We start from the raw sequence: 57,671 nt of genomic DNA on the forward strand, positions 1-57,671 counted from the left end.
CCCCGATAGTTGCATAAGAAATTATGAATACATAATTACTCTTTAGTTTCCAAAAGCTCTACTTTGAATTTTTTTTAACAGCAACACATAATAAAATTAATTTAAGGAGATGGAACACAAATGTCTTCACACAACAGTATTCAAAGTATTTTAGGGGTCAATGTTCGTGCTCGTAAGTCAACTGAAGCTAAGATTTATGACCCTTTTAAAAACCCTATTATCCATAAACGAATAGATGGTCTAGAAATAGTAGTGATTGATACGGAAAGATTGTGGGGAAGATAAATTCCCCTTTTGACTTGAATAATTTTCTCTAAATCACAAATAATAACCTTATTACTTATGATTGGAGGAAAAAACTGTGTTTAAAAAAATTCTTTATTCATCTTTTGCCCTATTGTTATCTGCAATGCTGTATGGTACGTCAGTTGGTTATGCTAATAACCACATTACTGACAACAAAGTCATCCATGTTGCTCAAAATGATGATAACACTGATACTAATGACGATGACGGCATGGATTGGGGTTGGATTGGTTTAATTGGTTTAGCTGGTTTACTTGGTTTAAGAAAAAACGATAGAAAATAAGACAATAACCCTTGAACTAATCAATAATATTTTTGATAAAAATAATCTAATACTTAGTAATACAAGACAGGGCAAGTTATATTCTATACAACAATGATTACTTGCCCTGACTTTACAATAACTTCGTGTGTACCTGATTTCTAAAAATCTATAAGGTAAATAAAAAAGTCGAATTCTTTGCTTACAAAACTTCGACTTTTTTACGGTTATATCCCCCCGAAATGTTAACATTCCATTGTAATTTTTTCAAATACATTACTCAACTAAACTCCCTCAATATTTGAAACGAAATCTCTCGATTTCTCCTGTTTTCTTAGAATTTCATAGTCATTTGATATCATTAGCTATCTCTTTTATAGCTAAAACTATCTCATAAGGGGAATTTTGGATATTTTTTAAAAAAAGACTCATAGCCCACTAGCCAACCTTATACAAAAATTGGATAATAATTATATTATGATCGCACTTAATGGATGTCCACATGTCTCATGGAGGTCAACCCTCCCATGTCTCACAGAGTCTTCGCTCTCAAATTCCTTCGTCCAACTTTCCATGAGGTGGATGTCAGTTATGCTGCCCCACAGGGTCCATGCCCGAAGTTTAGTTGCTTGACTGACTAATACGTGCTTCAGTTGTCCAATAACCATTGATACATTTCGACTCTTCAATCCTATCCAAGCAAGAGTTAAGCGACTGCTTTTACCTTCTGATAACCTTCCATATGAGGAATATCTTTTAACATTCTATCTTCTTGAAATTCAAACTGTTTTTTGCCGATGGCAAATAAGATACGAATAAGTTTATTACACAAAGCAATAATAGACTGCATCTTTTTCAAAGGATTATTAGACCGTTGTGTATAATAGGCATGAAGGGTTTTGAACGCTGAATTCTTCGCTACGAGTATCATACAAACCCTAAACAATAATGCACGTAGTTTCTTTCTTCCTCGCTTTGTAATTCTTGTTTGTCCCTTGTGCTTACCAGACGTATTTTCTTTGAGACTTAACCCAGCTAACTTTATGATTTGCCGAGGGTGAGCGTACGCATTTAGATCTCCAACTTCGGCAAAAAAGCCTGCGACAGTATCTCTTCCGATACCTTTGATGGCAAGCATTTGTTGAACGCCAGGTATTTGGTCAATTAATTGATCTATTTTAGTATCTAATTCTTCGAATTTAGACTTAATTAATTCATATTTATCAATCAATGTTTGTAATTCTAATTTCGCCATATCAGCACCTTGTCGAATACCAATAGACATACTGGCTGCCTGTTTTATCGCCTGAATCTTTTTAAGACCGACACTACATGTAACTGCCTTTCTTAGATGCGTTAATAGTTCTTGATCAGAGAACTCTACGAGTTCATGTGGCAGTACATTTAGTTTTAATAATTGTAGAGCTGCCTTACCTTCCCAGTTTTTAAAAACCGTAAGGAACTCAGGAAAATAACGATCGATCCAGTTATGCATTTGACCTTGCACAATTTGTTGATCAACAGTTAAGAGATCACGCACTTTTTTAGCCACTCGGAGTTCCGCATAGACCCCTTGTGGAATAACAGGTTCGGCGAACCTCCCATCCTTGACCAATTGTGCAATGACTTTCGCATCTTTCACATCATTTTTAGTCGGTGAGTTATCGTCTAACTCCTTACATTTCTTTACGTGTAATGGATTAACTGCCACAAACTTAATCTCATATTCTTTCAAAATATGAGCTAAATTAAGCCAATAATGACCTGTTGACTCCATACCAACAATCACATGATTCATCTCTTGAATTCGCATAAGCTTGGTGATCCAATCAATAAAATGTTGTAATCCCTCTTTCGTATTTTCAAAGTAACAAGGCGAACCAAACTCTAAACCTCTAAAGTCTTGAGCTCTAGCTACATGTTTGAATTTTGCGATATCAATACCTACAATCAATGTGTCAGAAGTGATTTGAGCGATTTTCTTATTTTGGTTATAATTCATGATAGGCCTCCTGGTCTTGATGTAATTGTCCTTTTCGCTGGCGAGCTCTAGGACACCTTCATCATACCAAGGGGGTTTTTTTGTGTTCAAATCTCATTTTCATTCATTACAGGAATGCTGCCCCGTTTGTTCAATAAAAAGAAGGCTGCCTTTTATCGGCACCCTACTTTGCTTTAGAAATATTTTTTATATAATTCTCTACGTAACGTACCACTTAAATAGGCATAAATTTTAGTCGTTTCACTTTTTTCGTGTCCCATTAGATTTTGAATAACTTCTAACGGTGCTCCATTATTTAATAAAGTGGTTGCATAACTATGTCTTAATTGATGCGGATGAATACTTTTATTGATATCAGATCGTTTAGATAACTGTTTAATAATGTACCTCATTTGCGAAATACTCCTACGATGTGGAGACCTAGTTGTTACAAATAAGGCCTCGTGATTATCTTTTCTCTCAGTTAAATATCTCTTCAACCATATTTCACATCTCGTATTAAAGTATACTTCTCTTTCTTTATTTCCTTTTCCTAGAACAATAACAGATTGATTTGAAAAATTAATTGAGTACCGATTTAAATTAACTGCTTCTCCAATTCTACAACCAGTTGAATACATAAATTCAAATAGTGCCTTTTCAAGAGTTGTAAAACAAGCCTCTCTTAAATGTTCAATCTCCTCTTCGGATAAGAATTTCGGAATTCTAATATCCAATTTCGGTTCTTTAATCTTTGAAGCTGGATTCCCATTCAGAATATTTTCATCTTGCGCCCATCTAAATAAGGATTTTATAAAACGAATTCTATGTCCCAAACTAGATGGCTTCAATTCCACAGCAACTTCTCCAAGATATAGCTTTAAAGAATCTGTTGTTATATCTTTAAGTGAAATATCACCCATATACTTAATAAGTAAATTTAATTGAACCTTGTACGCTTTTAATGTCTGAGCCGAATAACCTTGAATCTGTTTGTCAGCCTTATATAACTTCCACGCCTCTGATACTATCATTCTATTATTCACCTCGCCTATTTTCTATAGTATAGACAAATAGAAGGGGAGTAATACTAGAATGATAATATGTTATTCAACATTTGCACCCGATCGTATTAGTGCAATAACAAAAAAGAAGCTGCTCACAGCTGCTATTATTCGAGTAATGCACCTAATAGTTGAAGAAGATTTAATCATTTATTGCTGGATTAACAGCAACTATTGTATTAGCTGGTTAGTTCAACAATTGGATCAACACTAATCTTAACTTAATCAATTTAGCGATAAAGGACTCGACAAATCTCCAAAATGTAGGGATAAAATGAATAAAAAATAGACGATCAAGCAAAGTATTGATACGCCTTAAATCTACATTGTTAAAAATCTGAGTCGTCGTGTAGTATTACTATTATTTCTTTAGTTATTGTAAATTCATTATTATGTATTAATATCTGTTTATTTAAGCTTTCTTTGGTAACAATAGATTTACATCTGTTTATCTAAATATTGAAGCATATTTTTGCCGAAAGTAAAATGAAGCATATCGTTGCCAAAACGGCAAAAATATGCTTCCAATCACAAAAAATAAAAAACCACCAAAATATGTATTTGGTGGAGACGGTGGGAGTCGAACCCACGTCCAGAAATATTGCCACTTAAGCTTCTACGAGTGTAGTCGATTTATTAGCAATTCGCAAATGTTTCAGCCAATCGACAGGCTTCCACATTGCTAGTCTGATTACTCTCTTCCTTTTCCCTCAGACGGCGAGATCCGGCGTAGCCCACTTAAAGTGAGTCCCTTACCCTACCACATGGGCGATGGAGGGAGGAACCGCTATAGACTGTTATTAAGCAGCTAAAGCGAAGTTGTTTTGTTGTTTGCCAGTTATAGGCTTTGACGTTTTAACGAGGCCGATCCCCTCGACTCGCAACTTAAGCTCAAACTACCCCTGTCGAATCCGTAACGTCCCCATGATATAAGGAACGAACGAAAATGAATAGTAAGCTCATTTGCTTTCTTATTCAGTTATCATTCTGTATAAGAATTATAACATATAGTGACCGAAATGCAATTGTCAGTTACTGCATACTGTGCTAATTGCTAACAATATTACTTACATTTCAGAGCATCCCCTTTGTACTAACTACATTTTTTGACGATCACGGAAAGCACGTTCAATATCACGTTTTGCTTCTTTTCGTTTTAAATCTTCACGTTTATCGTATTGCTTCTTCCCTTTTCCTAGTCCAATTAAAACTTTGGCAAAGCCATTTTTCAAATAAACTTTTAAAGGAATTAACGCATATCCTTGTTCCTTTGTTTCACCGATTAATTTGTTAATTTCACGACGATGAAGCAACAGTTTACGTGTACGTAATGGGTCATGATTATATCTATTACCTTGCTCATATGGGCTGATGTGCAGGTTGTATAAATACATTTCTCCATTTTGAATACGAGCATAAGAATCCTTTAAATTCAATCGAGCTGCTCGTATGGATTTGATTTCTGTACCTTGTAAGACAATACCGGCTTCATATGTTTCTTCTATAAAATAATCATGATAGGCTTTTTTGTTTTGTGCAACTTGTTTTCCCATACCTTTAGCCATGCAATACTCCTCCTGACTCCTTTAAACGAAAATACATCTGTTCTTCTATAATAGCGGAAAGAGAGCCTGTTTAAAAGGCTCTCACACGCACTTTATTCCATTCTACAGGTAATAAGCGGTACTTCAATTGATACAGCTACTCATTACTAAATGATACCCACAATCAGTCAAAGTCTTTCTTTATCTTCTTTTCGATTTCTTCTTACGCTTATTTTTTGGTACATTTTCAAAGAACTTTTTCTCTTTTTTCCCTTTTCGTCCAGCAGAAGATCCCGATTTTGAACTTGGCTTCACACGTTCATCTTTTCTTTTTCTTCTACGAGAATGTCCTTCTCCGTTTGATGATGAACCCTTACCTCGTTTTCGATCTCGACCACCAGCATTAAAAACTCGTTTCTCATGATTCTCACGTCTGCGGTTATTTTTCATGCCTGCTACTTCGAAATCAATAGCACGTTCATCCTTATTTACATTTGTAACTTTTATCGTAATTTCATCACCAATGCGGAATACCTTAGCAGTTCGTTCACCAATCATAGCTAAATGTCGCTCATCAAAACGATAATAATCATCATTCATGGCACTAACATGTACCAGACCTTCAATCGTATTTTCTAACTCAACGAACATTCCAAAATTCGTAACGGAACTGATAATACCATCATATTCCTCGCCAACTTTATCCAACATAAATTCTGTCTTTTTCATATCATCTGTTTCACGCTCTGCATCAACAGCTCGACGTTCACGTTTTGACGTATGATCCGCTATTTCTGGAAGAAGATGTGCCCATTTATCTTTAGTCGCTCCATCTAATTTCCCTTCAATTAAATAAGTTCGAATTAATCGGTGGACAATTAAATCCGGATAACGACGAATTGGAGATGTAAAATGCGTATAAAACTCTGTAGATAACCCAAAATGTCCAAGGCTCTCAGGATCATATTTCGCTTGTTGCATAGAGCGTAACATAACCGTTGAAATAACCATTTCTTCTGGTTTCCCTTCCACCGCTTCAATAATTTCCTGAAGCGCACGTGGATGAATAGAATTAGCTTTCCCTTTTACTACGTATCCAAAATTCGTAATAAACTCAAAGAAGCGTTGTAACTTTTCCTCTTTTGGATCTTCATGAATACGATAAATGAATGGAACGTCCATCCAATGAAAATGCTCAGCTACCGTTTCGTTAGCAACTAGCATGAACTCTTCAATTAATTTTTCAGCAACAGAGCGCTCTCGAAGAACAACATCTGTCGGATGACCTTCTTCATCAACTAGAACTTTTGATTCTTTAAAGTCAAAATCAATCGCACCTCGACGCATACGTTTTTCACGAAGAATGCTTGCGAGCTTCTCCATTCTCTCAAACATTGGAACCAGTGCCTCATATTTTTTTCTAAGTGCTTCATCTTGATCAACTAAAATTTTATTCACATCGGAATAGGTCATTCTTTCAGTTGTTTTGATCACACTTTGAAAAATTTCATGTTTAACAACTGTACCTTGGTCATCAATTTCCATATTACATGATAGAGTTAAACGGTCTACTTTAGGATTTAATGAACAAATGCCATTAGATAACCGATGAGGAATCATTGGAATAACACGGTCTACTAAATATACACTTGTACCACGTTCATAGGCCTCCGTATCAATCGGGCTTCCTTCTGTAACATAGTGACTAACATCGGCAATATGTACTCCTAATTTATAGTTTCCATTTTCAAGTTTCGTTACCGTAACAGCATCATCTAAATCTTTCGCATCTGCACCGTCAATAGTTACGATAACTTCATCTCGTAGATCTCGTCGATTTTCTAAGTCACTCTCCGAAATTGTTTCAGGCGTTTCCTTCGCTTGTTTCAAAACATCCTCTGGGAATTCTAGTGGTAAACCATTGCTATGAATGATAGATAGAATATCAACACCTGGATCATTTTTATGACCAAGGATTTGAATAACTTCACCCTCAGCACTAGCTCTTCCTTCTGGATAAGCTGTTAATCGAACAACCACCTTATGACCATCCACAGCTCCCATTTTTGCTGTTTTAGGGATAAAAATATCATTTACAATCTTTTTATCATCTGGTACGACAAATCCAAAATATTTGCTCTCTGAATACGTACCAACTACTTGTGTTAATCCACGCTCAATGATTTTTTCGACGCTACCTTCTCTTCTTGAGCCTGAGCTCTGCGAAGAAACACGAACGAGTACGATATCACCATGCATCGCATTTTTCGTTTCATGTGGAGGAATAAAAATATCATCCATTCCAGGTTCTTCTGGTGTCACAAAAGCAAATCCTTTAGCATGAGCCGTTAATTTACCACGTACCAAGTTCATTTTTTCCGGCATACCATAGCGATTACTTCTTGTGCGAACAACAAGACCTTGTTCTTCCATTTTCACTAACGCTTTTACAAAACTCTTAAAATCCTCTGACTCTTTAATACCTAATACTTCTTCTAATTCTTGAACGGTCATTGGTTTATAAGACTCTTCTCTCATAAACTGAAGTAACCGATCAAAATAATATCGAATGTTTTCTTCCATTCTTATACAACCTCCCTTTTCTTAAGGGTAAAAAGCTATTCTTTCCAGTTTAATTGCTCTAAAAAGTCATATACATCTTGATGTAATTGGCTTTTTTCTTTATCGAGCGTAATAACATGTCCAGATTCCTCATACCATTTTATTTCTTTTTTTGTTGAACTAATTTCATTATATATAATATTTGCACTATCAGGGTTAATAACATTGTCTTTTCGTCCTTGAATTACAAATGTAGGAACTTCAATGTTATGAATAGAATCTCTCACACCTGCAATTAACTGTTGCAGGGATTCTAACGTTGTCATTGGAGCAATTTGTCCAACTTCTAATTCAATCTGTTCCTTTGATTTTCCTTCTCTTCGTTTATATTGTCTAGCATAATCCAAAACACCTTCGTACATTTGCTCCTGACTCTTAAAAGACATAGGTGCACACATTGGAATTATTCCCTTAATAGGTACATTGTAACCCAATTTCAAAGAAAATACGCCACCTAAAGACAATCCAGCTACAGCAATTTCTTCGTGCCCTTTCCTTTTTAAAAAGTCATAACCCATTAAAACATCCTTCCACCAATCTTTAGGACCGTATCTTACTAGTTCTTCAGGTGGTACTCCGTGACCTTTATAATGAGGAGCATGACAAGTATAACCTTGTTGTTCTAAAAAACGGCCTAACATTCTCACGTCAGAAGAATTTCCAGTAAAACCATGTAATAATAAAACCGCTCGTTTACCACCTTCAAAAGTAAACGGTTCTGGTGTCTTCAATTTCATATTTCAAAACCCCTTTATTAGAAAAGCGTCAGTGCCGTGGACAGCTCTGAAGAACATAAGTCGAACCAACTAATCTATGACATCAAGCTGCATATGTCATCCCTTAACAGTTATGACATGTACAGGCACTGAAACTAGACGAATGTCTATATGATGTTATTTTTAAGAAAAAACGGTATTAGTTTAAATTCCCTAAGAATATTGAAACACTAACTTCCTTTATTTAAACAAACTTCCAAGGATTTTGCTATGAAAAAACGTTCCGACACACCTCATTTTTTCGAGTTGTGTCGGAAACAGATTTTACACATTAAATTTATATCCCATTCCTCTGACTGTTAGGATAAATGAATGATTGCTATATTGATTGAGCTTAGAGCGTAAATGAGTAATGTGCACATCAATTGTCCGATCATTAATCACTTTTTCACCATGCTCATACAGAACATCCATTAACTGTTCTCTCGTTAATAGTTGATTCGGATTTTGCATTAAAAAGTGAAGTAATTTGTATTCAAAGAGCGTTAAATCAATAACTTTATCTTCATATCTTACTATTCCTTTAATAGGTTTAATCGTTAAGCCCAGATAGCTAATTTTACTGCATCGATTTGCTGTACGCCGCAAAACTGTTTCAACTCTTGTGACCAACTCCATTGGACTAAAGGGCTTCGACAAATAATCATCAGCTCCTTTTTCAAGTCCTTTAATACGATCCGCCTCATCACCTCTAGCACTAACTATAATAATAGGAGCATTACTTTTTAACTCGTTGCGAATCCAATTACACAAACTCATTCCATTTTCTTTGGGTAGCATAACATCTAATATAACAAAACAAGGATCATACTTTAGAAATTGAGAACGAGCACTCTCTCCATCTTCCGCTTCTAAGACTTCAAAACCATTTCTTTCCAAATACAATCTAATGATTTTACGAATATTATTTTCATCTTCCACAATCAGAATGTTTTTTCCTCGCAAAGCTTCCTTCACCTTTACTCACCCCATAATTTGGAAGTTTTTTATACTTCCATTATGACATATGTAAAAGAAAGACATTTATTGTTAATATGTCTAACTATTAACAATATGGAGCCTTTATTACATTCCGTATCACGAATTTTACTGTCCGTGTCTCCTTATTTACTGTCCACATCACAACTTTTTCTAACGAAACACTATCTCGTATGACCTCGAGGGACTAAAAAAGAGACTATTTCAAGGTAAAATAGTCTCTCTAGTTAAAGAATTTGCGAGCTTATCTTTGCTCAAGAGCAATATTATTTAAATGCAATCGCCATGTTGATTCTAACTGTTCGAGAGTTCCTTTGCTAAAGGTTACTTTTTGCTTAAACAAAGGTCCATCATATACAAATGTATGATATTCTCCTTTCTCTCCCATTGGACAGATAGGAAGTTTTATAATATCATTATAAAACTCTTGATCCACTTCTCGTCCTGCCCAATCTTGTGAAAAATGTTGTTGCATGATTCTAATAACTTTAGCCCGATAACCAGATTGTACGAATTGCTGTAAAGCAATTGGGGCCGTACTTTCTTTCATCCATAAAGGATATAAAGCTTGTAATTCGGCCTTTAATGCTACCTGCTCTCCCCATTCACGATGTTCCTCTAAATATAAATCCCCAAATGCTATTGCTTTTATATCATATTGCTCTTTTACCTTTTTAACCTTAGAAACAAAATCTTCGGTATAGGTTGAAAAAGTACAATCAATCCATTCAATAGGAATATCAAGCGCTTTGCCTTGGGCTTCAATTGCTTCCTTCTTTTCGCCATGTCCGAAAGTTACATTTAGCTCTTTTGGGATGGTTGTTAATAAACATACGACTTCAAATCCTTGCTCCTTTAGTTTATGTACAGAAAAACAGGCATCTTTACCACCACTCCATGACAATGCAACTCTCATTATTTAAGCTCCTCCCAAAAGTAAATTTTTTGACCGTTTATCAAAAAATCATTTGTAAGTCATAACGTTTTTGTAATTTATCACCATATTTTCCGTTGTTACTTTAGCCACTTACATAGCTTCTATCGTAACATATTTCTATTTTCTTTATCTTCTTACTAAGATTTTCACAAAAACGAGAGGATACACATCTATGTAAAAAAGACTTTAGACAAACAGAAGAGACTATCCAAATAAATAGTCCCTTTATATATTAATCATTTATTCATTTTCTTTTTTTGAGCCAATGTCTCATATGCTACGTCATCAGGTGCATCTCCATTTGGCCAATCATGGATTTTATCCGGAAAATCAGGGCGGTTTTGAGAATTAATATAAGCCGCAATATTAAGAGCCTCTTCATCCGTAAGTGAACCTTGCTCATATCCTCCCATAGTTGCTTTCGGCACATATGCTTTTATAAAACCACCCGCTGTTCTTAAACGTGTCATTCCAGCACCAATATTATAAGAATTATCTCCCCATAATGCTAAACCATTGTTAGCACCTTGACCGTTTTGACCATGGCAACTAGCACAAGCTGCTTGATAAATTTCTCTTCCATTGTCTACATTCGGTTTTTCCGGAAGCTCCCCTTCAATTTTTGCTAATTTAGCCCAAGGTCTTTCCTTTGTTCCATCAGGTACATTTTGTGATATATAATCAAAATAGGCCACCATTTCTTTCATTTCTGGACCATCCTTCGATAAAGGTTTGCCGTTCATACTTCTTCGAAAACAGCCATTAATACGATCTTCTACCGTAACCTCTTTTCCCGCTCTAGGATTATACATGGGATATGTCTTCGTAATCCCCACTAAATCTAATGATCCATCCATACCACCGTTAGCATGACAACTAGCGCAAGACAAAGTATTTCCAACATAACCATCTAAAGCCGTCGCTGTTTCCGTAGAATACTTATACCCTAGTTTAATAAGTTCTCCTTCTTCACCATCAGGAACATCTTCTATACTAGGTGGCTTATATTTACTGTATTTGTCTTCTCCTTTAGCTTCTAATGGGTCTGATTTAGATACGACTGCTTGCTGACTTGGTTGATTTACGAAAAGAAAAAAGATGGCAAAGCCAAGAAAAATAGTAGATGCAATAACAGTAATTGAAATATAAACATTCCTTTTCATCATCTCATCCCTCTTTCAATAACTTATATGCTAAGAGTAGTAAATGATTGTTAAGATTGTATTAATTTCACAAATAATAATTGCATTCATCCACCCTACTACAACAGTCAGGTGATTTTTTACTTATAGCCCCGAATCTCTTTGAAAATCACCTTAAGAGACAAAAATCACTTAAGCTACCTCGCAATATGGAAATGAGAGAAGGTTTGATAAACAAATAAAAAAACCAGCTTAGGCTGGTTTTCATGGATTATATCTTATAATCCGAAATACGCAAGTGCAATAGTAAGAACAAATAGTAAAACCGATAACACGATTGTAATTCTATGAAGAACTAAATCAATTCCACGTGCTTTTTGTTTTCCAAATAGTTGTTCTGCTCCTCCAGAAATAGCTCCTGAAAGTCCTGCGCTCTTTCCTGATTGAAGTAATACCATCACGATTAATGCAATACAAACAATAACTAGTAGAACTGTGAGAAATGTAGTCACGCAGTCCACCTCCTACATTCTTGACAACATTATCATTAATTTACCATATATTCAGCAAATAAACAATGTATTTTACAGTCAAGAAAACTTTGGACGTCAATAATACCAAAGTTTTCTTGACTGTAAGATTTCTCTTTAGTAAATAAGGGTATACTGTTATTAGGAGAGGACGTGAACTAAATGTTTATTAGTATTATTAGAAAAATAGATATGGTAAACGTTTTTTTTGCCATAATTGTAGCCATTGCTTTAATATGGAATGAACGTGAATACATACAAGCACTCATTTTACTCATTTCTGCTATATCCTTGCTCATTACCAAATATAAATATAGTAAAGCTTCCATCTTTATCTCATATACATGTAGCTTATTCTTTTTTGGAATTTTATTAACAAAGCTTACAGAAGTAGCATCTTTTCAATCCATTATGCTACCTACAAATGTATTTGTCATTCTTTTGATTTCTATTATTATTGCCTTCATTGCTTCCTATATTCAGTTTGGAAGTGGAACTCTAACTATTGTATGGTTCATCTTACATCTATTAATGATTGGCTCAACCATTCATTTAAGTGAATCCTCTTCATGGCTGGCTGTTTATTGGAGTAATGAAGCTCAAACTTATACCATTCACTCATTTTATCCATTTTTATTAGCTGGAATGCTAATCGGTATATATTTAGAAAAATATCAAATCGCCATTAAAAGAGAGAAAAACAATAATTAGAATATAAAAAAAGGGCCAATGCCCTTTTTTACTTACCTTATTATTTTTTATATTTCATTATAATAGCAACAACTACAGGGATGATGGTTATGACACCAATGACCATGAGAACAACGCCTAGTTTATTAGTTCCACAAGCTGTTTCATTATTCATGTAAATCGCTCCCTTTTCATTTATTAGTCATTTCAATACAGTGAAGCTTTGATTGCTGAAGATTTTCATTTGTTCCAAAGAATTATCTATTTCTTAATCTCCTGCTGAAAGGATAATATCTCTTCTTCATTTGGAAGGGGGAATTTTAGCTCCCACAGGAACAGAAAAATACGTCATATTTCCATTCTACTACTTACCTTTTCCAATGAAATAAATTTACTTATAATTCATATTTTTTTGATTTTATTTAAAATTTTTTCTATCTTTTTCTTTTAGCTTTCTTAATGTCGATTGTTTAAATGGATATACCGAAAAAAAGCACTTCTATTGTAGATAATAGAAGTGCTTTTTTTAATCTTTAGGAATTATCATCCTAGCTTTAAGGGTAGAAAGCCATTCGCTTACCGAAGGCTTAGTATTTGTATCCGATAGACGTTTTTGCTTTTCTAACTCTTTTTGACGCTCTATAGCCATTGCCGATTGAATAATATTATTACATAAACACATATACATACCCCTTTATGCATTTAGTTCAACACAATGTATACATTAAATGTACCATACATTCATTTTTTCCCAAATAGGATAAATTACAGAAAATCGTTTGAATAAATGACGTAGTCACGCGAAATAACGCTAGTAGTTCTTACGTGACATCTTCATGGCAAAAGAATACATATCAGATCTAAATAACCCTTTGTAATATTCCACTAAATTTCCATCGCCATCAAAAATCATACGTTCTGTAATTAATAAACAAGTTGAGTCTGATATTCCTAAATGTTGGGCTTCTTCTTCTGTCGGAATACTGCATGTAATAATTTGCTCTGCTTCAAAAAAGTTTATATGAAGATCATCTTCAAGTACATCATATAAAACCGTTGTACTTAAATCATATTTTGACAGTTGTTCTCCAAGCTCTAAAGGATAGTAATGTAATTCAATCGCTATTGGTACATTTTCCTTAATTCTTAATCTTTTAATATGATAGACTTCATCCTCAAATCCATTAACATCTGCAATATTCTCGGGCGTAGCTACACGACCGTGATCTAACAGTTGAATGCCCATATTTTTAGTAGTCTCAGTAAAGCTAATCATTTTAAGCCATTCTTGTACTGGCTTAAGCGATACAAAGGTCCCCTTACCATGTCTTTTTTCTAAAATGCCTTCACGCACTAAAATAGAGACAGCTTCTCTTACCGTACTCCTACTAACAGAATACATGTCAATAAGCTCTCTTTCACTTGGGATTTTTTCCTTATAAAAACCTTGTAGAATCTGATCCTCTAATATATTTTTCAATTGAACATGTAAAGGGATTGGATTAGTATTATCTAACTTCATAAAAGTTCCCCCAAAATATAAGACGTTAGGATGTTCGTATCAATCATCATATTATATCTTAATTGATTTAAATATTCAAATAAATCAGTTATCGAGTACTATCTTACAATCGTTCTTGCACTTCCAATCACACGATAAAATAAGTAAGTAGTGACAGTAATACAGACGTGATTGTCATAGCAATCAAAGGACGCATAGCTTTTGTACGAAGTGTTTGAAAGCTAACATTTAAACCTAGTCCAACCATAGCCATTGTTAGAATAAATGTACTCATATTAGAAATCGCTTCCATAACCCTTGGTGAAACAGGAATATACGTACCAAACATATAACTACCCACAAGGCTCATGATGATAAATCCAACAAGGAACCAAGGAAAATCGATTTTGGCTTCCACACCTGACTTACTTTTTGAGCGTCTTTTCATCCAATACATAAAAATCAAACATAAAGGAATTAGTAAAAAGACGCGTCCAAGCTTGGCTAATAAGGCTATCGCTAAGGCATCCTCACCTGCTGGAGCACCAGCCAATGCAACATGCGCTATTTCATGAAGACTAATACCAGACCAAATACCATATTCTTCTGCCGACAGAGGAATAAGAGGACGAATTAATGTATATATAATGGAAAACAGAGTACCCATTAAAGCAATGATTCCTACTCCTATCGCAGTATCTTCTTCTTTTGCTTTTACTATAGGAGAAATCGCTGCAATCGCCGCTGCACCACATACACCTGTTCCCACTCCAATAAGAATAGAAATAGATGTATCAGCTTTTAACCATTTTGCTAGTAACATCATCACTATAATTGCAAAAGCTACAGTCCCTATATCTCGAACTAATAACGGAAGTCCCTGATTAAGGATAATATCAATATTTAATTTCAAACCGTATAAAACAATAGCAAAACGAAGTAGTTTTTTGGCAGAAAACTCGATCCCTATACGAAATTTCTCTGGATAGCCAATCATTTGACGATATACGATTGCAATTAGAATTGAGCAAGCAAGTGACCCAATTCTATTAAATCCTGTAAGTTTAGATAAGCCTAATCCTAAAAGAGCAATGAAAAATGTAAAAGCAACACCTTTCAAAATTAAAAGAGCCTTTGATTGTTTCTTTTCAACTAATAGAGTTTGGTCCGTGCTTTCGACATCATCTAACTCTTCATTGATTTTATATTTTTTCAGCTCCATTTTAAAGCTCCCCCCTTTTTCTATTCATATTAGTGAATCTTAAAAAGCATTATTCAAATCTATATTTTGAAAGAAGTCTCTCTCTTCTTCAATCTTCGCTTGCAAGAAGTATTCGTAGTCCCCTAAAAAAGGCAAATTAGGTTTTATTTCATCCCACAATTCTTGGAATACTACTGTTTGAGAATGATGAGATTTTAATGCTTTTATTTTTTCTGGTAACGTTTCAGTAATATCAACCTCCATTATTCTTTTCAAGTCGTACTTATTTGTTATTTTTTTATGAATCGCATGCCATAAAACAAAATACAATTTTTGAAGTGGAATATTATACCTTGTTTTAGCTTTCTTAAAAGCCAATGTCGCCGCACGGCCAATCGCACAATGATCAGGATGGCCCCCATATTGTTCATCAAACGTAAGCATAACTTGAGGCTGTATTTCTTGAATCACATCCAAAATATAATCAACTATAAAATCAACCTCTTTAAACTCTACTGTTTTATCTCTTATATTCATAAAACGAAGATCCGATATGCCTAAGTCATCACAAGCATTTCTCAACTCTTGTTCTCTCAATTGCGGTAAGGATTCTCTCGTTGCCAATAGAGAGTTTCCTAAACGTCTGCCCATTTCACCCTTTGTTGCACAAAGGAGAGTAACATGCCCGCCTCTTTTAATGATTTTCGCAAGTGTTCCACCGCAAATAAAAGATTCATCATCTGGATGAGCAAGTACGACTAGTAATCTTTCTTGAGCTTTCATAAATCTCCCTCCACAGTTCTCACTACTTATACCGATCATGAATAAAAAATGGGCATGCTTGCTGAATGATTCAGGCATACATACCCATTCTCTATAATGACTATCATTACTATAGGGGTTCCATCATACTACCTTAATTAACATAACTCATTTAATACGCATTTGACGGTATCAATGACAAAGCGTAAATCTTGAGGTGTTGAAGTTAAAGGTGGAGCAATGATTAGTACATTTCCAAGTCCAGGTACTGTATCCCCATTCCGACCGATGATTAATCCTTTCTCTTTACACATACCTATGACTTTTCCCATAAATTCCTCTGATACTGGCTCTTTTGTATTTTGATCTTCCACTAGTTCAATTCCAAATAAGAATCCGACACCCCGTACTTCTCCTACTTTACTAAGGGAATCTAATTCATATAATTCACTTAAGCTAGATTTACTTAATTCAGACACTCGTTCAACAATCTTTTCATTTTCTAGTATTTCAATATTTTTCAATGCAACAGCACAGGATGCAGGATGACCGCCATAAGTGGATACATGTCTGAAATGAGTTAATTTACCATTTTCTTTGAATTTCTCATAGATTTCCGATTTCACAGCAGTTGCTCCTAATGGAAGATAACCACTAGTTAATCCTTTGGCCATTGTCACAATATCAGGCTGTACACCATCTGAGTGCATGAACCCGAACATTTTCCCTGTTCTACCAAAACCTGACACCACTTCATCAACAATTAATAGCACATCATGCTTTTTACAAATTTCTGCTACTCTAGTCAAATATTCTTTTGAAGGAATGAGTACACCACCACCTGAGATAAATGGCTCAAGAATAACACCGGCTACCGTTTCTGCTCCTTCAAAATTAATCACTTGGTCAATGTATTCTGCTGCTAGTAAATCTGTATTCTCCGTATTCTCTCCAAACATACTTCGATAACTATATGGTGGTGGAACATGAAGGAAGCCTGGAACTGCAGGATCATATTTCACCCTTCTATTTGCCTGTGCAGTTGCACTCAACGCAGCGAACGTATTCCCATGATACGCACGATATCTAGAAATGAATTTATATTTGGAAGGATTACCGTTTTGTGCATGATACTGACGAGCGATTTTAAATGCTGTTTCATTTGCTTCAGAGCCACTATTACTAAAGAACGTTTTATATGACCCTTTTAAATGTTCACTAATTTTAGCTGAGAGTTCAATAGCTGGCTCATGACTTAATGTAAGTGGGAAATAAGATAGATTCACCATTTGATCATATGCGGCTTGAGCAATTTCTTTACGACCATGACCTAGATTTAAACACCATAAACCAGATACACCATCTAAATATCGATCGCCATTACTGTCAGTGAACCAGGAACCATCGCCCCCAGTTGCAATCATAGGATTTGCTTTTTCATCATAGCGATTCATCGCATGCCATAAATGATCTTTATCCTTCTGAACAAGGTTTTTCGCTTCAACCTCTAATTTCATTGTAAAACCTCCCTCTAATCGTTTTAATTCAAAACAGGACTTTTACTTAATGCTGAATCGATTGAACAATATTCATATCCATGTGCAATGGCTACAGCTTCATATGTAATCTCACCATTGACCACATTGAAGCCTTTCGCTAATGCTTTATTCTCAAGAGCAGCTCGTTTATATCCTTTATTCGCTATTTGTACACCATAAGGAATCGTAACATTGGTTAAAGCAATAGTTGATGTTCGCGAAACGGCACCTGGCATATTAGCGACTGCATAATGTACTACTCCATGTTTTTCATAAGTAGGTTCATTATGAGTTGTGATTCGATCAATTGTTTCGATTGAACCCCCTTGGTCAATAGCTACATCCACGATAACTGAGCCTTTTTCCATTTCTTTCACCATGTCCTCCGTTACTAGACGGGGAGCACGAGCCCCTGGAATCAGCACTGCACCTACAAGTAAATCTGCTTTTTTAACAGCTTCAGCAATATTTACACTGTTTGATACCAAGGTTGTTAATCTACCTTGGAACTGGTCATCTAATTGACGTAAACGATCTGGATTAATATCTATCAACGTAACATTTGCTCCTAAGCCAATCGCCATTTTAGCAGCATTTGTACCAACAATTCCTCCACCAACTATAACAACTTCCGCTGGAGCAACCCCTGGTACACCACCTATGAGTACACCTTTTCCACCCTTTGCTTTTTCTAGAAACTGAGCGCCAATTTGAACTGACATGCGTCCTGCTACTTCGCTCATTGGCGTAAGTAACGGCAGTGAACCATTTTCTAATTGAATAGTTTCATAAGCAATTGCTACAACTTTACGGTCGATCAGAGCCTTTGTAAGTTCTGGCTCTGGAGCTAAATGTAAATACGTATAAAGGATTAATCCTTCCCGAAAGAATGTATATTCGCTTGGAAGAGGTTCTTTTACTTTTATGACCATATCCGCTGACCAAGCTTCCTTTGCTGTTTGGACGATTTTTGCTCCTGATTGGATATAAGCTTGATCTGTAAATCCACTATTGATTCCAGCTCCCGATTCAATCCACACCTCATGCCCATTATTTTTGAAGATTGTTACACCAGCAGGCGTCATCCCGATACGATTCTCATTATTTTTAATTTCCTTTGGTACTCCAATAATCATCTCTATCCCTTCTTTCTCTATAAAGTGAAACTTTGAGTGTTGAGTTTTTTCTTCATCCCCGACCTAACATTAGTTGTCTTACTCCACCAGCCAGCCTCTCGAGGGCATAACCTATCACTCTTCCGGAAATGAAAACCACAGTTCCTTCTGCTAGCAATCTTATGCTTGTCAGGCTAAACAAGTTGAATCCGCATTTATGTTAAAAACAATCAGGTTCTTATTGACGCTTAATTCCCACTTATCTTCTGCTTCCGCTCGTGTTAAAGTGGGATCCTCAGCGCCAGTTTGTACGGGATAAAAGATAATTAGTTCCAGTTTTTATAATCTAAATGAGCATACTTAGGTAATAATCTTGTAGGCATCTTTAAAGCATCTTTTCTAAATGGTGGAGCTAGCTGAGTTCCATCTACTTGAATATCAATAACAGTAGGTTTATTTGATTTAATAGCTTCTAAAACTACTTTCCCTAACTCTTCTGCTTTTTCTACTCGAATGCCAACTGCTCCCATAGATCGAGCTACTTCAGCAAAATCTGGGTTTTCAATATCCGCACCGACAAAACGATTATTATAAAAATCTACTTGATTCTTCTTCTCTGCACACCATGCATTATTGTTAAATACACATGCAACAACCGGAATGTTCTCTTCCACTGCTGTACTTACCTCATGTAAGCTCATACCCCATGCACCATCACCGACGATTGCTACTACTGGTGAATTCGGCTCAGCTAATTTAGCTCCTAGAGCAGACGGATAAGCAAAACCAGTATTTCCAAATGTAAGTGCCGCAATATGTCTTCTACTTTGGTTGAATTTCAGATAAGCATTAGCCGTAGACGATACATTACCGATATCTGTTGTAACAATTGTGTTTTCTGGTAATACTTTCGTTAATTCTAGTAAAGCACGACGTGGATTAATTGGATCGCCATCCACCATTGCTAACTCAACAAGTTCCTCTTCCCATTGTTGCTTTTCATCTGTCACTTCTGAAAGACGTTGTTTATTTTGCTCTGGGTTTGATTTCGTTTCTTTCAATCTATTAAATATTTCTTTACTTGCCTCTCGAGCATCTCCAATGATTCCTACTTCCACTGGATGTGTTCTAGCAATTTGTCTTGGATTAATATCTACTTGAATGATTTGTGCTTCCTTTGGGAAATAATCAATGTCATAACATGGTAGTGTTCCGAATACAGATAATCTCGTTCCTACCGCTAAAACAACGTCTGCCTTTTTCAATGTATTCATAGCTGCCTTTGAACCCATATAGCCGATAGGACCAACTGCTAGAGGATGGTCAGCTGGGAATGCATCATTATGCATATACGATACAGCTACAGGAGCTGTTAAATATTCCGCAATATTTTTAATTTCTTCAATACCATCTGCATCGACTGTCCCTCTACCAGAGATGATGACTGGATACTTAGCGTTAGCTAATAATTCTGCCGCTCGATCTAATGATGCTGATGAACCACATCCTCTTGAATCGACTCGATATTGATGTGGTTGAAGAATTTGATCTTCCACTTCGCCATAGAAATAATCACGAGGAATATCGAACAAAACAGGACCTCTCTCAGCGTATGCGATACGAAACGCAGTTCGTAAACAATCTGCTACACGCCCCGGATGTGTTACTCGTACCGTCTCTTTCGTAATAGCTTTAAAGACAGATACTTGATCACACTCTTGGAATCCATCCCAACCGACAGTTGGTGTTCCAGCAGAAGGAGAAATGACAACCATAGGAGTGTGAGCTTGATTAGCTGCCGCTACTGATGTCACCATATTTGTGATACCAGGTCCATTCTGTCCGATAACAACTCCAGCTACACCTGAAACTCGACAATAAGCATCTTCCATATGTGCAGCACTTTGTTCATGACGAACTCCAATAAAACGAATACCTGCAGTTGGCAATAAATCAAGCATATCCATAAATGCAGAACCTAGAATACCAGAAATATGTGTAACTCCTTCTGCGATTAATGTTTCAACGATTGCTTCACTTGGTGTCATTTTTACTTTTGTACCTCTTAATGTTTTTGTTTCAGCCATAGTATAATCTCCTAACGTGATTTATTTCTGATAACGACGTCAAGACGTCCGTACCAGTTATTGGTTTTATGATAGCACCCACCATTATTTCGGGTCAATATAATTTTCATAATATTCTTAAAATTAATTCGACATATTTTTTACTACTCTTTCATGCACTTTTATTTTCCTAGCTATTAACGGTCTCTTCTTCCATAGCCATGATCACATTAATTTCTTCAATAACGCTTAATAAATCACCAATCTCATCAATGACAAAATCAGCTCCTGCTTCTAAAAATTTTGTTTCAGCGATTTGCATTCGCTCTCTTAATTCAACCTCATCTAATTGGCGAACTTCTGCTTCAGATAGCCCTAACTCACTGCCACCTTTTAGCACACCTACAGTCCACATTCCTGCATTAATGCCCTCTTTAATGTCTATAACTGTATCACCAACTTTTATCATTTCACTAAATGGATAGACTTTCAGTTTCTTTGCCGTTTCATAACACATCCATGGTGCAGGACGTCCTTCTGGAACTTCACACGATGAAACAATCGAATCTGGTTCATAACCTAACTTTTTAGCTTCCTGTGCAACAATATCAATCATTTCACGCGTATAACCAGTAGTTGTACCAATTTTTATCTCTTGCTGTCTTAATTCATTTACTAAATCTAGAACACCTGGTATCGGCTTAGCAAAGTTTTTCAACACCTTAAACAGCATTTCCTCAAAGTCCATATATAACGCCCGGACATCTTCCTCATTTGGTTCTCGGTCAAATGCAGCTAGCCACAAATGGGCAATCCGTTTCATGTCAAGAAGTGCTCTAATATGGTCTATTTTTAACAATCCCATTGGTTCTCGAGCTTCTTCAATTGTAATCTCTATACCTCTTTTTCTAAAAATCTCTACAAATACTTGTACTGGAGCAAAACAGCCATAATCTACTGTTGTACCTGCCCAATCAAATATCACAGCTTGAACCTTACTCTTATTATTGTTTACATTTTCCATAGATAATCACCTCATAACATAAATTTGTCTTTATGATAGATTCTCAGGGTTTGAAGGATTGGAGATAATCTCTTGTTCAACATACGAACCTTTCTTTTTTCGTATAAAAAAGAAAGAAGCAATGACAACTAGACTGAAAATTGATGTAAAAATAAATTGAGGTCGCTGTGCTTCAATGAATGCCATTAATGCTAAGACGACAAGCATTGCAAGAATCGTTGCATAAGTTAAATATGGGAATAACCACATCTTCACTTTAAATATGCCAGGATTCTCTTTTTCTAATTTCTTTCTTAAACGAAGATGTGAAATCGCGATGGCTAAATAAACAAGAATTCCTACACCACCAGAAGAATTAACTAAGAAGAAAAATATTTTATCAGGAGAAATATAATTGAAGATTGTACAAATAAATCCAAACAATGTACTACCAATAACGGCGTAAATAGGAACTCCACTGTTATTTACTTTCGAAAAAACTCTTGGTGCATCACCTTTTTGTGCGAGTGAAAATAACATGCGTGAACTAGTGTATAATCCTGAATTTAAACATGAAAGCAATGCTGTCAAAACAACAATATTCATAATTAATGGAGCATAAGGAATACCAAGTAACTCAAGTACTGCCACAAAAGGGCTTTTAAGCAATGAAGCTGAATTCCATGGTAATAGAGTTACGACCACCGTAATTGAACCAATGTAAAAAACAAGAATTCTCCATACCACACTATTCAATGCGCGTTTGACAGATTTTACAGGGTCACTCGTTTCTCCGGCTGCTATTGCTGGAATTTCAACTCCTACAAAAGCATGGAAAACAAGCGCTACTCCAACTAATACAGAGCTTATTCCATGAGGCATGAAGCCACTGTTATTTGTGAGATTGGTAAGTCCTGGAGACTCGATATTAGGAACAACTCCTAAAATGACAGTTACCCCTAAAATTAAAAATAGAATAATACTCCCTATTTTAATAATGGAGAACCAATATTCAAATTCTCCAAATGATTTAACAGAAAAAATATTAGTAAGTGTAAGTAAAATAATTAATGAAACACTAATTAACCAAAGTGGTATGGATGGAAGCCATCCATGAATAATAGCAGCACCTGCTATTGCTTCTAATGCAATCACAATTACCCAAAAAAACCAATATAACCACCCTGTCGTATATCCTGCCCATTCACCTATTCCTTCTCTAGCATATACAGCAAATGATCCAGTATTCGGATTAACTGTAGCCATCTCTCCAAGCATTCTCATAACGAACACTACGATTAACCCCGCTAATACATATGAAAATACTGCTCCAGGTCCAGTTTGACTAATAATTATCCCGCTACCTACGAAAAGACCTGCTCCAATCACTCCACTCAAAGAAATCATAGTCAAATGCCTTTGCTTTAAACCAGGCTTGAGTTCTCCATTTTGTTTTGTCATAACTTCCATCACCATCCTTTTTATTTTTCATCGCTCTTCTCCTTACAAAAAAGTAAGCGGTTACAAAACGTGCGTGGTATTCATCCTTTACCCTTCATCTACAAATCGCTAGTCGCTGAAAAAAATAATAATGGTCACGAAAATCTTTGATTATTTGAACAAATATTACCCTTTCATCTACTATTTTGTTCTAAATTGATAACTATGACTATACCCTCCTTTCTTACTACACGATCACAACATCATAAGGTGATGACGTCATGACCACTATTGAAGAATATAATACACGTCACTTTTTTTAAAGTCAATATAAATTTCTGAAATTTTAGTAAATTTTGTATTCGTAAGTTTTATTTGAAAATTGCACTATGAACGTATTTTCTTTATACGGATATAATTGTATTTGCATCAATCAGCGATAAGTTATTCAAGCTGCTTTTGTATCTGGATACAAAGAAAAGATTAACTCTAGTAAGGTTAGTCAATATAACTATGCTGTTGCTCTGCTCCAAAGTATATAGAACCAAGAATTCACGCTAATCAATCACTGAAATTTTCACAAAAAAATATTGATTAATATGGTAGAAATATGATTTATCTGAGGGAGTATTCTAGTGTACAAATTTATAGGTAAACATTTCTATAACTAAAAATTAGAACTTTTAATAAATATTCATCCTGCAATTAAACCAATGTACGACATTACCTTCTTGAATAGCGAGCAATATTGGTATCAATTAAAAAAAGCAACCTATATTCAGTAGATCCGGCAAAGAATCACTACTGAATTATAAGTTGCTTTTAAAATCACACTATTTTACTCTCCATAATGAATTGGCAAAGGCATTACAGCGGGAAAATAGCTTAAATTTATGTTCTACGATTAGCGTTTGATGTTGTAGAAAGATTTGATTCCATCGTATACTGCTAAATCGCCAAGCTCGTCTTCGATACGAAGAAGTTGGTTGTATTTAGCGATACGGTCTGTACGAGACATAGAACCAGTTTTGATTTGACCAGCATTAGTTGCAACAGCGATGTCAGCAATTGTAGCATCTTCTGTTTCACCAGAACGGTGAGATACAACTGCAGTGTAACCAGCACGTTTAGCCATTTCGATAGCTTCAAAAGTTTCAGTTAAAGTACCGATTTGGTTAACTTTGATAAGGATTGAATTAGAGATTCCTTTTTCAATACCTTCAGCTAATTTTTTAGTGTTTGTAACGAATAAATCATCACCAACAAGTTGTACTTTGTTTCCGATACGTTCAGTTAATAATTTGTGACCTTCCCAGTCATTTTCGTCAAGACCATCTTCGATAGAGATGATAGGGAATTCGTTGCAAAGTTCTTCGTAGAAGTTAACCATGTCTTCTGAAGATAATCCAGTACGGCCTTCTCCAGCTAGGTCATATTTCTTCGTTTCTTTGTTGAAGAATTCAGAAGAAGCTACGTCCATTCCTAAGAAGATATCTTTTCCAGCTTCGTAACCAGCTTTAGTGATTGCTTCGATGATTACTTCTAAAGCTTCACGGTTAGAACCAAGGTTTGGAGCGAATCCACCTTCGTCACCTACAGCCGTGTTAAGACCTTTAGCTGAAAGAACTGATTTAAGAGCGTGGAATACTTCAGCACCCATACGGATTGCTTCTTTGAAAGAAGGAGCTCCTACAGGAAGAATCATAAATTCTTGGAAATCAACGTTGTTGTCAGCATGAGATCCACCGTTGATGATGTTCATCATTGGAGTTGGAAGTTGCTTAGCGTTAAATCCACCAAGGTAACGGTATAATGGAAGACCTACAGAATCAGCAGCAGCGTGTGCAACAGCCATAGATACACCAAGGATAGCGTTAGCTCCTAGTTTACCTTTGTTATCTGTTCCGTCTAATTCGATCATTGTACGGTCAATTCCAACTTGATCAGTTACGTCCATACCAATTACAGCTTCAGAGATAATGTTGTTTACGTTATCTACAGCTTTAAGAACACCTTTTCCAAGGTAACGTGATTTATCACCATCACGAAGCTCAACTGCTTCGTATTCACCTGTTGAAGCACCTGATGGTACTAGAGCGCGTCCAAAGAAACCAGATTCTGTCATTACTTCTACTTCTACTGTTGGGTTACCGCGAGAATCAAGAACTTCGCGAGCATATACGTATTGAATGTATGGCATTTTTTATAATCTCCTTTAAATGTAAATTAGTATTATTTATTAATCAATGTAGATCCTGTCATTTCGACTGGTTTTTCTACATCTAATAAATCAAGCATTGTTGGGGCTAAATCTGCTAAAATTCCTCCGTCACGAAGAGTAATACCCTCTTTCGTTACGATTACTGGAACTGGATTTGTTGTATGAGCTGTCATTGGTTTTCCTTCTGGAGTAATAACTTCATCGGAATTTCCATGGTCAGCTGTAATAATCGCATGTCCACCTTTTGAAACAATTAGGTCCACAATTTCTCCTAAACACTCATCCACTGTTTCGATTGCTTTAATTGTTGGCTCTAGCATTCCAGAGTGTCCAACCATATCAGGGTTAGCAAAGTTTAAAATAATTGCATCGAACTTGTCAGCTTTAATTTCTTCAATTAAAGCATCCTTAACTTCATATGCACTCATTTCTGGCTTAAGGTCATACGTTGCAACCTTTGGAGAATTGATTAGGATTCTCTCTTCGCCTGGGAAAGTTTCTTCACGTCCACCACTCATAAAGAACGTAACGTGAGGATATTTTTCCGTTTCAGCGATACGAAGCTGCGTTAAATTGTTTTGTGATAATACTTCACCGATTGTGTTATCAAGGTTTGTAGGTTTGAAAGCTACATATCCTTTAACCGTTTCAGAGAAGTGTGTAAAGCATACGAAGTGTAAATTCTTCGGTGCTTTAGGTCCACGATCAAATGAACGGAAGTCTTCATTCGTGAATGTATTTGAAATTTGAATAGCACGGTCAGGACGGAAGTTATAGAAAATAACTGCATCATTATCTTGAATTGTTGCTACTGGTGATCCATCTTCATTTGTAATAACTGATGGCAGAACGAACTCATCAAAGATTCCATTTTTGTAATTGTCTTCTACACAATCCATTGCATTTTTATAAGTAGGACCTTCACCATAAACCATTGCACGATAAGATTTCTCTACACGCTCCCAACGTTTATCGCGGTCCATACTATAATAGCGACCTGAAATTGTTGCGAATTGGCCAACACCGTATTCTTTCATTTTTTCTTCAGTTGCTTTGATATATTTCTCAGCTGTTTGCGGACCAACGTCACGGCCATCAAGGAATCCATGAACGTATACGTTTTTAACGCCTTCTTGAGCAGCTAGCTTAAGAAGAGCAAACATATGATCAATATGACTATGTACGCCCCCATCTGATAATAAACCAAATAAGTGAAGATTTGTACCATTTTTTTTCACTTGTTCCATCGCATCAGTGAAAGTTTCATTTTTTTCAAACTCACCTTCACGAATAGCAACGTTAACGCGTGTTAAGCTTTGATACACGATACGACCTGCACCGATGTTCAAATGACCAACTTCAGAGTTTCCCATTTGACCGTCTGGTAAACCAACCGCTTCTCCAGCTGCTGTTAATTGAGCATGTGGATAGTGGTTCCAATAACGATCAAAATTTGGTTTTTTTGCTTGTGCTACAGCATTACCTTGTGTTGTATCACGAAGACCAAAACCATCTAGGATAATTAAGGCTACAGGAGCTGTTTTAGTCATTTTTACCTGCCTCCAATAATTGAAGGAAAGATTGTGCGTCAAGAGCTGCTCCTCCTACAAGAGCACCATCGATATCTGATTCAGCCATGTATTCTTTGATGTTTTCAGGTTTTACACTTCCACCATATTGAATACGTACTGCTTCTGCTACGTCAGAAGAGAATTGAGAAGCTACAACAGAACGGATGTGAGCACATACTTCATTTGCATCTGCTGCAGTAGAAGATTTACCTGTACCGATTGCCCAGATTGGTTCATAAGCAATTACAGTAGCTTTAACTTGCTCTGGCGTTAAACCAGCAAGAGCTTTTTCAATTTGTGCTCCAACAAGTTCGTTTGTTTTACCGCTTTCGCGCTCTTCTAAAGTTTCACCACAGCAAACGATAGGTGTTAAACCATGTTTGAATGCAGCAATTGTCTTCTTGTTAACAGTTTCATCTGTTTCGTTAAACATTTCTCTGCGCTCAGAGTGTCCAAGAATTACATACTGTACTCCAAGATCTGCAAGAGCTATTGGACTAACTTCACCAGTGAACGCTCCATTTTCTTCGAAGTGCATATTTTGAGCACCAATAGCAACATTTGTGCCTTTAGTAGCTTCAACTAGTTGACCTAAAAATGGTGCAGGAGAACAAATTACTGAATCTACTACATCGTTAGAAGGAACAACATTTTTCACTTCTTCTACAAAGCTTTTCGCTTCTGAAAGTGTTTTATTCATTTTCCAGTTACCAGCGATAATTGGTTTACGCATAAATGTACCTTCCTTTCCATAATTCCACACGTATGACAAGTATTTCACATATATAGTTAGGGCCCTTAACAAGCATATGCAATTTCTTATCGTTGTGTTTTCTTTAAATGATTAATTTTTGTCGTTAAGTGCCACTACACCTGGAAGTTCTTTTCCTTCAATAAATTCTAGAGAAGCTCCACCACCAGTTGAAATGTGAGACATTTGATCAGCTAAGTTGAATTTTTCAGCAGCTGCAGCTGAATCTCCACCACCTACAACACTGTAAGCATCAGAAGTTGCTAATGCTTCTGCAACAGATTTTGTTCCGTTAGCGAATTTATCAAATTCGAATACTCCCATTGGTCCATTCCAAATAACCAATTTAGAGTTTTTAATTACATCTGCATATAAAGCAGCTGTTTTTGGTCCGATATCAAGAGACATCCAATCAGATGGAATTGAATCAATATCTACCACTTTTGTCTCTACATTTTCACCAAATTCTGGCGCAATAACTGCGTCGATTGGCATGTAGAATTTTACACCTTTTTCTTTCGCTTTATCCATGAAAGATTTAGCTAATTCAATTTTGTCTTCTTCTAAAAGAGATGTTCCAATTTCGTGGCCTTGAGCTTTAATAAATGTGTAAGCCAATCCTCCACCAATAATTAAATTATCTACTTTATCAAGAAGATTTTCGATAACGCCGATCTTATCTTTAACTTTCGCTCCACCAATGATTGCAGTGAAAGGACGTTCTGGATTAGACATAGCTTTTCCTAGTACATCTAGTTCTTTTTGCATTAAGAAACCAGAAACAGCAGGAAGATGTTTAGCAATACCTTCAGTTGAAGCATGTGCACGGTGAGCAGCACCAAAAGCATCATTTACAAAGATATCTGCAAGATTAGCAAATGCTTTTGCTAATTCAGGATCATTCTTTTCTTCACCAGCATAGAAACGAACGTTTTCAAGTAATAGTACATCTCCATCGTTCATTTTTGCAATTTGAGCTTCTACTGCTTCTCCATATGCTTCATCAGCTTTTGCTACTTCTTTACCAAGAAGTTCACTAAGCTTTTTAGCTACTGGAGTTAAACGAAGTTCTTCATTTACTTGACCTTTTGGACGCCCCATATGGCTAGCTAAAATAACTTTAGCACCTTGCTCCATTAGGTATTGAATCGTTGGCAAAGCAGCGCGTACACGAGTATCATCTGTGATTACTCCATTTTGCATAGGTACGTTGAAGTCTACACGGCAAAATACGCGTTTTCCTTTTACATCAATGTCTTTAATACTCATTTTGTTCATAAAGAGTATCCTCCTTCTACTAATTACAAGAAATGAAAACTTTCTGGGAGTTTTACCTATGTAGATAGAATATCCCTATATTTGAAAACGTATAGTTTTCTTTAAATTAAAATAACAATGGCTATTGGCAAAGGCACCATTCCTACCCTAATTCTTGTAAGCGTTTCAAACATAAGAAAAAGGGAAAGGGCATTTTCCCCTCTCCCCTTTTTCTCTTTATATTATAGTCTCTACACTATTTTTTATCCAATATGTTCTTATATTGGATAGTATCGTTAGTGACAAAACTTTAACAGTTCTAATTAAAGACCTTTAGAAGCGATGAAATCAACTAAGTCTACTACACGGTTTGAGTAACCAGTTTCATTATCGTACCAAGAAAGAACTTTAACCATGTTTCCTTCCATAACCATTGTAGATAGAGCATCGATTGAAGAAGAGTGAGTGTTTCCGTTGTAGTCACGAGAAACTAATGGAAGCTCGCTGTACTCAAGAATTCCTTTAAGTTCACCTTCAGCAGCAGCTTTAAGAGCAGCATTCACTTCTTCAGCTGTTACGTCTTTTTCTAACTCAGCAACTAAGTCTACTACAGACACGTTTGGAGTTGGAACACGCATAGCCATACCGTTTAATTTACCTTTTAATTCAGGTAATACTAGAGCAACAGCTTTAGCAGCACCAGTTGTAGTTGGGATGATGCTTTCAGCAGCCGCACGAGCACGACGGTAGTCGCTGTGTGGTAAGTCTAAGATTTGTTGGTCGTTTGTGTATGAGTGAACTGTTGTCATCATACCGCGTTTGATACCGAATTTTTCGTTAAGAACTTTAGCGAATGGCGCTAAGCAGTTTGTAGTACAAGAAGCGTTAGAGATTACATCATGTTTAGATGCATCATATTGCTCGTTGTTTACACCCATAACGATTGTGATATCTTCGTCAGATGCTGGAGCAGAGATAATAACTTTTTTAGCTCCACCTTCTAAGTGTTTCGCAGCGTCAGCGCGTTTAGTGAAGCGTCCAGTAGATTCAACTACTACTTCTGCACCAAGTTCTGCCCAAGGAATTTGAGCTGGGTCGCGTTCTGCAACTACTTTGATTTTTTGACCAGCTACTACGATGCTGTCGCCTTCAACAGTTACTTTCTCTTCAAGAGTTCCGTGAACTGAATCATATTGTAAAAGATGCGCTAACATTTTTGCATCTGTTAAGTCGTTGATTGCAACGATTTCCACGTTTGGGTTTTTAAGAGCTGCACGGAATACATTACGTCCGATACGTCCAAATCCATTAATACCTACTTTTACTGCCATTTGTAGTTTCCTCCTTTTAATTAGGAACTGCATATTTTTTATTTTATATAAAAGGGATTAACCCTTTAATAACTGAGTTGCTGCTGCTTCATCTGTAATCAAAATGGTGTTGTCTGGAGCAATTTCCATGTACGCTTGAATCGCCTTAGCTTTTGTAGAACCACCTGCAATAGCAATGACTTCTTTTGCAGATTGTACTTGCTCAAGCTGGATACCTACGGTTTGAACTTTATGAACAATTTCTCCTGATTCATTAAAGTAATAACCGAATGCCTCTCCAACAGCATTTCCATCTTTGATTTGTTTCATGATGGTTTCAGTAGATTTTCTTCTATTTGCCATCATTGTTGCTTCTCCAATACCATGAATGACGATATCCGCATCATTAATTAATGATGTTACCTCTTTAATAGATGGTTCATTCATAATCGTATTGTACGATTCATGACTAATCTGGTCAGGAACATACAGAACGCGATATGACGAGTTCATTTTTTCTGCCATCTTAGCAACAATCGTATTGGCTTGGTCTTTAACTTCCTCACCAAGTCCACCTCTAGCTGGAACAAATAATAAATTATTACTTCCTAGTATCGGTGTTAACATTTCTGCTACAGAGGCCATTGTACTTCCTCCAGTAACAGCTATGATATTTTCCCCAGAAAGTAATTTTTTCATACGCAAGGCACCAGCTTTTCCAAGTTCGGTTTTCACCCAAGGAGAAGTGTCGCTATTCCCGTGTACAACAATCACTTCTTTGACATTGAGCTTCTTTTCAAGCGCTCGCTCTAGGGAGTCTAACCCAGAGATTTCTCTCATTATTTGATCAAGCTTCTCTAAGATTTCTAAACCTTCTTTAGAAAGCGACATCCCACTACTTGTAATGTCCACTAAGCTTTGTTCCTTTAAAAACTCTACTTCGCTGCGTACGACCCTTTCTGTAAGATCTAGACTAAGCGCCAAGCTTCGTCTACCCACAGGCTGCATAAATCTTATGTAGTGTAGAATTTGATACCTTTTTTGCATAACTTCTAACAAATCAGGTAATAATCTTTTTTGGATGTCCAATAGGGTTTGCATGGAGCATTTCTCCTTAAAAAATAGTATAGGACTTTTTTTGTCCATGTTAGACGTTTTTTGTCCCACAGTATCCAAAAAAATTTACCCTTGCTACAGATTCTATTTTATCAAGGGTTCATTTTTTTTTCAATAATCATTTGACCAGAAATTTATTTTTTATTATTCAAAAATATTCGAATTGATTGAAAGTCAATCTGACCATATTGTATCATTTCTCCTTGATATTCTACCACAGGAATCATCAAACCATACTCCTCAAGTAATTCATCATCCTGATATATATCAATTTCTCGAAAAGACACTCCTTCAGATTGCTTTATTTTTTCTAATTCTCGTTTAGCCATGTCACACAAATGACAATTATCTTTTGAATACAAAATTAATTCTTCCATTCATTTTCACCTACACGATTTTTAAAAACGCTTTCTTTTGGATGAAGATGGTATTTTGAGTTGATCTCTATATTTAGCAACCGTACGTCGAGATAGAACAATATGCTTTTCTTTATTTAATGTATCAGCAATTTCTTGGTCAGAAAGCGGCTTTTTCTTATTTTCTGCTTGTATTAGTGCTTGAATAGCACTTTTTGCTTCTTTCGCTGATACATCATCATTCGTCAAGGATTGAAGACTAGCAGAGAAGAATTCTCGCATTTCTACAGTTCCAAATGGTGCCTGTACATACTTATCCTTTACCGTTCTACTTACAGTAGATTCATGAATTTCTAATTCATCAGCAACTTCCTTCATAGTCATAGGTTTTAAATACGATAAACCCTTCTGAATACATTCCGGTTGTTTTTCAGCTATTTTACTCATAACTTTATAAATCGTTTCTCTTCTTTGTTGCACACTTTTTAAAATCCATTGGTATTCATTGTATTTATCTTTAAGAAAGCTGTTAACCTGCTTATCATTAACGCTTTTCATTTCATTATAATAATTTTGGTTAAAGTTTAGAGTCGATATAGGGTCGTTTGCCATTCTTATAATAAAATGATCTTCTACTATTTCAATGGATACATCGGGAACAACATAAGACGGCTTCTCATTTGAAAAGATTCCACAAGGTCTTGGATGTAGCGTTTGTACAAAATCAAAAATATCCTGAATTTCCTTCATTGAAATACCAAGTTCTTTAGAAATAACTTTCCACTTCTTTTCAGCAAATTCTATGAAATAATTTTTTAACACTTTATACGTGATCGCAGAACAATCTTTTCTCTCAATTTGCAACAACAAGCATTCTTGTAAATCTCTCGCCCCAACTCCTGCTGGCTCCAATGACTGAATGATTCGTAATACTTCTTCAACTGCTGTTACACTTTCACCCAAATTATTTGCTAAATCAATAATTGGAGCTCTTAGGTATCCATTCTCGTCTAAATTATAAATAAGGTTGCGAATGATTTTTTTCTGATTATCTTTTAAAGAATTCTGTGGAATTTGAGATAGGAGATAATTCTCCAAACTAACTTTCACTTCACCTATCTGTTCTATCCAGTACTTAGGATCGGCTTCTCGTTGTTTTTTGTTTTTTGTTTTAAAATCTGATACGGTTCCTTGGCTATCCAAAGAAATGAGTGGATTTTCCGTGGCCTTATTTTCTAAAAAAGAAACTAGATCTTGAGAACAATATTGTAAAAGAGCAATCGCTTGACTCAATTCATGTGTCATCGTTAACTTTAGTGTTTGTTGTTGAAATAAGCCTTGCTTCATATTCATAGCGACTCCCTCCTCTATTACTTAATTTTACATCCTCCTTGAATATTTTGACTATAATAAATTATACCAAAAATAACAGATCATACATAAATCATATAATATTACTTATTAATTTTCATAATAATTAGATTTATTAGGATGTAGTTTATCCGGTGTATATATCCAACTTATTCTTTTAGACTACTATAATTCTATAAATATGCTATTTGATTCATAATGCTTCATAAAAATTTACATCCTTTTGCTTCTGATTCCCCTATTATTCTTATTAGAAAACCATCTTCACGTATAATAAAGACGCGAGAGTAAGCCCTTTCATTTCTGACTCCTTCAAAAAATCCCTCTACGCATTCATGCATAGAGGGATCTTCTTTCTCCTCGCCTTTGACGCCCTCGGAGGGAATCGAACCCCCATTTTAAGAACCGGAATCTCACGTGCTATCCGTTGCACCACGAGGGCATATAATGGAAACAATCAGACTTTCATTATATTGTAGTCATTCAAATTTTGCAATAATATTAAAATACCTAGCAACTTTTCAACATCTGTAAACACTCGATATTCAAAGTTACATGATACTTATTTCTTCACTTTATAAAATTCAACTAATATAACATACATAAATTATCTCAATAAAATATTTTTGAAATGCATCATACATAATAGTTACCTTCAAAAATTAGCTAAAACCGATTATTTTAACATTTTCAATTCATTTAACTTAGATTTTTTACTCTCATTCATTATATAAATATAATTCATATCACGAATTACAATAGTTTCCTTTATCATAAAAAAATCCTGAAAAATGTTTATTTTTTTAGAACATTGGGAAAGATGTTATAAGTTGTCGAAGAAAATATAAGAGATATACAACGCTTTTGTTTGACCTAAATTGACCAAAAAGTGTATCATATGGATACAGCGATTTCATTAAGAATTGCGTTTAATTATTCTCTATACAAGGAGGAACAATAAAATGAATTTAATCCCTACAGTTATTGAGCAAACAAGCCGTGGCGAGCGCGCTTATGATATTTATTCTCGTCTTTTAAAAGACCGTATCATTATGCTTGGTAGTGCAATTGATGATAATGTAGCAAATTCAATTGTGGCACAATTACTTTTCTTAGAGGCTGAAAATCCAGAAAAGGATATTACGATCTACATAAATAGCCCTGGTGGTAGCATTACTGCAGGTATGGCAATTTACGATACAATGCAATATATCAAACCAAAAGTTTCTACTATTTGTATCGGTATGGCTGCTTCAATGGGTGCTTTTTTACTTGCAGCAGGTGAAAAAGGAAAACGTTATGCTCTTCCAAACAGTGAAGTAATGATTCACCAACCATTAGGTGGAGCGCAAGGTCAAGCCACTGAAATTGAAATTGCAGCTCGTCGTATTCTTCACTTACGCGACAAATTAAATGGCATTTTAGCTGAACGTACTGGTCAACCACTTGAAGTCATTCAAAGAGACACTGAACGTGATAATTTCATGGAAGCTCATAAAGCATTAGAATATGGCTTAATTGACCAAGTTATTACACGAAATGATCTTGAAGATAAAAAAGACAAATAATAAGAAAGTCACTGAAGAACAAATATGTGGCGATCACATTAAACCTTACCCTCTATAAGGAACTAGCTACTAGAGGGTAAGGTTTTTATTTTGACTATAAAGAAACGAGGTGACAACCAATTCATACTTTCTAGTATGTCGGCGCCACCTCCTTTTATTTATTGTAACCAATGGAGAATGAAGAAACATACTCACCAATTACAAGATTTATATTAGGCATCATTTTGCACGAATTCTACTAAGAAATCTACTGCTTTCTGCTCGTCTTTACCTTGAGCACTAATAATAATACTTGTACCCGAGCTTATAGCAAGACTCATTAACCCCATAATACTTTTAGCATTGACTTTTTTCCCATCTTTCTCTAAAAAAACATCACTTGAAAATTGGTTAGCTTCTTGAACAAATAATGCAGCTGGCCTTGCTTGTAAACCAGTTTTTAATCGTACTTCAACCTGTTTCTCAATCATTGTTTTTCTCCCCCAAATGTCATATTCATTATTTAACAGTTTCTCCTGCCCTTAATCGATTGGCAATGTCATCTATTTTTCTTAAGCGATGATTGATACCTGACTTACTTACCTTACCACCAGACACCATTTCGCCTAATTCTTTTAAAGTAACATCCTGATAAGCAACTCGTAGCTGTGCAATTTCTCTCAATTTATCAGGTAAAATCGATAACCCTACAGTCGCTTCAATATATTGGATATTTTCTACTTGTCTTAGTGAAGCACCTATCGTTTTGTTTAAGTTTGCGGTTTCACAATTGACTAGACGATTAACCGAGTTTCTCATGTCACGAACGATTCGTACATCTTCGAAGCGCATAATAGCATTATTTGCTCCAACGATTCGTAAGAACTCTGATATTTTCTCTGCCTCTTTTAAATATGTGATAAACCCTTTTTTTCTCTCTAGCGTTTTAGCTTTTAAATCAAAGCTATTCATTAAGCCACACAATGCGTCGTTATGCTCTTTATACAGCGAATAAATTTCTAAATGGTAAGAAGATGTTTCAGGATTATTTACAGATCCACCTGCTAAAAAAGCCCCACGTAAATAAGAACGTTTACAACATTTCTTTTTTACTAGTTCATTCGAAATAGTATGGATAATAGTAAAACCTTCTCCCAATATCTTCAAATCCATCAATATTTCTTGTGCTCTTTCAGAAAATCGAACAATGTATATATTATTCTTTTTTAATTTCATTTTCTTTCGAACTAACAATTCTACGTTCAAATCATAATTCTTTTTTAAAAGCGTGTAAATTCTTCTTGCGATTGCAGCATTTTCTGTTTGAACATCAATTACTAGTTTCCGATTAGAAAATGAGAGAGAGCCATTCATTCTAATAAGCGCCGATAATTCAACTTTCGAACAGCAATCCTTTAATTCTAGTGTCGTTAGTTCTTTTTTTGTTTCAGAAGCAAATGACATTCCCTCACCTCCTGTATTTCGCTTCCGCTTTCTGTCTTAAGGAAATGAAGTCGTATGTTGCTCTTACTTCCTATTACGTACCAGATAGCTCTTTGGTTTCATCCATTAGCATTTGAAATAAAATATTTGCTACTTTTTTTGTATCGTGGCGAATATATTCTTTTTCAAACGTCATAATTTGCTCTTGTACAACATCTAATCCTAATTCTAAAAGTCTCGCTACATCAAAGTGAACCGGATGTGCTAGCTCTTCTTTATATCGAAGCTTCATTTCCGCCGGTACCTCTTCATTATTCACTAGGATTGTATCAAGAAACGGCATACCTAAATGTTCATAAATTGCTTTTACATGATCACTAGCTGAGAAATTTAATGTCTCACCAGCTTGCGTCATAAGGTTACATACATAGACCTTTTTCGCCTTAGCTTTACATACTTCTTCTCCCAAATTAGGAACTAATAAATTAGGTAGAATACTTGTGTATAAACTTCCAGGACCAATTACAATCAAATCCGCTTCTCTAATAGCCGTTACAGTTTCTGAAGGTGGTCGTACATCTTCAGGTGTTAAAAAAACTTTTTGTATTTTCTTACCGACTATTGGAATATTTGATTCTCCTGATACAATAGTACCATCGTCCATTCTAGCATGAAGAACTATACCATGATTGGATGCAGGCAATACTTTTCCTCTTACATTTAATACTTTACCCATTTCTCTAATTGCATGAACAAAATCACCCGTTATCGAAGTCATAGCGGCTAAAATTAAATTTCCAAGAGAATGTCCAGACAACTCATTTGTATTTCCAAATCTATGTTGAAACATTTGTTCAATCAAAGGTTCTACATCTGATAATGCTGCTAATACATTCCGAATATCACCTGGTGGTGGAATTTGCATTTCATCTCTTAATCGCCCTGAGCTTCCCCCATCATCAGCTACCGTGACTATAGCTGTAATATCAACAGGATATTGCTTTAAGCCTCTTAATAAAACAGGAAGACCTGTTCCACCGCCAATAATTACAATCTTAGGTTGAGGAAAATCATTTCTCATTGCCAGGTTCCTTTCTATTCTTCATCTCCCTATGAGTTACAGTAGTATGATAATCTTCTTTAAAATAATTTCCTAAGTATTCTGCGAGTGCAACTGAACGATGTTGTCCCCCAGTACACCCAATAGCAATAACAAGTTGAGCTTTACCTTCTCTTTTATAGAAAGGTAGCATAAAGCTTAACAAATCTGTTACTTTTTCAATAAATTTTTGCGTTTCTGTCCATTTAAGAACATAGTTTGCAACTTCCTCATCCTGCCCCGTTTTAGGCCTCATATGTTCAATATAATAAGGATTTGGTAAGAAACGCACATCAAATACCGTATCTGCATCAATTGGAAGTCCGTGTTTAAAACCGAAGGACATGATATTTACCGAAAACTCCGGTCGATTATTAGAGGAAAATTGTTTCAAAATCTTTTCACGAAGTTCACGTGGTTTCATTTGTGAAGTATTGTAAATAATTTGCGCCCTTCCTTTTAACTCTTCAAGCATGTTTCTTTCCATTTGAATACCTTCAAGGGGCAGTCCTATAGGAGCTAAAGGGTGTGTTCTTCTTGTTTCTTTATATCGTCGAACAAGTGCGGAATCATCAGCTTCTAGGAAAAGTATTTGTGGCTTAATCCACGTTGTTTCTGTCATTTCATCTAAAGCCTTTGATAAATGCTCAAAAAACTCCCTTCCACGTAAGTCCATCACTAATGCGACTTTACTCATTTTATTTCCGGATTCTTTCATTAACTCTAAAAATTTCGGAAGTAAGGTAGGGGGCAAATTATCCACACAAAAATACCCTAAATCTTCAAAGCTTTGAACGGCAACCGTTTTTCCAGCACCAGACATCCCTGTAATAATGACAAGTGATATCTCTTTGTTAGATTCTGTAGTCATGATATATCCCCCATTCTTTTATTAATTAGGATCTAATCGATATGATAGTAATTCAAAATCAGGTGTATAGGTGAATGTCCCATAAATAAGTCCATTACCGTGTACCATATAATCTAATATATGATAATCACCTTCAGCCATAGGTAAATTTTTTATTTCAGCGATTGGTTTCCATTCTAGTTTACCCTCTTCGCTTTCATCTAAATTATAGCCATCAAAATCTTTTGCTATAAAAGTAAACATCATCCATTCTGATTGCACAACATCATTTTCTTTCATTATAAACGTAAAAATGCCTTTGATGATTGGATTTTTTACATAAATGCCTGTTTCCTCTCTAAATTCCCGAACACAGGCATCCTTTACTGATTCTGCTGGCTCCATTTTCCCACCTGGAGCTACCCACCATCCTCGGCGTGGTTTTTGTAGCAACAACACCTGATCATCTTTTATTAAGACACAATTCGTAACACGTTGCACGTTCCTCACCTCAAATCAATTCCCTATAAGAAAAACCGTCCGGTTCTTTTTGGTTATTTACTTTCTTATCTTTTAAAAACGAAACTTGTTTTTATCAGTTATTGTCTCAATTTCATTCATATCATTATCTAGTACATGCGTGACTCTTTTAGTACCCTATCGGACTTTTTATGAGAAGTTCTATTTCATTTATCACTGCAAATGAGATTTCTCTCTTTCTTTTAGCTTTAATGGTATAGATTAACAATACTTTTATCAGAAAACGCATTCAATATATTATACTATTTTTAATGCTAATACGAAAGTTGGGCATTCCCAGCAAAACGCTAATAACTATTCCTTCTCTTACATTCATTGTACGATAAACGTAGGATAACAGCATCTTCTATGTACCTTATATTTTTTGTCAATTTTCTTAATTATTAAAAATAACAATTAAAGATTATTCTCTCTATCATTCATGTGACATAATCCATGATATAAAATGTATTTAGTAACAAAAAAAAGACATAGGCCATCACCTATGTCTTCAAATGAAAAATGCAAATAAAAGGGGGTCTAATTCATTTGTATTATACCCTTATTTTATTTCATCAACATTACAGTGTAATTAAATGGAAATTACAGTTATTTCATTTAATTTATAAGAAATATTTAAGCTTCTGCTTTTTCTTTTTGAGCTTCAATTAACTCTTCTACATAGTGTTGAGCATTCTGAGCTGCAATACTTCCATCACCAGTAGCCGTTACAATTTGTCTTAATGTTTTTTCACGAATGTCCCCAGCTGCAAATATTCCAGGAACCTTTGTCTCCATGCGCTCATTCGTTTCAATATAGCCATTTTCATTTGTAATACCAAGAGAAAGGAAAGGTTTTGTTAATGGTTCCATACCAATATAAATAAAGACTCCATCAGCCTTTAACTCTTGTTCTTCACCATTTACAGTAGATACAAGAGTTATACTTCCTACTTTACCATTTTCTTCATTAATCTGTTTAACTGTATGATTCCAGATAAAATCAATTTTGTCATTTGCGAATGCACGATCTTGAAGAATTTTTTGCGCTCTTAATTCATCTCTTCTATGCACAATAGTTACTTTTGAAGCAAATCGAGTTAAGTACACGCCTTCTTCTACAGCAGAGTCTCCTCCACCAATTACATACAACTCTTTATTTTTGAAAAACGCTCCATCGCATACCGCACAGTATGATACCCCGCGTCCTCCAAGCTCTTTTTCACCAGGTACACCAATTTTTTTATATTGAGCTCCAGCAGAAATAATAATAGAGCGAGCTTTAAATTGTTTTGAACCACAGTCAATTACTTTGTAATCTTTATGGTCAACAACTTCTTTTACATCCCCATATGCATATTCTGCTCCGAATTTTTTAGCATGATCGAACATTTTAGTTGATAGATCTGGACCTAAAATAGAATCGAATCCTGGATAGTTTTCTACTTCTTCCGTATTTGCCATCTGCCCACCTGGGACACCTCTTTCAAGCATAAGTGTAGAAAGATTTGCTCTCGATGTATAGACAGCTGCTGTCATTCCTGCAGGACCTGCACCGATGATGACAACATCATAAATTTTTTCTTCAGACATTATTGTCACTCCTTCACATTTGCATAATCCCAATTTTCCATTCCCCAGTCAAAAGGATAACCAATAGTATTCCCTACCTTCATCCTATATAACAAATAAGTAAACGTCCAAAAATTTGCTTATTATAGAAGGTTGTTCACACTATTTACATACTTTCGTAAAGACGAAAGAGATATGTTATATTTATCAGCTATTTCTTTTTGAGTAAATGGCTGTTCTAAATTTCTTCCCCAAGCATAGTCACATGCTGCTGCCCATGCCTTAGAATTTGTTAAAGGTATTTCCTTATTCAATGCTTCAATACACAATGAAAACATCAGCTTATATAACTCTTCTTCTTTATGAGTAATAGGCTGATAATGATTAAATAATTGCTCCGCAACTTCGTCCATATCAGATACAAATTGATCCTCTAATTGATTATGACAAATCAAATGCAAATAACTTTTTTCAAGATCCATTAAGCTATTCAACTTAATAATAGGATGCTGCTCTATTTTCTTTTTTTGAGGACTATGCTTCAACAAAAACAATCCAAATAATCGTTCAACTTTTGATTCACTTTGTAATTTATGCAAAATCATAGGGGTTTGCTGCTCATATCCATCTATATTAGAGATAATTTCCCCCCATGGTTCTAATCCTTCTTTCGCAGGATTCTGCTCCAAAACCTTTTTCCAAGCTCGTTTTGCACTTCTTTCTAGACCTAATTGATGGGCACAAGTAGATAACCAATAATAGAAGGTATCATCTCCATCGTATCCTACTTTTTCTAATTGTTTTAACCAGATATATGCCCATTCATATTCGCCTATTAATGCAAATGTGGCTCCTAATTTATACTGTTGTTCAGATAGAATCGGACGTACTTTCTTAAGTGCTTTTATAAGTTCTTGCACATTATCCTCTTCTTTTTCTAAATGATAAAACACAGCTAAATTACACAAAGCATGTAAATTACCAGGATTTTTTTCCAAGACCTCATACAATGTTGAAAAAGCTCGCTCATGATCCCCTAAATAAAAATGTGCTAAAGCTAAATTGTTATAGGCAAACCAAAATTCTGGATGGTCTTTAATCGTCGCATTTAGTACTTCTATCGCACTTTCATATTTACCTGCCTCTAATAGCTCCCTCGCTTTTTCTTGCTCGTTAATTAGAGAATCTTGTTCAAAGAGACTTTCCTCCGATTCATTATTTTCAAATGTAATTAAATCTAATAAATCCTCAGCATCATCTACAAATTGCCCATCTATTTCTTTTCTCAAATATTCATGTGCGTGTTTGTACGTTTCCTTAAACATTCCCAAATGGGCATAATTATTCGCAAGAAAATAATGACACTCATACATATATGGATCTAAATTAGTAATAATATTATCTAGGATAGTATTGGAATGTGTATATTCACCTAAATCAGTACATACGATTGCAAGCTGACAAGCAATCATCGGCTCTAACGGTTCTAGTTCTTGAGCTCTTTCTAAATATTTCTTTGCTTTATATAAATCCTGCTGATGGTATGCTTTTAGGCCTTTGTTATAATAATATTCCCCCGTAGGGTGAAAAGAAAAAATCTTTGCTGTTTGACAAAACTTAGAGTCCTTACCCATGTAATCCTCCAGTATTAAAGTTGATTAACCTATGTATTATACCATAATTTTACGTTTGAATCACTGAAAAACCATCAAGTCCTTTCTAAACGTACCATTGTCTATAAATCATAGTTTAAGTGATAGCTCATCCAGAAAAATATGTAAATCTGACCTTTCCAGTTACTTCTCATACTTCTAAAAGATTGTTGCTTCAGATTAGCAAAAGAGGTTAACTGATTCAAGCGTAAAGTGCCGTATTCTGTGAGCAGCGGTCCTGCAGCAAAAAAGTCCCTTGTTAAAATCAACAGCAATCTAACAAGGTCTTATTAAAAAAGAAAACTTACTCACATATTATGGAAGTCATAAATGTAAGTAAGTCTTTAATCAGCTCTTTATTTATTTAAATGTCTTTCTTTTAACACCGAGATAACGGTTGAAAGAGACAAATTTTGCTCTTTTAATAAAACGAAAAGATGGAACAAGAGATCGGCGCTTTCCCATTTCAATTCATCATGATTTCGATTTTTCGCAGCAATAATAACTTCTGCAGCTTCTTCTCCAACCTTTTTTAGAATTTTATCTACACCCTTTTCAAATAAGTATGTAGTATAAGATCCTTCTGGACGTTCCTGCTCTCTTTGTGAAATCAGCTCCTCCAGTTCATAAAGAAAATGAATATCCTCTTTATCATCTAATGTTGACGAGTTCTTTTCAAATAATACCTTAGAAAAACAAGAAACAGTACCTGTGTGACAAGCTGGTCCTTTAGGATATACTTTTACCACTAGCGCATCTTGATCACAATCATATGAAATCGATTGAATGTCTTGCGTATGTCCACTTGTCTCACCTTTATGCCATAATTCCTGGCGGGAACGACTATAAAACCATGTCTGTCCTGTTTCTATCGATTTGTTTAAAGATTCCTTATTCATATAAGCAAGGGTTAATACTTCTTTTGTAGTTACATCCTGTACAACCACTGGAATCAAGCCATTATCATCAAATTTAAGTTGTTCAACATTCATCGAACGTTCACTCCTTCTTGTTGTAAATATGATTTTACTTCTTTAACAGATGTTTCTTTATAATGAAAAATTGAAGCAGCTAATGCAGCATCTGCTTTCCCTTTCGTAAAGGCCTCCTTAAAATGCTCGGCATTTCCAGCACCACCTGATGCAATAACAGGTACCGTCACGGCTTCGCTAACTGCCTTCGTTAGAATTAAATCAAAGCCAGATTTTTCACCATCACAATCCATGCTTGTAAGTAAAATCTCACCAGCACCTCTATTTACCGCCTCTTTCGCCCACTCGATAACATCAAGACTTGTCTCACGTCTACCGCCATGTGTGAACACCCGCCAAGAGCCAAGTTTTTCATCATATTTTGCATCTATTGCTACGACAATACATTGTGCTCCAAAATATTGACTTCCCTCATTAATAAGAGATGGATTCTCAACAGCAGCTGTGTTTAACGATACTTTATCTGCTCCAGCTCGTAAGATTCGTTTCATATCTTCTAAACTATTGATTCCCCCACCCACTGTAAAAGGAATAGCAAGCTGAGAAGCTACATCCTGAACGACTTGCACCATCGTTTTTCTACCTTCATGAGAAGCAGAAATATCAAGAAAAACAAGCTCGTCGGCCCCTTCGCTGTCATAAAATTCCGCCAATTCAACAGGATCTCCAGCATCTCTAAGACTTACAAATTGAACACCTTTTACAACGCGTCCTTCTTTCACATCTAAGCATGGAATGATTCGTTTCGTAATCATTTTTCTTCACCACCTACACAATTCATTGCTTGTTGAACCGTAAAACGATTACTATAAATGGCTTTGCCTACAATCGATCCTGATACTCCAGAAGATTGAATACTCGATAGCTGCTGAATATCTTCTAAACTACTAATTCCACCAGACGCAATCACACTTTTACCTGTTTCCAAAGCTAACTGCTCTGTTGCTCGAACGTTAGGACCCGCTAAAGTACCATCAGTTGCTATATCGGTAAAAATAAATACTTCTGCCCCTGCTTCTGCCAACGTTTTTCCCAATTCAATCGCTGACACTTTAGATGTCTCTAACCATCCGTGAGTGGCAACCATTCCATCTTTGGCATCTAAACCAATTGCAATGGATGACCCGTATTTTCTAAGCATTTCTTTAGTGAATTCAACATCAGAAACAGCTACACTCCCTAAAATAACTCGTTTGATTCCGTTATTTAAATAAAAAAGAATATCCTCTTCTGTACGAATTCCTCCACCAATCTGAACGTTCACACCTAATTCTTTTACTACTCGTATGACATGTTCATGATTGACACCACGACCTTCTTTCGCTCCATCCAGGTCGACCATATGAATCCATTTAGCTCCTTGCTCGACAAAGCTTTTTGCCATTTCAAACGGACTATCGCCATAAACCGTTTCTTGATTATAATCACCTTGTAAGAGGCGAACGCATTTTCCACCTCTCATATCAATTGCTGGATAAATTGTAAATGCACTCATGCCTTCACCTTCTTTTCAACTAACTCAATAAAATTCGCTAATAATTGCATTCCTAATTCACTGCTTTTCTCTGGATGAAACTGCATTCCCATTACATTTTCTTTCCCTACAATTGCAGGTACTTCTTCGTAATAGTTAGTTGTTGCAATAAATACTTCAGGATCATTACTTTGTAAATAATAAGAATGGACAAAGTAAACAAAGTCTTCTTGACAATTAGCTAAAATAGCTGCATTTCTCTTAAAATGTAATCTATTCCAGCCCATGTGAGGCACTTTATATGTTTCACCACTTGGGGTTTCCCCACTAAAACGAACAATTTTTCCTGACAATAAAGATAGGCCCTCACTGTAGCCGTTTTCATCACTTTCATCAAATAAAAGCTGCATTCCTAAACAAATTCCTAACAAGAGACCCCCACTATTTGTATACTGTTTAATAAATACATCTAATTCTTTCTCTTTTAAAAGAGTCATAGCATCCTTGAAGGAACCGACACCTGGAAGTATCAAACCATCTGCTTTTTGTAACTCAGCTACCTGATCAGAAATAAAATATTGGACGTCTAAACGCTCTAATGCCTTACTCACACTAAAGAGATTTCCCATCCCGTAATCAATAATACCAATCATTTATAGCATTCCTTTCGATGAAGGAATTCCTTTTACTCTCGGATCAATCGTCGTCGCTTCATCTAAAGCCCTAGCCAGTGCCTTAAAAATAGCTTCGATAATATGGTGCGTATTTTGACCATAGTGAACGATAACATGAAGATTCATTCTCGCTTCCAAAGCCAACTTCCATAAAAATTCGTGCACTAACTCTGTATCAAATGTTCCTACCTTTTGAGCTGGAAGCTCGGCACGAAATTCTAAATGTGGTCGATTGCTTAAATCAACGACAACTTGCGCTAGTGTTTCATCCATTGGTACAAAAGCATTTCCGTACCGTTTAATACCCTTTTTATCACCTAATGCTTGAACAAGTGCCTGCCCCAAACATATTCCAATATCCTCTGTTGTATGATGGTCATCTACATCAATATCGCCTTTTGCTTTAACATCCAGATTATAATGACCATGCTTTGTAAATAAGTCGAGCATGTGATTCATGAAAGGAACCCCTGTATCAATTTTTGAAATTCCTTCCCCATCTATTTCAAAACTTAAATTCACTTCCGTTTCACCCGTTTTGCGATAAATCTTTCCTTCTCGTTTCATCAGCAGCTTCTCCTTCAGCATTCTTATTTTTTACGAATATCAATGGCTCTAGCATGTGCCTCTAAGCCTTCCAATCTAGCAAAGGCAGCAATTTTATCTGCATTTTTTTCAAAATCTGCCTGACTGTACATAATAATGCTCGATTTCTTTTGGAAATCATCTACATTTAAAGGACTTGAAAAACGGGCTGTACCATTTGTAGGTAATACATGGTTTGGACCTGCAAAGTAATCTCCTACTGGTTCCGAGCTATATCTCCCTAGAAAAATCGCACCTGCATGGCGTATCTTACCTAATATTGACATGGGTTCTTCTACAATCACCTCTAAATGTTCTGGGGCAATTTCATTTATTGCTTCAATGGCTTCATCTATCGTTTCTGTTACTATCACTCTTCCATAATCCTCTATAGATTTTCTCGCAATATCCTGTCGTGGTAATTTAGCAAGCTGTTCTTCAACCTGTTTAACCGTTTCTTCTGCTAATTTCATCGAACTAGTAACCAATACACTACAAGCTCTAGTATCGTGTTCAGCCTGTGAAAGTAAATCTGCTGCTACTTCAGCTGCAATGGCCGTGTCATCAGCTAATACCGCTATTTCACTTGGACCTGCAATCATATCAATGTCTACATCTCCAAACACTTCTCTTTTCGCTAAAGCAACGTAAATATTACCTGGTCCAGTTATTTTATCTACTTTTTTAATACTTTCCGTTCCATATGCCAGCGCTGCTATCGCCTGTGCTCCACCGACCTTGTATATTTCAGTAACACCTGCAATAGAGGCTGCAGCTAACACAGAAGCTGGTAATGAGCCATCTTTTCCAGGAGGACAAACCATTACAATTCTTTTCACTCCCGCTACTTTCGCTGGCATCACATTCATAAAAACGGAAGATGGATATGCTGCCGTTCCACCTGGCACATACAAACCTACCGAATCAAGAGGTGTGATCTTTTGTCCAAGAATCGTTCCGGATTCCTCAGTATTCATCCAAGAATTTCTTCGTTGCTTTTGGTGAAAACTTTCTATGTTTTGAGCTGCTTCTTTCATAATCGTTAAGATACTGTGATCCATTGTCTTTACAGCTGCTTCTATCTCATCTTCCGTAACCACAAAACTTTTCAGCTCTACTTGATCAAATTCTTTCGTATAAGCAAATAAAGCCTCGTCTCCTTGTTCTCGAACAGTAGAAATAATCTTTCGAACAGTTTCTCTTTGTTCAGCTGTCCCTGAATCTACTGATCTTTTTAAAGATAAATTAGGTGTACGCTTCTCAATTTTCATAGCTATTCCCCGTTTCTTCAGCTCATTATGATCTCTATTGAATAACATCTGCTAGGCGATTTACTAAGTCTGAAATACGCTTCTCTTTAATTCGATAGGAAACTGGATTAGCAATTAATCGTGAAGTAACATCTGCGATTTTTTCATATTCTACTAACCCATTTTCTTTTAATGTCTGTCCAGAGGAAACAATATCAACAATTCGCTCAGCTAATCCAATAAGCGGTGCTAACTCAATAGAACCGTTCAGCTTAATAATCTCTACTTGTTCTCCCTGCTCTCGGAAAAAACTAGACGCAACGTTCGGGTATTTACTCGCGACCTTAGGAGCTACATCACTAAGCTTCGTTTCTGGTAAACCAGCGACAGCTAAATAACATGCACTAATTTTCAAATCTAACAGCTCATAAACATCACGATCTTCCTCCATCATGACATCTTTACCAGCAATACCAATATCCGCTACACCCTGTTCAACATAAGTAGCTACATCCATTGGTTTCGCTAAGATAAATCGGATGTTTTCTTCTTCCACTTCTAAAATTAATTTACGATTGTCATCAAATTCAGGAGGAAGCTGAAATTTGGCCGCTCGTAATAAATCCGCTGCCTCTTCAAAAATTCTTCCTTTAGGCATAGCTATGGTCAAAAAATCATTCATAGGATGTTTGCTCCTTTCTGCTACCTATTAAATACTGAACAGTTTGAAAACTTTTCGTAAAGGCATCCACATCATCTACTCCACTAATATCCTGCAGTACAACAAGATCTCCGTTATCTCGTAGATTTTTGGCTAATAAAATAGCTTCTTTTCTATTTTCTTTACTATACAAAATACACTTGATATCATTGCATTCTTCAAGTTCACCTAACGCTTCTAATAAACGATCAGCCATAATCGCAAAGCCTGTTGCAGGCGATTGCCATCCAAATTTATTTAATAAATTATCATATCTCCCACCATTTCCAATTGGTAAACCTACATGATTGGTGTACACTTCAAATAAAATCCCCGTATAATAGCTCATATGACTTACTAATGTTAAATCAAAGCTTACATAGGCTTGGACATCGTATTCTTTTAACTGATGCCATAACGCTTCAAGTTCTTCAATGGCATGGATGCCAATCTCATTTTCAAGGATGCTTTTCCCTAATTGAAAGATTTCTTCTGTACCTCTAAGATTGAGCAACGTTAGTATTCTTTGTTTATCAATTGAGGATAGATGCAAAGATTTTACATGTTCACGAAAACCTACATAGTTTTTTTCGAATAAGAATTTACGACATTGTTCTGCCCTTTCTTCATTACCCAAAATATGAAGAAATAATTCCTGAACAAAACCAATGTGACCAATCGAAACTTTGAATTCTTTTAAACCAGCTGCTTGTAATGTAGAAATTAAAAGCGCAATAGATTCCGCATCACCACTAACACCAGAATTGCCAATACATTCAACACCTATTTGTTCGAACTCTGCTGGTCTTCCTCCTTCTCTTTGCTGAGCTCGAAAAACCTTGGCCGAGTATGCAAGTCGAAGTGGAATTCTGTTTTTTAAAAGCTTTGAAGCTGCGACACGAGCAATAGGAGCTGTCATATCAGGACGCAAAACGAGAGTGTGAGCTTGCTGATCTAATAGCTTAAATAATTGTTGGTCATGAATAGCAGATGCTTCTCCTACCGTTTCATAATATTCAAGAGCTGGAGTTTCAATCATTTGATAACCCCAACTCGTTATTTCTTGTAACATTTTATTACGAATTTTATTTTTTGCTTCATATAGCAGTGGAAGAGTATCCCTCATTCCTAGTGGCTTTTCAAACATGAATAACTTCGTCATTCCCCTCACCTCTTAAAGAATATTCTGATATATTAATCGTACCCTAATTCATCAACATTATCACTTAATTCACCAAAACACTTTAGTTCGCTAATATACTAAAACATAAAGTTATTAGTAGTGTACTCTTCTTGCAATTGTTCGTCAAGAGGGATACTTGTCTTAAATTCCCTTTTCTATTAAAACAAAGGCGCATGCTCCTTCTTGCTAGTAAGGAACATCCTATAGACCTCAGCCAACATAAGACGGTTCCGACCAGAAAGTTATTCCTTAACCTTCTAATCGGATTGGCTTATAATCCTGAGGAAGTACCGTTGAAGCTGGACTTCAACATATTCGGAAAATAAGTTTTTCACATGTATAGGTTTTTATCATTTCCTAAACAAAAAGGTGTCTACAATATGATTTTGTACCACATTGTAGACACCTTACGTATTCCGAATATATTGAATACAATCATTATTTCATTGGAAGTTTTTACATACTTTGTTCCCTATACACTATTATTGGAGATGGGCTGAGGTGAATTCCGCTCCAATCGACCTTTTTATGCTAAATATATATTCACCGAACATATATTTAAAAACAACAATCTTTTACAAAACTGTCTTTTGAGAAGATCAACACTGATATTGAATTGTTTAAGAGCCCACGTTCACACCATAGATAGGATCGTCTTTCCAGCGTTCTTCTAATTGCTCTTTCGTATATACAATCGTCATTGGATTGCCCCCCACGAATGAACCTGCAGGTACATCTTTATGAACAACCGTACCAGCAGAAACAATAGCACCATCACCAATAATAACACCAGGAAGAATAGTCGTGTTTGCTCCAATCATAACTTCATTACCAATTTGCACTTTACCTAAGCGATATTCTTTAATTAAATATTCATGTGCGAGTATCGTGGTATTGTATCCAATCACCGTATTACGACCGACAGAAATCTTTTCTGGAAACATCACATCTAGCATGACCATTAATGCAAACGATGTTTGATCTCCAACCTTCATACCCAAAAATGTACGATAAAGCCAATTCTTCATTCCGAGAAATGGTGTATATCTAGCCATTTGTATAACGATAAAATTACGAACAACCTTCCAAAAAGGAACTGTTTTATATACATGCCATAATGAATTAGCACCCTCTACCTGATATCGTTTGGTTCTCCTCATAATCATCAACCTTTAATATTTGTAATAAGTCTTTCATATTATCTAGCATAAAATCTGGACCAAATGAGTTTAAGTACTCTTTCCCCTTAAGTGTCCAAGCTACTCCTGCAGTAAGCGTACCGGCATTCTTACCTGCTAGTATATCATGATGATTATCTCCAACCATAATGGTTTCCTCTGTTTTAGAATGTAATTTTTCTAATGCTAAAAAAATAGGTTCTGGATCAGGTTTAGCGTGCTGTACATCATCAATGGTAATGACAACATCAAAGAAAGACTCAAGTCTCCCTAGCTTTAAACCTTTTAATACCACTTCTCTTATTTTCGTTGTAACTATAGCCATTTTATATCCAGCTGCTTTTAATGCAACAATCGTTTCATAAACTCCTTCGAATTCTTTTACTAACCTATCATGATTCTTCCAATTATGTTCACGATAATGAGCCACCATCTCTACAGCCTGATTTTCATCGATCGAACGAAAAGCCTCTTCTAAAGGAGGACCCATAAATTGCAGAATATCTTCCTTTTTATATTTGTTAGGATAGTAATGATTTAACGTATCAGTAAATGAAGCAATAATCAAATCATTCGTATTTAGGAGAGTCCCATCTAAATCGAATAACAAAGTATTGATGCTAATGTCCATAAGTTGCTTCCTTCCTTTTATTCATATCTGCTCTTCTCCATGCATAAGCCACAAGCATGGTGAGCAGTATGGCTACAATCAGTCGTATAAGTAATAAATAAATGACAGGTATACCAAGCGGTATAAAAATAATCGTATCTTCAACAACAGCATGGCAAGCTACTAGAAAGATAATTGCTAATGTGGCATCCTTTCTACTAACTCCATCTTCTCGAACAGCTTGAATCATTACTCCTGCTCCATATGCAAGTCCGAAAACAAGTCCTGAAAGCAAAGTAAAAGAGGTGTTTTCGCTCATCCCTAATGACCTAGTAACCGGTCCCATTCGTTTTGAAATAGCATCCATCCATCGTAAATCTTTCATAATTTGAATACAAAACATTAAAGGAATAACGATAATAGCTAATTGAAGAATGCCCATCGCCGCTTTTTCTGCTGATAAAAGGATCATTTCAAAAACCCCATTTGGATGAGCCTGATTCATTTGAGCAAATCCGTATTTCGCTATTTCATCTCCACCTGACCAAACAATATTAATAATAATAGCTGATATAAATGCCAAGCCGTATCTAACTAATAAAACGACCCATAACCTCACGCCAACGCTTAAAGCTACACTTGTTTCAATGAAAATATTATGAGCGAATGACAGCATGACAGCAATAATGAATACCTCTTTTACTGTCAAATCTAATGATAGTATTCCACCAATTCCAGCATATAAATTCAAAAAATTCCCTAATACAAGTGGAACAGCCGCTTCTCCTGGCAATCCAAAGACTTTCATAACTGGTGATATAAAATCAACAATCTTTTGCAAGACAGGAGTAAACCCTAGCAGAGTGATAATAAACGTAATAGGAAATATCACCTTCCCTAATACCCATGTTGTTTTAAACCCCGATAATATCCCTTTTTTCCACGAAATTTTTTTCATAAGCAATCCCCCTCATTAAAACGCAAGCTCCTAAATTTGTCATAACAAACTTTAGGTAAATCACTTAGTATATTGCTTTGCCCTTTGGTTTTTCACAAACTGTTGCCTATTAACAAGTAGTGAATAAAGATTGAGTTCAGCTTCAGGAGGATACTCGCTTTCCGCGAGAGTCTCGCACCTTACGTTCCAATCGACTTTTTTGCTCATTTTATTCACTGAACATATTTAAATACAAAATTTTTTTGAAAACAGTTTTCCTTTTTAATCCCTATAAGTTAATGCCTGTTAGAGCTTTCTATAGTACTTTTTATACTTTCCATAAGAAACAAATCTCATTTAGCAACGATGCTAAATCTATAAATCAAAATGTAAATCTATAAATTATTTAAATTTTTAGTCAATAAAAGACATATATCCTTCTCAACAAATCATTATGAAGCAATTGATTTGTTGAGAAGGATTATAAAATCACTCGACGCTATTATAAATCTAAATATCGGTCCTTACTATACCCTTTCACACGACGAACAATTAATAGAATAATCGCTCCTACAACTAAAACAATGGAGATAACTTGTGCCATACGTAGACTTTCAGTCAACATTAAACTATCCGTTCTTAGTCCTTCAATAAAGAAGCGACCAATACTATACCAGATCACATAGGATAGGAACAATTCTCCACGTCTTAAATTTACTTTACGCAATAGAAGGAGAAGTATGACTCCAGCAAAATTCCATAAAGATTCATACAAGAATGTCGGATGATAATAGGAACCATCAATATACATTTGATTGATAATCCACTCAGGAATATATAAATTTTCTAAAAATTGACGACTTACTTCATCACCAAAAGCTTCTTGGTTAATAAAGTTTCCCCATCGCCCAATCGCTTGACCTAATAGTATACTCGGTGCTGCAATATCAGCAATCTTCCAAAAGGATAGCTTATTAATGCGACAAAATACAATTGCCGTCAATACAGCCCCAATTAAAGCTCCATGAATCGCAATACCACCATTCCAAATCTTAATGATATCTCCTGGATTTTGTGAATAGTAGTCCCATTGAAATATCACATAATAAATACGCGCACAAATAATAGAAATCGGTACGGCATATAATATCATATCTAAAAACTTTTCTTTCTTTATTCCCCTTTTTTCCGACTCTCTTAAGGCTAATAATAAGCCAAGCAATAAGCCTGTACCAATAATAACTCCGTACCAGTGAACCGAGAACGAACCGATTTCAATGGCAATTGGATTAATAGGTTCTATATGTTTGTCCATGTAATATCCTCTCTTCCTTTCCCCTAATCAACTTATAATCCTTCGTGATCTCGCTCATCAATAACTTCAGATAATTTACTTGAGAATTGTTGTGCTGCATTCATTCCCATTCGTTTAAGTCGGAAATTCATAGCAGCTACTTCAATAATAACAGCTAAATTTCGTCCAGGACGTACTGGTACTGTTAAACGGGGAATCTCTGTATCAATAATTCTTTGCTTCTCATCATCTAAACCTAAGCGATCATAATGCTTATTTTTTTCCCATAGCTCTAGATTAATTATTAATGAAATTTTCTTGTGGCTTAAAACAGATCCTGCACCGAATAATGTCATAACATTTATAATACCTAATCCTCTAATCTCCAATAAATGCTCAATTAATTCTGGTGCTCCACCTACAAGTGTAGACTGATCCTCTTGACGTATTTCAACACAATCATCTGCCACTAATCGATGACCTCTCTTTACAAGTTCAAGTGCTGTTTCACTTTTACCTACGCCACTTTTCCCTGTAATTAATACACCTACTCCATAAATATCCACTAATACACCATGAACGGCTGTAGTTGGAGCCAGCTTGCTTTCTAAATAATTTGTAATGTGACTAAATAATCGAGTGGTAGTCATCGAGGAACGTAGAACAGGTACAGATTCACGTTCTGAAGCTTCAATTAACTCAGGTGGAACCTCCTGCCCTCTTGTAATAATAATACCTGGAGTAATATCTTTACAAAGCATATCCATTCGATCTTTTCTTTCCGATTTACTAAGCTTATTAAAGAATGTTAACTCTGTTTTTCCTAATAATTGCATTCTCTCAGCTGGATAATATTCATAAAATCCTGCAATTTCAATTCCTGGACGTGATAAATCGCTTGTTGAGATTGGTTTACTAATCCCTTCTTCACCACTTATCAATTCCATCTTAAACTTTTCATATATATCTTTCGTACGTACTTTCGCCAATTTAAATCCTCCTTTAACCATGTAAAGAGTGCTTTTTTAGTTTAGCACTTTTTGTGCAAACTAAAAAATTCCAAATTTCTTATGTATATAGGTGACACTTAGATGTAACGAAGCTCTCACTGATTTGACAATTAGAGCTGAATCTTGAGAAGAACCATAATGAAGGACTTCTTTAACTATCATCATTCATTTCACCATATTTACTAGTATAAACAAATTATTTATAAAGTGAAACTTCCATTCATAAGACACTTTTATCTACGCTGAAAATCATAATAAATTTTTCTAAAGAGGAATGGAAAGTTTCTATAGCTGTCCCGCTCCTTTTTGTACAAGCATTCATATCATATTACGACAAGCAATAAGGGAGGGAAAAAAATGAAAGTAGTATTAGATGCTGGCCACGGATATCATACACCAGGAAAAAGAAGTCCTGATGGATTAAAGGAATATGAAATAAATCGTGCCATAGCCGCATATACGAAAGCAGCTATATTGACCTATCAAAATGTTAATGTTATCTACACTCATAATGATAAACATGATGTACCTTTAAAAACCAGGACCGACCAAGCCAATTTAATACAAGCCACCTGCTTTATATCCATTCATGCTAACGCTTCAGGAGATGGAAATACATGGAATGATGCAAACGGTATTGAAACATTTATTCATAATCATGCAAGTAAAAGATCATTATCACTTGCTGAAAAAATCCAAACGAATCTTATTATCGCCACTGGATTAAAGGATCGTGGAGTGAGAACTTCTAATTTCCACGTACTTCGTGAAACAAAAATGGCAGCAGTATTAATTGAATGTGGTTTTATGACCAATTCAGACGAGATCAAATTATTACGTTCAGAAACATATAGGAAGGCATGTGGAGAGGCTATTGCTAAAGCCATAGCTGAAGAGTATGAGTTAAAAAAGTTTCCTGAACCACCAACGATTAACGAACCACTAAAAGGCATCTACAAAGTACAAATAGGAGCTTATAAAAACAAACAACATGCAGAAATATTAGCAAACAAGCTACGAAAACAAGGATATGATCCTTTTATTATTTACCAAAATCAAAAATAAAGGCCTGTTGCAAATGAAAATAAACAGTAGTGCGTATTGACTAAATTCTGCTCTAGGACACTCGTTTGAATCAACCAACCGTTGATCAGATAGTTTTTTGTCAACTCTATTAGCAATGTCTCTTAGCCAATGAGTGGAGCTTAGTTAGGAGATTTATTTCTTTCGATTAGCTTTTTTCCTTAATGAGCCAAACAGACATTTTACATTGAATACTTTCGTTTCATGCAAATAGGCGTAAGTGAAACCATTCACTCACGCCCATTTTGTTTGCTATCATAAGGGTTCTTATTTTTGAAGAACAGACACACTTCCTGTTCTAGAATCCACATATACCTTCAGGTCTTCATTTTGCTCGTTATCAAACTTCATAAATTTTTGAACAACCTCTTTTTTCTCATCAATGATTTTCATACCTTGGACATCGACATGTAAGCCTCCTAAATTAGATCGTGCTTCCCCAACAACGATTATATTTTGAGGCACTGTAATAGCAATTGATCCTGAAGTAGATTTTGCATGGATATTTTTTGCTTTTTCATTGAAATCTTTTACATAAATTCCCCCATTAAAAGTTTCAATTTCAGCATATTCGAATGTTCCTTTACTATTCACAGAACCATTAATCGTTTCACAATCGAATTTATCTATATGAATATCATTTAGATCAATATTCCCATTCGCTGTCTCAACACTAGCTGATTTACTAACAATATGATCTAATGTAATTTTTCCATTCGCTGTTTTCGCTTTAAATTGTTCAACTTGTAATTGACTAGCTGCAATTGTACCATTGAAAAGACGCAAACGAACTTTTTCATATTGTGATGACGGTACATAGATTTTGCTATGAACTCTTATCCATTTTTGGCCCACTATATAATATAATTTCGAATCCTTCACATCAAACGTGATCTCGTCTAGTAACATTTTACGAGCTTCCGTTTGATCTTCCGTACGATATACCTTTGCTTCACATTCTATTTTCACACCAGGTTGATCCCAAGATACAACTTCTACATTTCCATTTGCTACTTCAATATTGATTTCATCAAACGTCGATGATTGATCATGAAAAATATGATTAATTTCAGTATGTTTAGTAAAGTTTAAATCTAAATCTTTTACTTTTGTAAAGATATTATCCACAAAATCTAAAATCATGTCTTTCGCTGAAGCTACTTTTTTCTCTGTTTTTTGTTCTTTTTTCTCTTCTTCATCTAAAACAACAACCGTTGATAGCTCCGTAATCATTTCTTTTTCTTTTTCTTGATTATGCTGTTTCTCTTGCTCTAGTAATTCTAATAAAGTTAATGCTTCACTTGCAGTGATTTTTCCTTCCTCAACTAAACTAAGTATTCTTTTTTTCTCTTCATTCATTTTTTATTCCTCCATTCAATTTATCCTTAAACTTTTATACGACAATAACTGATTTTCTATCCAATAATAAAAATTTTAATTATTTTTAATATACACACTTTTTTGTGTGAGGTGAGGTGAACAAAACCTAACCTTAACCTACTTAACTAATAGTTTAACTCCTCTAACAATATTCCAAATAAAAATAACTATGTTCAAAATCAAAAATAAAGCCATAAATATTAAAAATACTGCCGGGAACTCAGATGATTGCCCTACATCATAAATGAAAGCTCCAATTAGAAAAGGTATGTATAATGCCGGGATAATATGCGAAATCAAACTCGATTTGGCATGTTTTTTAACAAAAGAATCATCACTAACAAAATAAATAATAATCGGAACAATTAACGGGGCAAAAAACACACTAAAATAACTGAGTGCTGAAATCACTTTATTTGTCTCCATGTGTAACCCTCTCCTCTTTTCACACCTTATAGTTTTAATACGATTATTCCTTAAATAGGTTTCAAGAAAAAATACCTTTCTATTTCCATCCTTCGACTTCTTAAAACGACAATGTATGTAATCATTGCGATTATTTCCTAAGAAATATCACATTTATTGTAAATATTTAACAAAGGCATTTCGACATTGAAGCATATTTTTCTATTCTTCTATGTAATTTGCAAAAAAAGAGGGTGTGCCAAAGTTTATTTGTTGGCGAACACCCTCTTATACAATACTTCATTATATCAGGGTACAATCTACATCTTACCCTTTTTAAAAGATCTAAAACCAAAGTATTCTCAATAAGAATTCATGACTGTTAATATATGAAAACAATCTGGATTCGTTCTATACATTCGCTTTCTCTTTCACTAAATCGTTCATTCTTTTACGATCACGTTCTAAAATAGGCTTTAAGTATCTTGCCGTATGAGAAGCTTCCTCTTCGATTATTTCCTCAGGTGTCCCTGTAGCAATAATCGTTCCTCCTTTTGCTCCACCCTCTGGTCCTAAATCAATGATATAATCTGCTGCTTTAATTACATCTAGATTATGTTCAATGACTAATACTGTATCTCCATTTTCAACCAGACGCTGTAAAACGACTAATAATCTTGATATATCATCAACATGTAAACCAGTTGTAGGTTCATCTAATATATACAAAGAGCGTCCGTTTGAACGTCGATGTAATTCTGCTGCCAACTTTACACGCTGTGCTTCGCCACCAGATAAAGTCGTAGCTGGCTGCCCTAATGTA

General features: G+C 35.5%; 55 protein-coding genes, 1 tRNA gene and 1 other RNA gene (1 of these 57 running past the window's edge). 6 read left to right on the forward strand and 51 right to left on the reverse strand.

The annotated features are described in order from the left end of the window. Positions 1-120 precede the first annotated feature (120 nt). Both BN349_RS26125 and BN349_RS14070 read left to right on the forward strand, forming a co-directional pair. Positions 121-285 carry a hypothetical protein gene (locus tag BN349_RS26125; RefSeq protein ID WP_019242965.1) on the forward strand — a complete coding sequence of 55 codons (165 nt, stop codon included), beginning with the start codon at positions 121-123 and terminating at the stop codon, positions 283-285. Positions 286-361: 76 nt separating this feature from the next. After that, positions 362-589, forward strand: a complete 228-nt coding sequence (locus BN349_RS14070; protein WP_019242966.1) for a WGxxGxxG family protein — start codon at positions 362-364, stop codon at positions 587-589. A gap of 685 nt (positions 590-1,274) precedes the next feature. Here BN349_RS14070 and BN349_RS14080 read toward each other — a convergent pair. Beyond that, positions 1,275-2,570: an IS110 family transposase gene (locus BN349_RS14080; RefSeq protein ID WP_019242968.1), complete on the reverse strand. Its 1,296-nt coding sequence runs from the start codon at positions 2,568-2,570 to the stop codon at positions 1,275-1,277. A gap of 173 nt (positions 2,571-2,743) precedes the next feature. Next, positions 2,744-3,583 carry a tyrosine-type recombinase/integrase gene (locus BN349_RS14085; protein WP_019242969.1) on the reverse strand — a complete coding sequence of 280 codons (840 nt, stop codon included), beginning with the start codon at positions 3,581-3,583 and terminating at the stop codon, positions 2,744-2,746. Positions 3,584-3,644: 61 nt separating this feature from the next. Between BN349_RS14085 and BN349_RS14090 the strand changes: the two genes are divergently transcribed. Beyond that, positions 3,645-3,827, forward strand: a complete 183-nt coding sequence (locus tag BN349_RS14090; protein ID WP_019242970.1) for a hypothetical protein — start codon at positions 3,645-3,647, stop codon at positions 3,825-3,827. A gap of 348 nt (positions 3,828-4,175) precedes the next feature. Here BN349_RS14090 and ssrA read toward each other — a convergent pair. The 8 genes from ssrA to secG all read right to left on the reverse strand — a co-directional run bounded on the left by ssrA (position 4,176) and on the right by secG (position 12,124). Further along, positions 4,176-4,537, reverse strand: a transfer-messenger RNA (tmRNA) gene (ssrA, locus tag BN349_RS25430). Positions 4,538-4,710: 173 nt separating this feature from the next. Then, positions 4,711-5,178, reverse strand: a complete 468-nt coding sequence (smpB, locus tag BN349_RS14095; RefSeq protein ID WP_019242971.1) for an SsrA-binding protein SmpB — start codon at positions 5,176-5,178, stop codon at positions 4,711-4,713. Positions 5,179-5,358: 180 nt separating this feature from the next. Next, positions 5,359-7,740: a ribonuclease R gene (rnr, locus tag BN349_RS14100; RefSeq protein ID WP_019242972.1), complete on the reverse strand. Its 2,382-nt coding sequence runs from the start codon at positions 7,738-7,740 to the stop codon at positions 5,359-5,361. A gap of 35 nt (positions 7,741-7,775) precedes the next feature. Further along, complete coding sequence (locus tag BN349_RS14105) at positions 7,776-8,516, reverse strand: alpha/beta hydrolase (RefSeq protein WP_019242973.1); 741 nt, start codon at positions 8,514-8,516, stop codon at positions 7,776-7,778. Positions 8,517-8,819: 303 nt separating this feature from the next. Continuing rightward, positions 8,820-9,512 (reverse strand): response regulator transcription factor, encoded by a 693-nt coding sequence (locus BN349_RS14110; RefSeq protein ID WP_019242974.1) that lies wholly within the window; start codon positions 9,510-9,512, stop codon positions 8,820-8,822. 265 nt (positions 9,513-9,777) lie between these two features. Beyond that, positions 9,778-10,449: a hypothetical protein gene (locus BN349_RS14115; RefSeq protein WP_019242975.1), complete on the reverse strand. Its 672-nt coding sequence runs from the start codon at positions 10,447-10,449 to the stop codon at positions 9,778-9,780. A 257-nt stretch (positions 10,450-10,706) separates the two neighbouring features. Beyond that, entirely contained in the window at positions 10,707-11,636 is a 930-nt protein-coding gene (locus tag BN349_RS14120; RefSeq protein ID WP_019242976.1) for a c-type cytochrome, read from the reverse strand. Between the two features lie 254 nt (positions 11,637-11,890). After that, on the reverse strand, positions 11,891-12,124 hold the full coding sequence (gene secG / locus BN349_RS14125) for a preprotein translocase subunit SecG (RefSeq protein WP_019242977.1): 234 nt from the start codon (positions 12,122-12,124) through the stop codon (positions 11,891-11,893). 180 nt (positions 12,125-12,304) lie between these two features. Here secG and BN349_RS14130 point away from each other — a divergent pair, with 180 nt between their 5' ends. Next, on the forward strand, positions 12,305-12,853 hold the full coding sequence (locus tag BN349_RS14130) for a hypothetical protein (protein WP_019242978.1): 549 nt from the start codon (positions 12,305-12,307) through the stop codon (positions 12,851-12,853). Positions 12,854-13,358: 505 nt separating this feature from the next. On the opposite strand, the gene BN349_RS25915 is transcribed toward BN349_RS14130, so the two are convergent. From BN349_RS25915 to BN349_RS14230, 18 genes are all read right to left on the reverse strand, one after another. Next, positions 13,359-13,514: a hypothetical protein gene (locus tag BN349_RS25915; RefSeq protein ID WP_019242980.1), complete on the reverse strand. Its 156-nt coding sequence runs from the start codon at positions 13,512-13,514 to the stop codon at positions 13,359-13,361. Between the two features lie 129 nt (positions 13,515-13,643). Then, positions 13,644-14,354, reverse strand: coding sequence for a GntR family transcriptional regulator (locus tag BN349_RS14145; RefSeq protein ID WP_019242981.1), 711 nt, complete (start codon positions 14,352-14,354; stop codon positions 13,644-13,646). A gap of 127 nt (positions 14,355-14,481) precedes the next feature. Continuing rightward, on the reverse strand, positions 14,482-15,555 hold the full coding sequence (locus BN349_RS14150) for a YeiH family protein (RefSeq protein ID WP_019242982.1): 1,074 nt from the start codon (positions 15,553-15,555) through the stop codon (positions 14,482-14,484). Between the two features lie 39 nt (positions 15,556-15,594). Continuing rightward, complete coding sequence (locus BN349_RS23970) at positions 15,595-16,317, reverse strand: PIG-L family deacetylase (RefSeq protein ID WP_019242983.1); 723 nt, start codon at positions 16,315-16,317, stop codon at positions 15,595-15,597. A 137-nt stretch (positions 16,318-16,454) separates the two neighbouring features. Further along, complete coding sequence (locus tag BN349_RS14160; RefSeq protein WP_019242984.1) at positions 16,455-17,813, reverse strand: aminotransferase; 1,359 nt, start codon at positions 17,811-17,813, stop codon at positions 16,455-16,457. Positions 17,814-17,836: 23 nt separating this feature from the next. Next, positions 17,837-18,970 carry an alanine dehydrogenase gene (ald, locus tag BN349_RS14165; protein ID WP_019242985.1) on the reverse strand — a complete coding sequence of 378 codons (1,134 nt, stop codon included), beginning with the start codon at positions 18,968-18,970 and terminating at the stop codon, positions 17,837-17,839. A gap of 305 nt (positions 18,971-19,275) precedes the next feature. Next, complete coding sequence (xsc, locus tag BN349_RS14170; protein ID WP_019242986.1) at positions 19,276-21,036, reverse strand: sulfoacetaldehyde acetyltransferase; 1,761 nt, start codon at positions 21,034-21,036, stop codon at positions 19,276-19,278. 169 nt (positions 21,037-21,205) lie between these two features. Further along, entirely contained in the window at positions 21,206-22,039 is an 834-nt protein-coding gene (phnX, locus tag BN349_RS14175; RefSeq protein WP_019242987.1) for a phosphonoacetaldehyde hydrolase, read from the reverse strand. 30 nt (positions 22,040-22,069) lie between these two features. After that, positions 22,070-23,479: an amino acid permease gene (locus tag BN349_RS14180; protein ID WP_051024266.1), complete on the reverse strand. Its 1,410-nt coding sequence runs from the start codon at positions 23,477-23,479 to the stop codon at positions 22,070-22,072. A gap of 883 nt (positions 23,480-24,362) precedes the next feature. Continuing rightward, complete coding sequence (eno, locus tag BN349_RS14185; protein ID WP_019242989.1) at positions 24,363-25,658, reverse strand: phosphopyruvate hydratase; 1,296 nt, start codon at positions 25,656-25,658, stop codon at positions 24,363-24,365. A 32-nt stretch (positions 25,659-25,690) separates the two neighbouring features. Continuing rightward, a complete protein-coding gene (gene gpmI / locus BN349_RS14190; RefSeq protein WP_019242990.1) occupies positions 25,691-27,229 on the reverse strand; it encodes a 2,3-bisphosphoglycerate-independent phosphoglycerate mutase in 1,539 nt (512 codons plus the stop codon). Continuing rightward, positions 27,222-27,983 carry a triose-phosphate isomerase gene (gene tpiA / locus BN349_RS14195; protein WP_019242991.1) on the reverse strand — a complete coding sequence of 254 codons (762 nt, stop codon included), beginning with the start codon at positions 27,981-27,983 and terminating at the stop codon, positions 27,222-27,224. Before tpiA ends, gpmI begins: the two co-directional genes overlap by 8 nt. A 111-nt stretch (positions 27,984-28,094) precedes the next feature. Further along, positions 28,095-29,279 (reverse strand): phosphoglycerate kinase, encoded by a 1,185-nt coding sequence (locus BN349_RS14200; RefSeq protein ID WP_019242992.1) that lies wholly within the window; start codon positions 29,277-29,279, stop codon positions 28,095-28,097. 302 nt (positions 29,280-29,581) lie between these two features. Next, entirely contained in the window at positions 29,582-30,589 is a 1,008-nt protein-coding gene (gene gap, locus BN349_RS14205; RefSeq protein WP_019242993.1) for a type I glyceraldehyde-3-phosphate dehydrogenase, read from the reverse strand. A gap of 57 nt (positions 30,590-30,646) precedes the next feature. Further along, on the reverse strand, positions 30,647-31,669 hold the full coding sequence (locus BN349_RS14210) for a sugar-binding transcriptional regulator (protein WP_019242994.1): 1,023 nt from the start codon (positions 31,667-31,669) through the stop codon (positions 30,647-30,649). Between the two features lie 149 nt (positions 31,670-31,818). After that, complete coding sequence (locus BN349_RS14215) at positions 31,819-32,061, reverse strand: glutaredoxin family protein (protein WP_019242995.1); 243 nt, start codon at positions 32,059-32,061, stop codon at positions 31,819-31,821. A gap of 21 nt (positions 32,062-32,082) precedes the next feature. After that, a complete protein-coding gene (rpoN, locus tag BN349_RS14220; RefSeq protein ID WP_019242996.1) occupies positions 32,083-33,393 on the reverse strand; it encodes an RNA polymerase factor sigma-54 in 1,311 nt (436 codons plus the stop codon). 388 nt (positions 33,394-33,781) lie between these two features. Then, positions 33,782-33,853: transfer RNA gene (locus tag BN349_RS14230), tRNA-Arg, on the reverse strand. Positions 33,854-34,373: 520 nt separating this feature from the next. On the opposite strand from BN349_RS14230, the gene clpP reads away from it, so the two are divergent. Next, entirely contained in the window at positions 34,374-34,979 is a 606-nt protein-coding gene (clpP, locus tag BN349_RS14235; RefSeq protein WP_019242997.1) for an ATP-dependent Clp endopeptidase proteolytic subunit ClpP, read from the forward strand. 212 nt (positions 34,980-35,191) lie between these two features. Here the strand turns inward: clpP and BN349_RS14240 are convergent, their stop codons facing one another. From BN349_RS14240 to hprK, 20 genes are all read right to left on the reverse strand, one after another. After that, positions 35,192-35,449: an HPr family phosphocarrier protein gene (locus tag BN349_RS14240; RefSeq protein WP_019242998.1), complete on the reverse strand. Its 258-nt coding sequence runs from the start codon at positions 35,447-35,449 to the stop codon at positions 35,192-35,194. A 28-nt stretch (positions 35,450-35,477) separates the two neighbouring features. Further along, the gene (gene whiA / locus BN349_RS14245) at positions 35,478-36,422 is read right to left on the reverse strand and encodes a DNA-binding protein WhiA (RefSeq protein ID WP_019242999.1); all 945 of its coding nucleotides are present in this window, start codon (positions 36,420-36,422) and stop codon (positions 35,478-35,480) included. A 73-nt stretch (positions 36,423-36,495) separates the two neighbouring features. After that, complete coding sequence (locus BN349_RS14250; protein WP_019243000.1) at positions 36,496-37,482, reverse strand: gluconeogenesis factor YvcK family protein; 987 nt, start codon at positions 37,480-37,482, stop codon at positions 36,496-36,498. Then, positions 37,472-38,371 carry an RNase adapter RapZ gene (rapZ, locus tag BN349_RS14255; protein ID WP_019243001.1) on the reverse strand — a complete coding sequence of 300 codons (900 nt, stop codon included), beginning with the start codon at positions 38,369-38,371 and terminating at the stop codon, positions 37,472-37,474. The genes BN349_RS14250 and rapZ overlap by 11 nt, the downstream gene beginning before the upstream one ends. 21 nt (positions 38,372-38,392) lie before the next feature. After that, positions 38,393-38,851, reverse strand: a complete 459-nt coding sequence (locus tag BN349_RS14260) for an NUDIX hydrolase (RefSeq protein ID WP_019243002.1) — start codon at positions 38,849-38,851, stop codon at positions 38,393-38,395. A gap of 654 nt (positions 38,852-39,505) precedes the next feature. After that, positions 39,506-40,462 (reverse strand): thioredoxin-disulfide reductase, encoded by a 957-nt coding sequence (trxB, locus tag BN349_RS14265; protein ID WP_019243003.1) that lies wholly within the window; start codon positions 40,460-40,462, stop codon positions 39,506-39,508. A gap of 122 nt (positions 40,463-40,584) precedes the next feature. Next, positions 40,585-42,075, reverse strand: a complete 1,491-nt coding sequence (locus tag BN349_RS14270; RefSeq protein WP_019243004.1) for a tetratricopeptide repeat protein — start codon at positions 42,073-42,075, stop codon at positions 40,585-40,587. A 374-nt stretch (positions 42,076-42,449) separates the two neighbouring features. Further along, on the reverse strand, positions 42,450-43,085 hold the full coding sequence (gene hisIE, locus BN349_RS14275) for a bifunctional phosphoribosyl-AMP cyclohydrolase/phosphoribosyl-ATP diphosphatase HisIE (RefSeq protein WP_019243005.1): 636 nt from the start codon (positions 43,083-43,085) through the stop codon (positions 42,450-42,452). Further along, the gene (gene hisF, locus BN349_RS14280) at positions 43,082-43,840 is read right to left on the reverse strand and encodes an imidazole glycerol phosphate synthase subunit HisF (protein WP_019243006.1); all 759 of its coding nucleotides are present in this window, start codon (positions 43,838-43,840) and stop codon (positions 43,082-43,084) included. The genes hisIE and hisF overlap by 4 nt, the downstream gene beginning before the upstream one ends. Further along, entirely contained in the window at positions 43,837-44,580 is a 744-nt protein-coding gene (gene hisA, locus BN349_RS14285; RefSeq protein WP_019243007.1) for a 1-(5-phosphoribosyl)-5-[(5-phosphoribosylamino)methylideneamino]imidazole-4-carboxamide isomerase, read from the reverse strand. The genes hisF and hisA overlap by 4 nt, the downstream gene beginning before the upstream one ends. After that, positions 44,577-45,212: an imidazole glycerol phosphate synthase subunit HisH gene (gene hisH / locus BN349_RS14290; RefSeq protein WP_019243008.1), complete on the reverse strand. Its 636-nt coding sequence runs from the start codon at positions 45,210-45,212 to the stop codon at positions 44,577-44,579. Before hisH ends, hisA begins: the two co-directional genes overlap by 4 nt. Beyond that, complete coding sequence (hisB, locus tag BN349_RS14295; protein ID WP_019243009.1) at positions 45,213-45,800, reverse strand: imidazoleglycerol-phosphate dehydratase HisB; 588 nt, start codon at positions 45,798-45,800, stop codon at positions 45,213-45,215. It lies immediately after the preceding gene. A 23-nt stretch (positions 45,801-45,823) separates the two neighbouring features. Next, a complete protein-coding gene (gene hisD / locus BN349_RS14300; RefSeq protein WP_026089320.1) occupies positions 45,824-47,089 on the reverse strand; it encodes a histidinol dehydrogenase in 1,266 nt (421 codons plus the stop codon). Between the two features lie 34 nt (positions 47,090-47,123). Further along, positions 47,124-47,750, reverse strand: coding sequence for an ATP phosphoribosyltransferase (gene hisG, locus BN349_RS14305; protein ID WP_019243011.1), 627 nt, complete (start codon positions 47,748-47,750; stop codon positions 47,124-47,126). Beyond that, entirely contained in the window at positions 47,743-48,930 is a 1,188-nt protein-coding gene (locus BN349_RS14310) for an ATP phosphoribosyltransferase regulatory subunit (RefSeq protein WP_019243012.1), read from the reverse strand. Before BN349_RS14310 ends, hisG begins: the two co-directional genes overlap by 8 nt. Positions 48,931-49,571: 641 nt before the next feature. Beyond that, the gene (locus BN349_RS14315; RefSeq protein WP_019243013.1) at positions 49,572-50,111 is read right to left on the reverse strand and encodes an acyltransferase; all 540 of its coding nucleotides are present in this window, start codon (positions 50,109-50,111) and stop codon (positions 49,572-49,574) included. Continuing rightward, positions 50,074-50,754 carry a pyrophosphatase PpaX gene (gene ppaX, locus BN349_RS14320; protein ID WP_026089321.1) on the reverse strand — a complete coding sequence of 227 codons (681 nt, stop codon included), beginning with the start codon at positions 50,752-50,754 and terminating at the stop codon, positions 50,074-50,076. Before ppaX ends, BN349_RS14315 begins: the two co-directional genes overlap by 38 nt. Beyond that, positions 50,750-51,697 (reverse strand): nucleoside recognition domain-containing protein, encoded by a 948-nt coding sequence (locus tag BN349_RS14325; protein WP_019243015.1) that lies wholly within the window; start codon positions 51,695-51,697, stop codon positions 50,750-50,752. The genes ppaX and BN349_RS14325 overlap by 5 nt, the downstream gene beginning before the upstream one ends. A 481-nt stretch (positions 51,698-52,178) precedes the next feature. Next, the gene (gene lgt, locus BN349_RS14330) at positions 52,179-52,991 is read right to left on the reverse strand and encodes a prolipoprotein diacylglyceryl transferase (RefSeq protein ID WP_019243016.1); all 813 of its coding nucleotides are present in this window, start codon (positions 52,989-52,991) and stop codon (positions 52,179-52,181) included. A 32-nt stretch (positions 52,992-53,023) separates the two neighbouring features. Then, a complete protein-coding gene (gene hprK, locus BN349_RS14335) occupies positions 53,024-53,959 on the reverse strand; it encodes an HPr(Ser) kinase/phosphatase (protein WP_019243017.1) in 936 nt (311 codons plus the stop codon). Positions 53,960-54,337: 378 nt separating this feature from the next. Between hprK and BN349_RS14340 the strand changes: the two genes are divergently transcribed. Then, the gene (locus BN349_RS14340) at positions 54,338-55,045 is read left to right on the forward strand and encodes an N-acetylmuramoyl-L-alanine amidase (RefSeq protein ID WP_019243018.1); all 708 of its coding nucleotides are present in this window, start codon (positions 54,338-54,340) and stop codon (positions 55,043-55,045) included. Positions 55,046-55,330: 285 nt separating this feature from the next. Here BN349_RS14340 and BN349_RS14345 read toward each other — a convergent pair whose 3' ends face one another. From BN349_RS14345 to uvrA, 3 genes are all read right to left on the reverse strand, one after another. Beyond that, on the reverse strand, positions 55,331-56,422 hold the full coding sequence (locus BN349_RS14345) for a DUF4097 family beta strand repeat-containing protein (RefSeq protein ID WP_019243019.1): 1,092 nt from the start codon (positions 56,420-56,422) through the stop codon (positions 55,331-55,333). Positions 56,423-56,560: 138 nt separating this feature from the next. Further along, entirely contained in the window at positions 56,561-56,869 is a 309-nt protein-coding gene (locus tag BN349_RS14350; RefSeq protein ID WP_019243020.1) for a DUF4870 domain-containing protein, read from the reverse strand. A 390-nt stretch (positions 56,870-57,259) separates the two neighbouring features. Further along, positions 57,260-57,671, reverse strand: the final stretch of a protein-coding gene (uvrA, locus tag BN349_RS14355) for an excinuclease ABC subunit UvrA (RefSeq protein WP_019243021.1). 2,456 nt of this gene lie beyond the right edge of the window; 412 of the gene's 2,868 nt are visible here — the last part of the coding sequence; its start codon lies off the right edge, out of view — the gene reads right to left on this strand; the stop codon is at positions 57,260-57,262.

The organism is Bacillus sp. AP8, assembly GCF_000321185.1.
Lineage (GTDB): Bacteria > Bacillota > Bacilli > Bacillales > DSM-1321 > Bacillus_AD > Bacillus_AD massilioanorexius.

Coding starts and splice junctions, on each gene's coding strand:
- BN349_RS14160 (WP_019242984.1), bottom strand. CDS start 17,813: ATGAAATTAGAGGTTGAAGCGAAAAACCTTGTTCAGAAGGATAAAGAT.
- BN349_RS14210 (WP_019242994.1), bottom strand. CDS start 31,669: ATGCAAACCCTATTGGACATCCAAAAAAGATTATTACCTGATTTGTTA.
- hisG (WP_019243011.1), bottom strand. CDS start 47,750: ATGAATGATTTTTTGACCATAGCTATGCCTAAAGGAAGAATTTTTGAA.
- BN349_RS14120 (WP_019242976.1), bottom strand. CDS start 11,636: ATGATGAAAAGGAATGTTTATATTTCAATTACTGTTATTGCATCTACT.
- BN349_RS14310 (WP_019243012.1), bottom strand. CDS start 48,930: ATGACGAAGTTATTCATGTTTGAAAAGCCACTAGGAATGAGGGATACT.
- BN349_RS14180 (WP_051024266.1), bottom strand. CDS start 23,479: ATGACAAAACAAAATGGAGAACTCAAGCCTGGTTTAAAGCAAAGGCAT.
- BN349_RS14240 (WP_019242998.1), bottom strand. CDS start 35,449: ATGATTGAGAAACAGGTTGAAGTACGATTAAAAACTGGTTTACAAGCA.
- hisIE (WP_019243005.1), bottom strand. CDS start 43,085: ATGAATGTTGAACAACTTAAATTTGATGATAATGGCTTGATTCCAGTG.
- rpoN (WP_019242996.1), bottom strand. CDS start 33,393: ATGAATATGAAGCAAGGCTTATTTCAACAACAAACACTAAAGTTAACG.
- BN349_RS14315 (WP_019243013.1), bottom strand. CDS start 50,111: ATGAGGAGAACCAAACGATATCAGGTAGAGGGTGCTAATTCATTATGG.
- BN349_RS14200 (WP_019242992.1), bottom strand. CDS start 29,279: ATGAACAAAATGAGTATTAAAGACATTGATGTAAAAGGAAAACGCGTA.
- hisH (WP_019243008.1), bottom strand. CDS start 45,212: ATGATTGGTATTATTGATTACGGGATGGGAAATCTCTTTAGTGTGAGT.
- whiA (WP_019242999.1), bottom strand. CDS start 36,422: ATGTCATTTGCTTCTGAAACAAAAAAAGAACTAACGACACTAGAATTA.
- BN349_RS14150 (WP_019242982.1), bottom strand. CDS start 15,555: ATGGAGCTGAAAAAATATAAAATCAATGAAGAGTTAGATGATGTCGAA.
- BN349_RS23970 (WP_019242983.1), bottom strand. CDS start 16,317: ATGAAAGCTCAAGAAAGATTACTAGTCGTACTTGCTCATCCAGATGAT.
- xsc (WP_019242986.1), bottom strand. CDS start 21,036: ATGGCTGAAACAAAAACATTAAGAGGTACAAAAGTAAAAATGACACCA.
- hisD (WP_026089320.1), bottom strand. CDS start 47,089: ATGAAAATTGAGAAGCGTACACCTAATTTATCTTTAAAAAGATCAGTA.
- tpiA (WP_019242991.1), bottom strand. CDS start 27,983: ATGCGTAAACCAATTATCGCTGGTAACTGGAAAATGAATAAAACACTT.
- gap (WP_019242993.1), bottom strand. CDS start 30,589: ATGGCAGTAAAAGTAGGTATTAATGGATTTGGACGTATCGGACGTAAT.
- BN349_RS14340 (WP_019243018.1), top strand. CDS start 54,338: ATGAAAGTAGTATTAGATGCTGGCCACGGATATCATACACCAGGAAAA.
- BN349_RS14085 (WP_019242969.1), bottom strand. CDS start 3,583: ATGATAGTATCAGAGGCGTGGAAGTTATATAAGGCTGACAAACAGATT.
- gpmI (WP_019242990.1), bottom strand. CDS start 27,229: ATGACTAAAACAGCTCCTGTAGCCTTAATTATCCTAGATGGTTTTGGT.
- BN349_RS14345 (WP_019243019.1), bottom strand. CDS start 56,422: ATGAATGAAGAGAAAAAAAGAATACTTAGTTTAGTTGAGGAAGGAAAA.
- BN349_RS14090 (WP_019242970.1), top strand. CDS start 3,645: ATGATAATATGTTATTCAACATTTGCACCCGATCGTATTAGTGCAATA.
- BN349_RS14080 (WP_019242968.1), bottom strand. CDS start 2,570: ATGAATTATAACCAAAATAAGAAAATCGCTCAAATCACTTCTGACACA.
- BN349_RS14145 (WP_019242981.1), bottom strand. CDS start 14,354: ATGAAGTTAGATAATACTAATCCAATCCCTTTACATGTTCAATTGAAA.
- BN349_RS26125 (WP_019242965.1), top strand. CDS start 121: ATGTCTTCACACAACAGTATTCAAAGTATTTTAGGGGTCAATGTTCGT.
- BN349_RS14350 (WP_019243020.1), bottom strand. CDS start 56,869: ATGGAGACAAATAAAGTGATTTCAGCACTCAGTTATTTTAGTGTGTTT.
- BN349_RS14105 (WP_019242973.1), bottom strand. CDS start 8,516: ATGAAATTGAAGACACCAGAACCGTTTACTTTTGAAGGTGGTAAACGA.
- smpB (WP_019242971.1), bottom strand. CDS start 5,178: ATGGCTAAAGGTATGGGAAAACAAGTTGCACAAAACAAAAAAGCCTAT.
- phnX (WP_019242987.1), bottom strand. CDS start 22,039: ATGGAAAATGTAAACAATAATAAGAGTAAGGTTCAAGCTGTGATATTT.
- trxB (WP_019243003.1), bottom strand. CDS start 40,462: ATGTCTGAAGAAAAAATTTATGATGTTGTCATCATCGGTGCAGGTCCT.
- BN349_RS14325 (WP_019243015.1), bottom strand. CDS start 51,697: ATGAAAAAAATTTCGTGGAAAAAAGGGATATTATCGGGGTTTAAAACA.
- BN349_RS25915 (WP_019242980.1), bottom strand. CDS start 13,514: ATGTGTTTATGTAATAATATTATTCAATCGGCAATGGCTATAGAGCGT.
- rapZ (WP_019243001.1), bottom strand. CDS start 38,371: ATGACTACAGAATCTAACAAAGAGATATCACTTGTCATTATTACAGGG.
- lgt (WP_019243016.1), bottom strand. CDS start 52,991: ATGGACAAACATATAGAACCTATTAATCCAATTGCCATTGAAATCGGT.
- BN349_RS14130 (WP_019242978.1), top strand. CDS start 12,305: ATGTTTATTAGTATTATTAGAAAAATAGATATGGTAAACGTTTTTTTT.
- BN349_RS14270 (WP_019243004.1), bottom strand. CDS start 42,075: ATGGGTAAGGACTCTAAGTTTTGTCAAACAGCAAAGATTTTTTCTTTT.
- clpP (WP_019242997.1), top strand. CDS start 34,374: ATGAATTTAATCCCTACAGTTATTGAGCAAACAAGCCGTGGCGAGCGC.
- BN349_RS14115 (WP_019242975.1), bottom strand. CDS start 10,449: ATGAGAGTTGCATTGTCATGGAGTGGTGGTAAAGATGCCTGTTTTTCT.
- ald (WP_019242985.1), bottom strand. CDS start 18,970: ATGATTATTGGAGTACCAAAGGAAATTAAAAATAATGAGAATCGTATC.
- eno (WP_019242989.1), bottom strand. CDS start 25,658: ATGCCATACATTCAATACGTATATGCTCGCGAAGTTCTTGATTCTCGC.
- BN349_RS14215 (WP_019242995.1), bottom strand. CDS start 32,061: ATGGAAGAATTAATTTTGTATTCAAAAGATAATTGTCATTTGTGTGAC.
- hisB (WP_019243009.1), bottom strand. CDS start 45,800: ATGAAACGAGAAGGAAAGATTTATCGCAAAACGGGTGAAACGGAAGTG.
- hisF (WP_019243006.1), bottom strand. CDS start 43,840: ATGATTACGAAACGAATCATTCCATGCTTAGATGTGAAAGAAGGACGC.
- hisA (WP_019243007.1), bottom strand. CDS start 44,580: ATGAGTGCATTTACAATTTATCCAGCAATTGATATGAGAGGTGGAAAA.
- rnr (WP_019242972.1), bottom strand. CDS start 7,740: ATGGAAGAAAACATTCGATATTATTTTGATCGGTTACTTCAGTTTATG.
- BN349_RS14250 (WP_019243000.1), bottom strand. CDS start 37,482: ATGAGAAATGATTTTCCTCAACCTAAGATTGTAATTATTGGCGGTGGA.